This is a genomic window from Acinetobacter sp. YH12239, from assembly GCF_013417635.1.
In the GTDB taxonomy this organism is placed as follows: Bacteria; Pseudomonadota; Gammaproteobacteria; order Pseudomonadales; family Moraxellaceae; genus Acinetobacter.
Map to the genome: position 1 here is coordinate 1 of NZ_VPDP01000008.1, position 57,671 is coordinate 57,671.

General features: G+C 38.8%; 52 protein-coding genes, 1 tRNA gene and 1 riboswitch (1 of these 54 running past the window's edge). Of the genes, 30 read left to right on the forward strand and 23 right to left on the reverse strand.

Going from position 1 to position 57,671, the window contains the following annotated elements; genetic code table 11:
• Positions 1-175 precede the first annotated feature (175 nt).
• The 15 genes from FTV17_RS08520 to FTV17_RS08590 all read left to right on the forward strand — a co-directional run bounded on the left by FTV17_RS08520 (position 176) and on the right by FTV17_RS08590 (position 14,509).
• Entirely contained in the window at positions 176-622 is a 447-nt protein-coding gene (locus FTV17_RS08520) for a hypothetical protein (RefSeq protein WP_179998929.1), read from the forward strand.
• Between the two features lie 109 nt (positions 623-731).
• Positions 732-2,009, forward strand: a complete 1,278-nt coding sequence (locus FTV17_RS08525; protein ID WP_257219912.1) for a glycosyltransferase family 1 protein — start codon at positions 732-734, stop codon at positions 2,007-2,009.
• A gap of 155 nt (positions 2,010-2,164) precedes the next feature.
• Entirely contained in the window at positions 2,165-3,436 is a 1,272-nt protein-coding gene (locus FTV17_RS08530; protein ID WP_257219913.1) for a glycosyltransferase family 1 protein, read from the forward strand.
• 19 nt (positions 3,437-3,455) lie between these two features.
• Positions 3,456-4,007: a phosphatase PAP2 family protein gene (locus tag FTV17_RS08535; RefSeq protein ID WP_179998931.1), complete on the forward strand. Its 552-nt coding sequence runs from the start codon at positions 3,456-3,458 to the stop codon at positions 4,005-4,007.
• 110 nt (positions 4,008-4,117) lie between these two features.
• On the forward strand, positions 4,118-4,318 hold the full coding sequence (gene iscX, locus FTV17_RS08540) for a Fe-S cluster assembly protein IscX (protein WP_035265625.1): 201 nt from the start codon (positions 4,118-4,120) through the stop codon (positions 4,316-4,318).
• Positions 4,319-4,427: 109 nt separating this feature from the next.
• Complete coding sequence (ndk, locus tag FTV17_RS08545; RefSeq protein ID WP_035265623.1) at positions 4,428-4,859, forward strand: nucleoside-diphosphate kinase; 432 nt, start codon at positions 4,428-4,430, stop codon at positions 4,857-4,859.
• Positions 4,860-4,981: 122 nt separating this feature from the next.
• Positions 4,982-6,217 carry a 23S rRNA (adenine(2503)-C(2))-methyltransferase RlmN gene (rlmN, locus tag FTV17_RS08550; protein ID WP_179998932.1) on the forward strand — a complete coding sequence of 412 codons (1,236 nt, stop codon included), beginning with the start codon at positions 4,982-4,984 and terminating at the stop codon, positions 6,215-6,217.
• 56 nt (positions 6,218-6,273) lie between these two features.
• Positions 6,274-7,074 carry a type IV pilus biogenesis/stability protein PilW gene (gene pilW, locus FTV17_RS08555; protein WP_179998933.1) on the forward strand — a complete coding sequence of 267 codons (801 nt, stop codon included), beginning with the start codon at positions 6,274-6,276 and terminating at the stop codon, positions 7,072-7,074.
• On the forward strand, positions 7,065-7,865 hold the full coding sequence (locus FTV17_RS08560) for a helix-turn-helix domain-containing protein (protein WP_035265612.1): 801 nt from the start codon (positions 7,065-7,067) through the stop codon (positions 7,863-7,865). Before pilW ends, FTV17_RS08560 begins: the two co-directional genes overlap by 10 nt.
• 18 nt (positions 7,866-7,883) lie before the next feature.
• Complete coding sequence (gene ispG / locus FTV17_RS08565) at positions 7,884-9,005, forward strand: flavodoxin-dependent (E)-4-hydroxy-3-methylbut-2-enyl-diphosphate synthase (protein ID WP_092767631.1); 1,122 nt, start codon at positions 7,884-7,886, stop codon at positions 9,003-9,005.
• A 3-nt stretch (positions 9,006-9,008) separates the two neighbouring features.
• The gene (gene hisS / locus FTV17_RS08570; protein ID WP_035265610.1) at positions 9,009-10,304 is read left to right on the forward strand and encodes a histidine--tRNA ligase; all 1,296 of its coding nucleotides are present in this window, start codon (positions 9,009-9,011) and stop codon (positions 10,302-10,304) included.
• A 29-nt stretch (positions 10,305-10,333) separates the two neighbouring features.
• Positions 10,334-11,035, forward strand: coding sequence for a tetratricopeptide repeat protein (locus FTV17_RS08575; protein ID WP_035265609.1), 702 nt, complete (start codon positions 10,334-10,336; stop codon positions 11,033-11,035).
• A complete protein-coding gene (gene bamB / locus FTV17_RS08580; protein ID WP_092767625.1) occupies positions 11,035-12,183 on the forward strand; it encodes an outer membrane protein assembly factor BamB in 1,149 nt (382 codons plus the stop codon). The genes FTV17_RS08575 and bamB overlap by 1 nt, the downstream gene beginning before the upstream one ends.
• Before the next feature lie 170 nt (positions 12,184-12,353).
• Positions 12,354-13,766, forward strand: a complete 1,413-nt coding sequence (gene der / locus FTV17_RS08585) for a ribosome biogenesis GTPase Der (protein WP_035265604.1) — start codon at positions 12,354-12,356, stop codon at positions 13,764-13,766.
• Between the two features lie 98 nt (positions 13,767-13,864).
• Positions 13,865-14,509 (forward strand): 4'-phosphopantetheinyl transferase superfamily protein, encoded by a 645-nt coding sequence (locus tag FTV17_RS08590; protein ID WP_179998934.1) that lies wholly within the window; start codon positions 13,865-13,867, stop codon positions 14,507-14,509.
• Between the two features lie 38 nt (positions 14,510-14,547).
• Here the strand turns inward: FTV17_RS08590 and secF are convergent, their stop codons facing one another.
• From secF to queA, 7 genes are all read right to left on the reverse strand, one after another.
• A complete protein-coding gene (gene secF / locus FTV17_RS08595) occupies positions 14,548-15,525 on the reverse strand; it encodes a protein translocase subunit SecF (RefSeq protein ID WP_179999020.1) in 978 nt (325 codons plus the stop codon).
• A gap of 7 nt (positions 15,526-15,532) precedes the next feature.
• On the reverse strand, positions 15,533-17,434 hold the full coding sequence (secD, locus tag FTV17_RS08600) for a protein translocase subunit SecD (protein WP_179998935.1): 1,902 nt from the start codon (positions 17,432-17,434) through the stop codon (positions 15,533-15,535).
• 53 nt (positions 17,435-17,487) lie between these two features.
• Positions 17,488-17,817 (reverse strand): preprotein translocase subunit YajC, encoded by a 330-nt coding sequence (gene yajC, locus FTV17_RS08605; protein ID WP_035265599.1) that lies wholly within the window; start codon positions 17,815-17,817, stop codon positions 17,488-17,490.
• 97 nt (positions 17,818-17,914) lie between these two features.
• Positions 17,915-19,045 (reverse strand): tRNA guanosine(34) transglycosylase Tgt, encoded by a 1,131-nt coding sequence (tgt, locus tag FTV17_RS08610; RefSeq protein WP_035265598.1) that lies wholly within the window; start codon positions 19,043-19,045, stop codon positions 17,915-17,917.
• A 292-nt stretch (positions 19,046-19,337) separates the two neighbouring features.
• Positions 19,338-19,907 carry a LemA family protein gene (locus tag FTV17_RS08615; protein WP_373687198.1) on the reverse strand — a complete coding sequence of 190 codons (570 nt, stop codon included), beginning with the start codon at positions 19,905-19,907 and terminating at the stop codon, positions 19,338-19,340.
• A gap of 24 nt (positions 19,908-19,931) precedes the next feature.
• Positions 19,932-20,966, reverse strand: a complete 1,035-nt coding sequence (locus tag FTV17_RS08620) for a hypothetical protein (RefSeq protein ID WP_179998937.1) — start codon at positions 20,964-20,966, stop codon at positions 19,932-19,934.
• Between the two features lie 10 nt (positions 20,967-20,976).
• The gene (gene queA / locus FTV17_RS08625; RefSeq protein WP_179998938.1) at positions 20,977-22,014 is read right to left on the reverse strand and encodes a tRNA preQ1(34) S-adenosylmethionine ribosyltransferase-isomerase QueA; all 1,038 of its coding nucleotides are present in this window, start codon (positions 22,012-22,014) and stop codon (positions 20,977-20,979) included.
• 182 nt (positions 22,015-22,196) lie between these two features.
• Here queA and FTV17_RS08630 point away from each other — a divergent pair.
• The 4 genes from FTV17_RS08630 to FTV17_RS08645 all read left to right on the forward strand — a co-directional run bounded on the left by FTV17_RS08630 (position 22,197) and on the right by FTV17_RS08645 (position 27,706).
• Positions 22,197-22,283, forward strand: a tRNA-Leu gene (locus FTV17_RS08630).
• Between the two features lie 374 nt (positions 22,284-22,657).
• On the forward strand, positions 22,658-23,938 hold the full coding sequence (locus FTV17_RS08635) for a sensor histidine kinase KdpD (protein WP_179998939.1): 1,281 nt from the start codon (positions 22,658-22,660) through the stop codon (positions 23,936-23,938).
• 65 nt (positions 23,939-24,003) lie between these two features.
• The gene (gene glnE, locus FTV17_RS08640) at positions 24,004-26,745 is read left to right on the forward strand and encodes a bifunctional [glutamate--ammonia ligase]-adenylyl-L-tyrosine phosphorylase/[glutamate--ammonia-ligase] adenylyltransferase (protein WP_179998940.1); all 2,742 of its coding nucleotides are present in this window, start codon (positions 24,004-24,006) and stop codon (positions 26,743-26,745) included.
• Positions 26,746-26,779: 34 nt separating this feature from the next.
• Positions 26,780-27,706: a branched-chain amino acid transaminase gene (locus tag FTV17_RS08645; protein WP_179998941.1), complete on the forward strand. Its 927-nt coding sequence runs from the start codon at positions 26,780-26,782 to the stop codon at positions 27,704-27,706.
• A 37-nt stretch (positions 27,707-27,743) separates the two neighbouring features.
• Here FTV17_RS08645 and FTV17_RS08650 read toward each other — a convergent pair whose 3' ends face one another.
• Complete coding sequence (locus tag FTV17_RS08650) at positions 27,744-28,913, reverse strand: nucleotide sugar dehydrogenase (RefSeq protein ID WP_179998942.1); 1,170 nt, start codon at positions 28,911-28,913, stop codon at positions 27,744-27,746.
• A gap of 168 nt (positions 28,914-29,081) precedes the next feature.
• Here FTV17_RS08650 and FTV17_RS08655 point away from each other — a divergent pair, with 168 nt between their 5' ends.
• The 5 genes from FTV17_RS08655 to FTV17_RS08675 are packed head-to-tail and all read left to right on the forward strand — an operon-like array spanning position 29,082 to position 33,477.
• On the forward strand, positions 29,082-29,852 hold the full coding sequence (locus FTV17_RS08655; protein ID WP_179998943.1) for a glycosyltransferase: 771 nt from the start codon (positions 29,082-29,084) through the stop codon (positions 29,850-29,852).
• 23 nt (positions 29,853-29,875) lie between these two features.
• A complete protein-coding gene (locus FTV17_RS08660; protein WP_179998944.1) occupies positions 29,876-30,619 on the forward strand; it encodes a hypothetical protein in 744 nt (247 codons plus the stop codon).
• 3 nt (positions 30,620-30,622) lie between these two features.
• Positions 30,623-31,426, forward strand: a complete 804-nt coding sequence (locus FTV17_RS08665) for a glycosyltransferase family 25 protein (protein ID WP_179998945.1) — start codon at positions 30,623-30,625, stop codon at positions 31,424-31,426.
• Between the two features lie 19 nt (positions 31,427-31,445).
• Positions 31,446-32,519 (forward strand): glycosyltransferase, encoded by a 1,074-nt coding sequence (locus FTV17_RS08670; protein WP_179998946.1) that lies wholly within the window; start codon positions 31,446-31,448, stop codon positions 32,517-32,519.
• The gene (locus tag FTV17_RS08675; RefSeq protein WP_179998947.1) at positions 32,506-33,477 is read left to right on the forward strand and encodes a glycosyltransferase; all 972 of its coding nucleotides are present in this window, start codon (positions 32,506-32,508) and stop codon (positions 33,475-33,477) included. Before FTV17_RS08670 ends, FTV17_RS08675 begins: the two co-directional genes overlap by 14 nt.
• A gap of 27 nt (positions 33,478-33,504) precedes the next feature.
• Here FTV17_RS08675 and FTV17_RS08680 read toward each other — a convergent pair whose 3' ends face one another.
• The 3 genes from FTV17_RS08680 to FTV17_RS08690 all read right to left on the reverse strand — a co-directional run bounded on the left by FTV17_RS08680 (position 33,505) and on the right by FTV17_RS08690 (position 36,533).
• On the reverse strand, positions 33,505-33,723 hold the full coding sequence (locus FTV17_RS08680; protein WP_179998948.1) for a hypothetical protein: 219 nt from the start codon (positions 33,721-33,723) through the stop codon (positions 33,505-33,507).
• Between the two features lie 107 nt (positions 33,724-33,830).
• On the reverse strand, positions 33,831-35,615 hold the full coding sequence (gene aspS, locus FTV17_RS08685; RefSeq protein ID WP_035265578.1) for an aspartate--tRNA ligase: 1,785 nt from the start codon (positions 35,613-35,615) through the stop codon (positions 33,831-33,833).
• 147 nt (positions 35,616-35,762) lie between these two features.
• Complete coding sequence (locus FTV17_RS08690) at positions 35,763-36,533, reverse strand: DUF4184 family protein (RefSeq protein ID WP_179998949.1); 771 nt, start codon at positions 36,531-36,533, stop codon at positions 35,763-35,765.
• A 180-nt stretch (positions 36,534-36,713) separates the two neighbouring features.
• Between FTV17_RS08690 and znuD the strand changes: the two genes are divergently transcribed.
• Together znuD and FTV17_RS08700 are read left to right on the forward strand one after the other, a co-directional pair.
• Positions 36,714-38,864, forward strand: a complete 2,151-nt coding sequence (gene znuD, locus FTV17_RS08695; protein WP_179998950.1) for a zinc piracy TonB-dependent receptor ZnuD — start codon at positions 36,714-36,716, stop codon at positions 38,862-38,864.
• Positions 38,865-38,951: 87 nt separating this feature from the next.
• Positions 38,952-40,415: a phospholipase D family protein gene (locus tag FTV17_RS08700; protein WP_179998951.1), complete on the forward strand. Its 1,464-nt coding sequence runs from the start codon at positions 38,952-38,954 to the stop codon at positions 40,413-40,415.
• 34 nt (positions 40,416-40,449) lie between these two features.
• Here FTV17_RS08700 and FTV17_RS08705 read toward each other — a convergent pair whose 3' ends face one another.
• Entirely contained in the window at positions 40,450-40,896 is a 447-nt protein-coding gene (locus FTV17_RS08705; RefSeq protein WP_092767573.1) for a hypothetical protein, read from the reverse strand.
• Positions 40,897-41,095: 199 nt separating this feature from the next.
• Here FTV17_RS08705 and FTV17_RS08710 point away from each other — a divergent pair, with 199 nt between their 5' ends.
• Positions 41,096-41,563 carry an RcnB family protein gene (locus FTV17_RS08710; protein WP_179998952.1) on the forward strand — a complete coding sequence of 156 codons (468 nt, stop codon included), beginning with the start codon at positions 41,096-41,098 and terminating at the stop codon, positions 41,561-41,563.
• Between the two features lie 33 nt (positions 41,564-41,596).
• Here the strand turns inward: FTV17_RS08710 and FTV17_RS08715 are convergent, their stop codons facing one another.
• The 4 genes from FTV17_RS08715 to FTV17_RS08730 form a co-directional block, all read right to left on the reverse strand.
• Entirely contained in the window at positions 41,597-42,094 is a 498-nt protein-coding gene (locus FTV17_RS08715; RefSeq protein ID WP_035265636.1) for a phosphate-starvation-inducible protein PsiE, read from the reverse strand.
• Between the two features lie 159 nt (positions 42,095-42,253).
• Entirely contained in the window at positions 42,254-44,035 is a 1,782-nt protein-coding gene (locus FTV17_RS08720; RefSeq protein ID WP_179998953.1) for an acyl-CoA dehydrogenase C-terminal domain-containing protein, read from the reverse strand.
• A 169-nt stretch (positions 44,036-44,204) separates the two neighbouring features.
• Complete coding sequence (locus FTV17_RS08725; RefSeq protein ID WP_179998954.1) at positions 44,205-46,007, reverse strand: acyl-CoA dehydrogenase C-terminal domain-containing protein; 1,803 nt, start codon at positions 46,005-46,007, stop codon at positions 44,205-44,207.
• Positions 46,008-46,317: 310 nt separating this feature from the next.
• Positions 46,318-46,944, reverse strand: a complete 627-nt coding sequence (locus FTV17_RS08730) for a hypothetical protein (RefSeq protein WP_179998955.1) — start codon at positions 46,942-46,944, stop codon at positions 46,318-46,320.
• A gap of 133 nt (positions 46,945-47,077) precedes the next feature.
• Between FTV17_RS08730 and baeS the strand changes: the two genes are divergently transcribed.
• Positions 47,078-48,739, forward strand: a complete 1,662-nt coding sequence (gene baeS / locus FTV17_RS08735) for a sensor histidine kinase efflux regulator BaeS (RefSeq protein WP_179998956.1) — start codon at positions 47,078-47,080, stop codon at positions 48,737-48,739.
• A gap of 18 nt (positions 48,740-48,757) precedes the next feature.
• Positions 48,758-49,444 (forward strand): response regulator, encoded by a 687-nt coding sequence (locus tag FTV17_RS08740; protein ID WP_179998957.1) that lies wholly within the window; start codon positions 48,758-48,760, stop codon positions 49,442-49,444.
• A gap of 148 nt (positions 49,445-49,592) precedes the next feature.
• Here the strand turns inward: FTV17_RS08740 and FTV17_RS15515 are convergent, their stop codons facing one another.
• The 7 genes from FTV17_RS15515 to FTV17_RS08775 form a co-directional block, all read right to left on the reverse strand.
• Positions 49,593-50,267 (reverse strand): hypothetical protein, encoded by a 675-nt coding sequence (locus FTV17_RS15515; RefSeq protein ID WP_257219915.1) that lies wholly within the window; start codon positions 50,265-50,267, stop codon positions 49,593-49,595.
• Between the two features lie 122 nt (positions 50,268-50,389).
• The gene (locus tag FTV17_RS08750) at positions 50,390-50,758 is read right to left on the reverse strand and encodes an MmcQ/YjbR family DNA-binding protein (protein ID WP_179998958.1); all 369 of its coding nucleotides are present in this window, start codon (positions 50,756-50,758) and stop codon (positions 50,390-50,392) included.
• A 69-nt stretch (positions 50,759-50,827) separates the two neighbouring features.
• Positions 50,828-52,273, reverse strand: a complete 1,446-nt coding sequence (locus FTV17_RS08755) for a YdiU family protein (protein WP_179998959.1) — start codon at positions 52,271-52,273, stop codon at positions 50,828-50,830.
• Between the two features lie 149 nt (positions 52,274-52,422).
• On the reverse strand, positions 52,423-53,589 hold the full coding sequence (locus FTV17_RS08760; RefSeq protein ID WP_035265557.1) for an acyl-CoA desaturase: 1,167 nt from the start codon (positions 53,587-53,589) through the stop codon (positions 52,423-52,425).
• A gap of 230 nt (positions 53,590-53,819) precedes the next feature.
• Positions 53,820-54,533 (reverse strand): glycerophosphodiester phosphodiesterase, encoded by a 714-nt coding sequence (locus tag FTV17_RS08765; RefSeq protein WP_179998960.1) that lies wholly within the window; start codon positions 54,531-54,533, stop codon positions 53,820-53,822.
• Between the two features lie 138 nt (positions 54,534-54,671).
• A complete protein-coding gene (locus FTV17_RS08770) occupies positions 54,672-55,256 on the reverse strand; it encodes a cob(I)yrinic acid a,c-diamide adenosyltransferase (protein ID WP_179998961.1) in 585 nt (194 codons plus the stop codon).
• 96 nt (positions 55,257-55,352) lie between these two features.
• Positions 55,353-57,200, reverse strand: coding sequence for a TonB-dependent siderophore receptor (locus FTV17_RS08775; RefSeq protein WP_179998962.1), 1,848 nt, complete (start codon positions 57,198-57,200; stop codon positions 55,353-55,355).
• Between the two features lie 36 nt (positions 57,201-57,236).
• A riboswitch (cobalamin riboswitch) is annotated at positions 57,237-57,453 on the reverse strand.
• A 142-nt stretch (positions 57,454-57,595) separates the two neighbouring features.
• On the opposite strand from FTV17_RS08775, the gene FTV17_RS08780 reads away from it, so the two are divergent.
• Positions 57,596-57,671 carry the 5' portion of a phosphoribosylanthranilate isomerase gene (locus FTV17_RS08780; protein ID WP_179998963.1) on the forward strand. The gene runs 569 nt beyond the window's last position, so 76 of the gene's 645 nt are visible here — the first part of the coding sequence; it begins with the start codon at positions 57,596-57,598; the stop codon falls past the right edge of the window.

Below are 57,671 nucleotides of genomic sequence, written 5' to 3' on the forward strand. Positions count from 1 at the left end.
CGCGATTAATGAGTGCTCGGTTATATGCGGGCCAATTGGTTGTGCGGTAGATTTTGTGTGTAGGCTTCTTCATTTGAAAATTATATGGCTGAAGAAGCCCTTAAGAATAGCTTTCTGCAACAAAGCCATTAGTATCTGACAAGAACACTTAATAACTCAAGGATTGAGGTTGGGAATGAAATTATCATTTGTATGTTACGTATTGGCGATCTTGCCAATCTGTGGATGGGCGCAACAAACCATCTCTGATCTGTCAGAGGATAAAACGCTTCACGATCGTCGTTTTATTTACTGGATTTATGATTCTGTTCAACAAAAATTTAACCGTGCAGAGCAGTACGAGCAAATCGTTGGATTTCCACTGTTACATGGTGATAAACAGCACATCGATTTTTCTAATGGACAGGTTTATACAATTGTTGAAGGTAGTTTGAAACCAGTTGCAGTTAATGCTGAACAAGAAACTAAACAATTAGAAGATCGGACATCATCAGAATCCTCTGTAGCACTTCAAGGAGAAAACTTGGAAAAACGGATTGAAGAACCACCAGTTAACTCTGGTCAAGAGCAAGAGAATGAGCTAGGCAGTGATGTAGATCGTATTCAAGAGCAAGAGCCTTAAAAATGTGAAAATCTGAATGAGCCTTATGACAAGGCTGTCATGAAACCATCATCATATTGAAATTATGTTCTTTTAAATTTTAGGGATAACATTAATAAAAGGTGTGATGATGGCACTCCTAAACATGCAAGTAATAAAACAAAAAAAACTCTTTGAATTATTGGATATCAAAAAAAATACGTCATTTGAGGATTTTATTCTTCTTCCTGATGCTGATCAGCCTAAACGACATCCTCAATTAAAAATTGCCATTGTGACTGAGACATGGTCACCAGAGATTAATGGTGTTGCAAACTCACTGATGAATTTATGTCTGGGTTTGCAGAAGCGAGGTCATCAAATTTTGTTGATACGTCCTCAACCCAAAGTGAAATGTAAACGGTTTAAACCTGATATGGAGTGTTGGGTGCATGCTCAGGCGATTCCGAAATATCCCACCTTACAGTTCGGTTGGCCACAGTTTTCTAAAATCTCAAAAGCGGTTGAGGTATTTCAGCCAGATGTTGTGCATATTGTGACAGAGGGACCATTGGGATTTGCGAGTCTAATGGTAGCTAAGTCTCAGAATATTCCTGTTTCAAGTGGTTTTCACTCTGCCTTTCAAGAGTTTAGTCGATACTTTGAGTTTCCTTTTCTCGTTAAGCCAATCTCAAAGTATTTAACATGGTTTCACAATAAGACAGGCGTGACTTGTGTGCCAAGTTTAGATACACAGCATGCTTTAAAACAAATGGGAGTAAGCGGTGAGTTAAGGGTGGTGGGGAGAGGTGTTGATACCCAATTATTTAATCCGAATAAAAGATCGGAGTTATTGAGAGAGCAATGGACTGCAAATGAGCATACACGAGTGCTGATTTCCGTTGGTCGGTTGTCACCTGAAAAGGAAGTAGACCTGATTATTCAGACTTTTTTGAAAATGAAAGGTGAGGTTGAACATTATACTAAATTGGTCATTGTCGGAGATGGACCAGATCGAGTAAGGCTTGAAGCCCTTGCGAATCATCACCCTGATATTATTTTTATGGGAAGTTTGACTGGCGAAGACTTGGCTTGTGCATATGCCAGTGCAGATGTGTTTATCTTTCCAAGTCAAGTTGAAACCTTTGGAAATGTCGCGCTTGAAGCATTGGCAAGTGGCTTGCCTGTGGTGGCTTATGATTATGCATGTGCCAAACTGCATGTTGTGCACAATGAAACGGGATGGTTGATCCCTCTCGGTGATGTAGATATGTTCGAACGAGCAATGACAGCAACATTGAATCAACCCGATTTAAAAATAATGGGTGAGAAAGCGCATCTTGCAGTTGCTGCAACAGGATGGTTGAAACCTGTTATTGATTTTGAGCAAGCGTTATTTTTTGCTGTGCATCTTATTTTATTTCACTAAATTATTTTGAATTCGTAGTTTCTTGTCGCGTGTTTGAGGGTGGTCGGTGAATCAGTCATCTATTCTAATTATGACAAGTATTTAATGAAATCATCATCATAATGAAATGATCCATCTCTAAAGTAAAAGTATGAAAAAAATACAAAAGAGGTGTGATGATGGGAATCATGGACACTGTATTGCCTAGATCGACAACGCAATATGATCACCAGAGGCTAAAATTTAAAAATCAAAACTCCGATCGGGATGTATCGGTGCTTGAGCAATTGGGGCGATCTAGATTAAAAATAGCTGTCGTTACGGAGACATGGCCGCCAGAACTGAATGGTGTTTCATTGTCTTTACTACAGATTTGCAAAGGTCTACAGAAGCTTGGTCACAAAATTCTATTGGTACGACCTTCACAAAAACAAATATGTTCGGAATTTTCACCGAACCGTGAGTGTTTGGTGAATGGTCAAACCATTCCGAAGTATGCCCATATGCAATTTGGCTGGCCACAGTATGGCAAAGTGGCTAAAGCATTTGATGAATTTCAACCAGATTTGGTGCATATCGTGACAGAAGGACCATTAGGTTTAGCGGTACTTCAGCTCTCAAAAAACAAAAAGATTCCTGTGAGTAGTGGTTTTCATTCTGCTTTTCATGACTTTAGTCGTTTTTATGATCTTGCTTTTATGGTCAAGCCGATTCAGCACTATCTCAAATGGTTTCATAATAATACGCAATTGACCTGTGTACCAAGTCAGGACTCGGCTGATGCGATACGTAACTTTGGTGTTACATGTCAAGTTGAAGTGATTAAGACTGGGGTGGATGTTGAAAAGTTTTCACCTACTTTTCGAAGTGTGCAACTCAGACGACAATGGGATGCTTGTGAGAATACAACTGTCCTGCTTTATGTTGGTCGTGTTTCACCTGAAAAAGAGATTCAAGTGTTAATTGATGCCTATTTAAAACTTAAAACACAAACAACACGCAGATTTAAGTTGGTCATCGTGGGGGATGGGCCTGATTATTCGCGTTTGGTTCGTCAAAGCAAGCATACCGATATCATCTTTACTGGAAGCTTAAGTGGCACAAATCTTGCTGAATCATTTGCAAGCGCAGATGTATTTGTTTTTGCCAGTCAAGTAGAGACTTTTGGCAATGTCGTCCTTGAAGCAATGGCGAGTGCGTTGCCTGTAGTTGCTTATGATTATGCTTGTGCTAAGCAATATTTAGATGCAGAAACAGCATGGTTAGCGCCATTGGGTGAGCCTGCAACCTTGGTTCAATATATTGTTAATCTGCCCCAAAACAAACGCTTGCATGCAATGGGGATGCAGGCAATGAAAAAAGTACAACAAGTCGGATGGCAACATCCAGTTCAACAACTCGAACATGCATTTTATCGTGTCGTGCAGCAGAAAACGCTCACGGCCTGAACGATAGGAGTAGAGTGAAATGAATTTTAAAAATACCAAAATAAAAATACTCGATCTTGATCTAAGAGGATGTCTCTATTTCAATAATCTATCGCATACACAAAGTATTGCACTCATATTTAAAATTATTAGTCGGCTCGGAGATGGTGTTTTTTGGTACATGATGGTGGCGTTGGTGTGGCTACTGCAAGGACCGCAATACACTATTCAAATTTTATATATTGTTGTTGCTGCTTCGTTAGGTACGCTGATTTATAAAATTTTAAAAACAAAAACAGTACGTCCACGACCATACCAAGTTCACCAAGTTATTCATATTGGCGAAAGACCACTAGATCATTTTAGTTTTCCTTCTGGTCATACATTGCATGCAGTAATGGCAACAATCGTATTGGGTTATGTAGAGCCTGTCTTGCTGGTGATGATGATGCCATTTACCATTTTGGTTGCGTTGTCGCGCATGGTATTGGGATTGCATTACCCAACAGATGTTTTAGTGGGTGCCTTAATTGGGGCGACGGTTGCTAGTGGTATTATCTTGGCTGCTCCAGCATTAAATATCGTATTGTGAGGGAGGTTGATTGCATGATAAGGCGTACAAAAGCAATATAATTGTACGTCTTGATTTGCTTTTTGCTAAAATTAAGCCATGAATTCACCAAAGATGATTTAGGAATAAGTATGGGTTTACGTTGGACAGACACCCTTGATATCGCAATTGAACTGTATGAAGCTCATCCAGATGTGGATCCACAATGGATCCGTTTTACTGATCTTCATGCATGGGTTTGTGCGCTTCCAGAGTTCGAAGATGATCCAAACAAATCAACAGAAGGATTGTTAGAAGCAATTCAAATGGCTTGGATTGACGAAGCTCGATAATTCATCGATCGAAAAAAACCATTTTTTTACACGCGAAAAGCAGATAATCGCGCATTATTCGGTATAATGCGCCAAAATTTTCATGTCAATTTGACTAAAGGAGCCAATCATGGCTATTGAACGTACTTTATCTATCGTTAAACCAGATGCAGTTGCTAAAAACCACATCGGTGACATTTTTGCTCGTTTCGAAAAAGCTGGTCTTAAAATCGTTGCGACTAAAATGAAACATTTAACTCAAGCTGAAGCTGAAGGCTTCTATGCTGAGCACAAAGAACGTGGTTTCTTTGCTGACCTCGTTGCGTTCATGACTTCTGGTCCAGTTGTTGTATCAGTTCTTGAAGGTGAAAACGCAGTTCTTGCTCACCGTGACATCCTTGGCGCTACTAACCCTAAAGAAGCTGCTCCAGGTACAATCCGCGCTGACTTCGCTGTAAGCATCGACGAAAATGCTGCTCACGGTTCTGACTCTGTAGCATCTGCTGATCGTGAAGTTAACTACTTCTTCGCTCAAACTGAGATCGCTCCACGTACTCGTTAATTCGCAGTATTCAAACCAGATAAGTGCTATACTGCTTATCTGGTTTTTTTATTTCTGAAAGATTTTATTGCTTGAAAATTGAGCATGTTCTTTTATCCCACATTATGGTTTAGGTAATACTCATGAATTCTGAAGTTGTCGCTTCATCCGTCAATTTAGATGAACAACAGCCCACTACTGTTCAAGTACAGCAGGCTGATACTGTACAGAAAGTGAATTTACTTGGCCTGTCACGTCCGCAAATGGAAAAATTCTTTGAGGAAATGGGGGAGAAAAAGTTCCGTGCGGGTCAGGTGATGAAATGGATTCATCAGTTCTTCGTTACTGATTTTGCTGAAATGACCAATATTTCAGGGAAATTACGTGAAAAACTTGAAAGGATTTGTGAAATTAAAGCACCAGAAGTCGTGCATAAAAACTATTCTAAAGATGGAACGCGTAAGTGGGTATTCCGTGTAGGTGATGGTGCGGGTTCTTTGGTTGAAACAGTACTGATTCCTGCTGAGGATAAAACGGGTTCGCGTAAAACCTTATGTATTTCATCACAAGTCGGTTGTGCTTTGGACTGTTCGTTCTGTTCAACAGGAAAACAAGGTTTCCAACGCGATTTAACACAGGCTGAAATCATTGGTCAGTTGTGGATGGCGAACTATTCCTATATGGAAGATGTGCCTGTTGCTGAGCGTGAGCGTTCTGTGACCAACGTGGTAATGATGGGTATGGGCGAGCCATTACTTAACTATGATGCTGTGCTTAACTCAATGCGTATCATGCTTGATGATTTCGCCTATGGAATGTCTAAACGCCGTGTCACACTGTCAACTTCAGGGGTTGTGCCGAAGATAGATCAATTGGCTCAAGACATTGATGTTGCGCTTGCAATTTCATTGCATGCAACCAATGATGAGTTACGTAACGAATTAGTACCAATTAATAAAAAATATCCGTTAGACCAACTCATTGCAGCGTGTCAGCGTTACATCACTAAAGATGGTAATGAAAGTGCACGTAAGCATGTCACAATTGAGTATGTCATGTTAGACGGGGTCAACGATCATCCTGAACATGCACAGCAGATGATTAAGTTGTTGAAAAATTTACCAAGTAAAATTAACTTGATTCCATTTAATCCATTCCCACATGCACCATACGGGCGTTCGAGCCGAAATCGCATCATTTCTTTCCAAAAAACTTTGTCTGATGCTGGTTTTGTGTGTACGATTCGTCAGACACGTGGGGATGATATTGACGCAGCTTGTGGTCAATTGGTTGGTCAAGTGGCTGACCGTACTCGTCGTGCAGAACAATGGAAGAAAAAAGTGCTAGAACGTAATGAAATTATGCGTTCACAAGGCTAGTTGTATCATTTAGATGTGAATGATTAAAAAGAGGGAGGCATCATTTGAGCAAGCCGATGTATAAAAAAATAGTCATGACGATGACAGTCGCTTTATCTGGATTGCTTTTCTTTGGATGCCAAACTACCAGTGGCGATACGAGCAAAAAGGATCCTGAGAAATCAGTGAAAGTTCGTACCCAAATGGCGGCTGAATATATTCGGAATGGGAATTTAGATGCTGCCAAACGTGTGCTTGATCAGGCATTAGAGGTTAATTCGCGCGATTCAACTGCAAATATGATGATGGGGGTGTTGCTTCAGCAAGAAGGAAGTGACATCAACATGCAACGTGCAGATCATTATTTTTCTCGTGCTATTTCAATTGATCCTAAAAATGCGCAAGCACGTAACAACTATGGTACGTATTTGTATCAAGTGAAACGATATAATGATGCTGTTAAACAGCTTTCAATTGCAGGCGCAACGCTTGGATATGACCAACGTCATCGTGCATTAGAAAACCTTGGACGGATTTATCTCATTCTAGGGGATATACCGAATGCTGAAAAAACGTTCAAACAAGCACTGCAAGTCAATCGTGACTCGACTGTTTCAATGATAGAGTTAGCAGAGATATTTTATCTGCAAAAGAATAATATTGCCGCGCGTCAGCTATATGAGCAATTTGTACTCAAAGTTGGCCAGCAAAATCAAGGTGCGCGAGCACTCTGGATTGGTTTACGTATCGCACGTGCCAATGGTGATAGAACGGGAATGTATGTGCTGGTGAATCAGTTGCGTACTTTATTTCCAAATAGTCAAGAATTTCAACGTTATTTGCAATTACAGTTCAATACTGAGGCCGTATGGAAGTAAATCCTAATTCACAGCAACCTACTGGTTCAAACGTAGCACCTAATGCTTTAGGAAATATTCAACGCCCTGGCGAGTATTTGCGTCAAATCCGTATTTCTCAACAACGTGATCTGGTCAAAGTTGCTGGTGATTTGAAAATGCCAGTAAAAACGCTTGAAGCGTTAGAGCAAGACGAATACAAATCTTTGCCAGAAGCGACTTTCATTAAGGGATACTATCGTTCGTATGCGAAGTATCTCAAAGTTGATGCCTCTGCTTTGATTCAACGTTTTGATGAAATCTATCAAAATGATACAGGTTTACTGCCAAATCATGCTTTGAACAATTCTCCAATTAAAATTATGGGGAAACTTCCTGGCTCGAAAAGCGTACGTAATCGCAAGTGGATTAAACGCATCGTGATTGCGTTAATTATTTTGGGCGTGGCTTGGCTATTAATCTCCGCAATCCAAAAATGGGCGGCTAAAGGCGATTCGTCAAACACTGATACGAATCAATCCAACAATGTCCAAATTCTGACCTTAAATAATGGTACAGGCACGACTGAAGCAGTATCAGGCGATACGATGAATCTCAGTTTTAGCCGCCCTACATCAGTACACATTGTGGACAGTACGGGTAAAGTATTAGCAACTGGACGCCAATCAACTGCGATTAGTTTGAATGGACAGTCTCCATTCCAAATTCGATTAGATGATGCTCAAGCCGTTTCATTAAGTTTAAATAATGAAAATATTTCATTGTCACCATATACCGTAAACGGAAAAGCTGAATTCCGTTTATCACGTTAATGGGTTAAAGGTAAAACGATGATCGAGAATCCGATTCGACGCAAACCAACACGTAAAATTCGCGTAGGTTCTGTGTATGTGGGTGGCGATGCGCCAATCAGTATTCAAAGCATGACCAATACTGAAACTTGTGATGTAGCTGCAACAGTTGCACAAATTCAACGTTGTGTGGATGCTGGCGCAGATATTATGCGTGTGTCTGTACCGAGTATGGAAGCCGCTGCTGCTTTTGGAGAAATCCGTAAACAAGTGCAAGTTCCACTCGTTGCCGATATCCATTTTGACTATAAAATTGCTTTGGCTGTTGCAGATTTGGGTGCAGATTGTCTGCGTATCAACCCAGGGAATATCGGTTCAGAAGCAAAAATTCGCGAAGTGGTTGCTGCGGCTCGTCACAACGATATTTCAATGCGAATTGGTGTCAATGCAGGCTCTCTCGAAAAAGATATTCAAAAGAAATATGGTGAGCCAACAGGTCAAGCTTTGCTTGAGTCAGCAATGCGTCATATTGATATTTTAGATCGTTTGGATTTCCAAGAGTTTAAAGTGTCAGTGAAAGCATCGAATGTCTTTTTGACGATGGATGCTTATCGCTTGTTGTCACAACAAATTGACAACCCGTTACATTTAGGAGTGACTGAAGCTGGAATTTACCGTACTGGTTCGGTGAAGTCGGCAATTGCACTGGGCGGATTGTTAATGGAAGGCATTGGCGACACCATGCGAATTTCATTGGCAGCGGAACCTGAGGAAGAAATCAAAATTGGTTTTGATATTCTTAAATCTTTGGGTTTACGTTCAAATGGTATTAACTTTATTGCTTGCCCAAGTTGTTCACGTCAAGAATTTAATGTCATCAAAGTGATGCAAATGCTTGAAGAGCGTTTGGAAGATGTACGTACTCCAATGGATGTTTCTGTCATCGGGTGTAAAGTCAACGGTCCTGGTGAAGCTAAAGAAGCTGATATTGGTGTAGTGGGTGCAAGTCCACGTTCACTGGTGTATCGTAATGGTGAAAAGAGTCATTTAATTGACACAAATCAATTAGTTGACGAAATCGAAAATATGGTTCGTCAACGTGTTAACGAGCTTGAAAAAGCTAAATCAAAAGAGATTATTCGCACAGGTTTTTCTGAGTAGATCATGAGTTCAATCGTCGCAATCAAAGGTTTTAATGACATTCTCCCAACGCAAACCCCAGCTTGGAGACGTCTTGAACAGCATCTGTCTGGTTTGATGGATGCCTATGGCTATCAACAAATTCGTTTGCCGATGGTTGAACAGACAAACTTGTTCAAGCGTTCTATTGGTGATGCAACGGATATCGTTGAAAAAGAGATGTATACGTTCTTAGATAAAGGTAATCCTCCTGAGTCTTTGACCTTACGTCCTGAAGGTACTGCGGGTTGTGTACGTGCTATGCTCGAACATAATTTGCTTCGTGGTGCGACACCGCGTGTTTGGTATATTGGACCGATGTTCCGTTATGAAAAACCGCAAAAAGGTCGTTACCGTCAATTTCATCAATTTGGTGTGGAAACGTTTGGTGTTGCAACTCCTGATCAAGATGCTGAACTGATTTTGATGACTGCGCGTCTGTGGAAACGGATGGGTGTTGCGGACAAAGTTCAATTAGAGCTCAATACTTTAGGTGAGTCAGATGAGCGAGCAGCTTATCGCGCAGCCTTGGTTGAGTTTTTAGAATCACATAAGTCAGATTTAGATGAAGATTCGCAGCGTCGTTTAACGACGAATCCACTGCGTATTTTGGACTCTAAAGATGCAAAAACTCAAAGCATTTTAGAAAATGCGCCTAAACTTCATGACTTTATGGGTGAAGAGACGCTGGCACATTTCCAACAATTACAGCAATATCTAACCGATGCAGGTATTTCATTTGTCATTAACCAAAAGTTGGTTCGTGGCTTGGATTACTATAATAAAACTGTATTTGAATGGACGACGACACATCTGGGTTCACAGGGTACGGTTTGCGCTGGTGGTCGTTATGATGGTTTAGTGGGTCAGTTAAAAGGTAAACCAGATCAATCGGTTCCTGCGGTTGGTTTTGCAATGGGTATTGAGCGTTTATTGCTTCTTTTAGAACAAGTAGAAGACAATATACCAGTACGTGATTGTGAAGTATTTTTACTTGCAGATCCTGCGACGCAAGGTAAAGCTTTAGTTTTGGCTGAGCAAATTCGAGATCAACTTGAAGCTGCAAGTAGTTCAGTGCGTCTGAAAGTTGGCTCTCAAGGCTCGATGAAAAGTCAAATGAAAAAAGCGGATCAGTCTGGTGCAATTTATGCCTTAATCTTTGGTGAGCGTGAAGCTGAGGTGCAACAACTTTCAGTCAAAGAGTTGGCTACAGCAGAGCAGACACAAGTAGCGGTCAATGACATTGTGCCGTTCATCATTGATAAACTATCTTCAAAATAAATTTAAGAACATAAGGAAAGGGCGATCATATGAGCGCAATGACTGACGAAGAACAACTGCATACAGCAAAGTCGTTTTTTAAGAAATATGGATCGGCGTTGATTACGCTGATTCTTCTTGCCCTGATCGCCTTTTTCGGATGGGAATATTGGAAGAAGAAAAACGTAGCAGAAGATCAAATACAGACTGCTAAAGTACAGCTCTTAGTTGATGAAGCGAAAGCTGCAACAACTGATCCTAAAGTAGCGACTGCTTTGGATGGAACTGCAGAAAAAATTGTAAAAGAAAATCCTGATTCGATTCATGCGGTTCAAACGCAATTTGTAATGGCAAAATTGGCTTATGATCAAGAGAATTATGCCAAAGCTGAACGTGAATTGAAAAAAATTGAAAATGCTCAAATCAAAGATGAAGGTTTACAACACATCATTAAGCTTCGTTTAGCAGATGCTCAACTGGCACAAAAAAAATATGATGAGGCTTTAAAAACATTGTCTGGTTTGACTTTGCCCGCTTTCAAAACAACTGTAGATGAAGCACGTGGCGATATTTATATTGCTAAGAATGATATTGAAAATGCGAAAAAAGCTTATCAGAGCGCGTGGGATAACTTAATTGCAACTAAACAAGAACGCCAAATCTTACAAATTAAACTCGAAAGTGTTGGCATATTAGTAGAAGATCCTGAAATTGAGCGCCCAATTTTAGATATACAAACGGATGAGTCTTAATGGATAGAAAGTATAAAATTTCTTTTGTTCTAGCGACATTGTCGTGTGCACTAATGGCGTGTACAAGCAATACGGTGAAAGAAGAAAAGGTGAAACCTAATCCGTTGCCTAAAATTCAGCAATCGGTGAGCTTAGCACCTATTTTTTCACATAACGTTTCAGCGACGGATGCTGCTGATCCATTGCGTTTGAGAATGGCGAATGATCAAGGTGTTTTATACTTTTTAGATCCTAAGGGACAGGTTTCTGCATATCAAGGTAAGCAGCGTGTCTGGGAAAAACAAGTTACAAAGCTTGGTTTAAGTTCAGGTGTTGAAGCGGCCAATGGGTTAGTGATCGTCGGCAACAAGAAAGGTCAACTGTTTGCTCTCGATCAAAAAACGGGTGATATCCGTTGGACGGCGCAATTAAGTGGTGCAATTTTGAGTGCGGCGCTTATTCAGACTGGTCGAGTGATCGTTGTTGCAAATGATGGTACGGTGTTTGGTCTGGATGAAAAAACAGGTCAACAAGTGTGGACCTATCGTATGCCAAACGAACAATTGAGCTTACGCGGTCAAGCTTCACCTGTGCGCTTAGACCCACGAACAGTGTTAGTGGCCTCGTCAAATGCATACGTGTACGCAATTGATAGTCTCACTGGAACTTTGCGTATGCAAAGACGTGTGGCAGTCAGCGATGGTCGTTCTGATATACAGCGTTTAGTTGATGTGGATGCAGATCCAATCGTTGCAGGACAATTGGTTGTAACCACCAGCTATCAAGGCCAAGTCACTGTACTAGATCTAGTTTCGCAACGTGTGATTTGGAGTGAAGATGCAAGCAGTATTAATCGTGCTGAAGTTGCAGGTCGCCAAGTCTTCGTCACGCAAACAGATGGTAAAATTGTATCGTTTGATCTGGTGACGGGTCAGCCGTTATGGACTAATGATCAATTGCTTAACCGTCAATTAAGCAACCCCGTAATGTTAGGTCAGTATTTAGTGGTAGGTGATTATGAGGGGGTGCTCCACCTTGTAGATCCTAAAAATGGTCAACTTGTTGGTCGTGAAAAAACGCGTGGTGAAGTACGTTCGTTACGTGTAGTAAACAATCAGCTTTACTCAGTGACACGTACAGGCGCACTTACAATTTGGCAGAATCGTTAATTTTTTCTCTGCTTATGGTAAACTAGTCGCTGAATACATATTTTAAGTTCGGGGTGTTGAATTGTCAGACCCCGACATTTTTATTTTTAAGTAGATGATTCGTCTAACTTCTTCCACAGTTTCTGATGTTCAGGCCAATTGAGTTGGCTGATCTTGTTAAAGGTTAATCTATGAAACCCGTTATTGCGCTCATTGGTCGTCCGAACGTCGGAAAATCAACGCTGTTTAACCAGATTACCAAAAGTCGTGACGCGCTTGTTGCAGACTTTGCCGGTCTTACTCGTGACCGTAAATATGGTGATGCAGTATACCAAAATAAATCATTTATCGTTGTAGATACTGGCGGTATCGGTGAAAACGAAGGTGGGATCGACTCTTACATGGCAGAGCAGTCTAAAACTGCGATTCATGAAGCAGATATGATTATCTTTGTTGTCGATGCGCGTGCAGGTCTTCTAGCATCTGATGAACAGATTGCGCGTGAGTTACGTACACTCGGTAAAAAAGTATTTTTAGTTGCCAACAAAGTTGATGGTGTTCATGCAGAGGCAGCATTGGTTGAGTTCTTTAAGTTGGGTATGGGTGAACCGATGCAAGTGGCTGCAAGCCATGGGCGTGGTGTTCAACAAATGCTCGAAGAAGTACTTGAAGATGTACCAGAAGATGACCTAAGTGAACAGCGTGATGAAGATACTGGGCTCCGTCTAGCGATTATCGGTCGTCCGAACGTAGGTAAGTCAACATTAGTTAATCGCCTGTTAGGTGAAGAACGTGTCGTTGCTTTTGACCAGCCTGGTACTACACGTGACTCAATTTACATCCCATTTGAGCGTGATGGTCGAAAATATACGCTCATTGACACTGCTGGTGTTCGTCGTAAAGGCAAAGTGGATGAAATGATTGAGAAATTCTCAATCGTAAAGACTTTACAAGCAATGAAAGATGCCAACGTTGTTGTTGTTGTTGTTGATGCGCGTGAAGGTATTGTTGAGCAAGACTTGCATTTGATTGGATATGCGATTGAAGCTGGTCGTGCGATGGTGATTGCGATCAATAAATGGGACAATATGTCAGAATATGATCGCAAACAATGTAAATTGGATGTTGAGCGTCGTTTTGACTTTATTCCATGGGCAAAAATCCATTTAATTTCTGCTTTGCATGGTACAGGTGTGGGTGAGCTTTATCCTTCAATCCACCGTGCATATGAATCTTCACGTTTGAAAGTATCTCCAGCGAAAATCACTGAGATCTTAAAAGATGCAACAGACGCGCATCATCCACCTAAAGTTCAAGGCCGTGCAATTAAAATGCGTTATGCGCATATCGGTGGTCAAAACCCGCCTACGATTGTGATTCACGGTAATAAAGTTGATAAAACCCCAGCTGACTATCGTCGTTACTTAGAAAACGTGTTCCGTAAAGTGTATAAACTAGAGGGTACACCTGTAAAAATTGAATTTAAAACTTCAGAGAACCCATTTGAAGGTCGTAAATCTCAAATTGACGAGCGTACTGCGGCACGTAAACGTCGTTATGTACAGAAGTTTAAGAAAGCCGAGAAGAAGTTCAAACGCGGTTAATCAATTGTAAATTTAGTCCAGAAAGCCCAAATGTGAAGTTTGGGCTTTTTTTATCATGCGAATAAATTAAGATAAATGGAATCACTGAGAACGTTATTATGACCCGTCATATTCAAATTGATATTTCTAAAATTTCTTCTTTTTTTCAAGTTCCTGAAAATCTAACACGTACTGAAGAAATCAGTCTTAGAAAAAAAATGATTCACCAATATCGTAACTGCTTACTAGGAAGTAAATTAAATAAAACAATAAAAAATGAGGATATTGACCAAACGAAAGATGGAAAACCTTTTTTGAAAAAAATCTCAAACTTTGAGTTTAACCATAGTCATAGTCAACATTATTATGCTTTAGTTACATCACATCATATTCGAGATTTGGGTGTGGATATTGAGGAGCTGAATCGATCAATTCGATTCGAAGCTTTAGCCAAACATGCATTTCATCCACTGGAATATGCGATATGGACAGAATTGGATTTTGATTCTCGCTATTGGTTTAAAGTCTGGACCATTAAGGAAGCAATTTTGAAGGCACATGGGATGGGAATCCGTATGAGCTTAAATGAGTTGAATACCAATGCCCATACCACACACATGGGTGGGGTTTGTGAGCATCCAGTCTTAGGGGTATTTGCGTATCAGAATTTTGAAATCATGGATTGTATGCTGACAGTCGCATGGCGAAGTGAATACTCTTGCCGTGGTTTTGCAATTCCTCAAATTCAAATCACTCAACATTAAAAAAGCCCATCATTTGATGGGCTTTTTGTATTGAATGTTTATTGAGGAATTTCTTCTTCCTCTTCAAATTCAGGTTTTACTTGAACAATAAAGTCTTGGCGGTTCAGACCACGCCACAATGCAAATGCAGTACCGATATAAATCGAAGAATATGTTCCGACAAAAACACCGACAAACATTGCAATCGAGAACCATTTCAAACCATCGCCGCCCATGATCATCATAGCAACGACCACAAGCAATAGCGTCATCGAAGTGTGGATGGTACGACGTAAGGTTTCAGTCAATGCAATATTGATGATCTCAAGAGGTTCTGCCCCACGAATTTTACGGAAGTTCTCACGAATACGATCCGAGACAACAATATTATCGTTTAATGAGAAACCAATAATCGCTAGAAGAGCAGCTAGAACGGTTAGGTCAAATGGCCACTGCATCAATGCAAAAATACCAAGAGTCACGATAATATCGTGAAATAGCGATAGAACAGCACCCATTGCCAACTTGAATTCGAAGCGAATCGTCACATAAATCAGCATGATAATCAGAGCCAAAGCCACAGCACCTGCTGATTTAATGTAAAGTTCGTTTCCGACTTGACCACCAACAACATCTACCTTAGGTACAGTCACGGTATTATTGTCTAATTGAACTGCGGTGGTAATTGCTTTGGTTAGATCTTCCGCTTCAATATCTTCTTGTACGGGCATACGAACCATTAAATCTCGTTCAGAACCTAAGGTTTGAACAACAGCATCATTAAAACCCGCATCACTTAATGCTTGCGTCACTTCAGAGGGTTTTACAGGATTGGCATAATTCAATTCAGCTGCAACACCGCCAGTAAAGTCTAATCCTAAATTCAGACCTTTAGTCGCGATAAAGAAGATACTTGCAATAGTCAGGATGATTGAAAGCCAAGCTGCTGGCTTTGCAATCTTCATGAAAGGAATTACGCGTTCGTTGTCTGGACGGCCGTATTGTTTTGATTCGAGTTGAGTATTTTCAGTCATGATAGATCTCCTAAATGCTCAACTTTTTCAAGTTACGTTTTTTACCGTAAATGATCTGTACAATTGCACGGGTTACTGTAATCGCAGTAAACATCGAGCAAACAATACCAATCATGAGTGTCACGGCAAATCCTTTGATCGGACCAGTACCAATGGCAAAGAGGATAAATGCAACAAGGAATGTGGTTAAGTTCGAGTCAAAGATGGTGTTATAAGCTCGATCATAACCTGCAACAATCGCCTGTTTAGGCGATGCTCCCCATTTGATTTCCTCGCGTATTCGCTCGCAAATTAGAACGTTTGCATCCACCGCCATACCGATGGTAATAACGATACCTGCAATACCTGGCAGCGTTAATGAAGCACCGATCCAAGACATAACCGTCAAGATCATGGCTAAGTTGAATACTAGAGCGAAGTTCGCAATGACACCGAATAAGCGGAAGAATACCACCATCCAAATTGCGACTAGGATAAATCCAATTTGAGTGGATAGTACGCCCTTATCGATGTTTTCTTGACCTAGGCTTGGACCGATAACACGCTCTTCAACAAAGTACATTGGTGCAGCGAGCGCACCTGCACGAAGCATTAAAGCTAGCTCAGCTGCTTCTTGAGGTGAATCTAAACCAGTAATACGGAACTGTGAACCCAGTACTGCTTGAATATTCGCTGCATTAATGACGACAGATTCAGTATATGGTGTGCGTACTTCAGTTTGTGCACCTGTTTCAGGATCTTCAACGTAACTGATACGTTGTTTATTCTCAATGAACAGTACCGCCATACGCTTACCAACAGCGCTACGAGTCGCATCTGACATTAACTTACCACCTGCATTATCAAGGGTAATGTTAACTTCTGCTGTACCACTATCTTGTCCAAAGCCTGAAGAAGCATTTTGTACACGCTCACCCGTCAGAATACGATTACGGTTAAGTAAAAGTTCACGACCACTGTCTAAAGACTCATAGGCGAATACTTCTGTCCCTGGAGGTAAGGGTTGACCATTATATTTCCCTGAATAAGGATCAATATATTGATCATTTAGATCAGATACCAAACGGAATTCTAAGTTTGCTGTACGACCTAAGATACGTTTTGCTTCAGCTGTGTCTTGGACACCTGGTAATTCAACCACAATACGGTTGCTACCTTGGGTTTGAACCAATGCTTCTGCAACACCAAGTTCATTAATACGATTGCGAAGTGTTGTTAAGTTTTGATCTAACGCATATGACTGAATTTCTTGCTTCGTGGTGTCTGTATAGGTTAAACGAAGACTGGCACCATTTTCAGTTGCAAGTGCTTGTTGAGTATATTTATTGCCGTTACGACGAAGTTGATCCATCGCTGCTGCACGATCTTCATTGTTAGCAAATTGAACAGTGATCGCATTGTTATTCAATGAAAGACTATTGAATTTGATCTTGTTCTCACGGAATTCGCGTCGCAAATCAGCAGCCGAAGTTTCCATACGCTGCGCAATAGCTTTGTCCATATCCACCTCAAGGAGGAAGTGGACACCACCGCGCAAATCAAGACCAAGTTTCATTGGTCGTGCACCGATTTTCTGTAACCATTCAGGTGTTGTTGGTGCGAGGTTTAATGCAACAACATAGTTTTCACCCAGACCTTCACGTAGGATATCTTTTGCTTTTAATTGGGCTTCAGAACTGTCTAAACGTAGAAGGGCAGCATTTTGAGTAAAGCTGTTATTGTGGGACTGGATATTGTTGCTTTTTAATAGTTGCTCTGCTTTTTGAATCACTGTGTCATCAATGACAGAACCAGCTTTTGCACCAGAAATTTGGATAGCTGGTTCATCAGGATACAAACTTGGCAGGGCATATAATGTACTCACGACTAGTACAACTAGAATGAGTAAATATTTCCATGCTGGGTAACGCATTCGCTTTCTTCTTAAAATGAAAAAAGTCGTGCAGCTGCACGACTATTTTATAATTAAAGGTTATTTAGAGTGCCTTCAGGTAATACTGAAATCACACTTGCACGCTGAATTTTAACTTCGTTGCCACGGTTTAATTCAACCACAGCGAAATCACCTTCGAGTTTAGTAATACGGCCCATTAAACCGCCTGCAAAAACGATTTCGCTGCCAACGCCTAAGCTCTCAACCAAAGTGCGATGTTCTTTCGCACGTTTTGCTTGAGGACGCCAAATTAAGAAGTAGAAAATTGCAATGAATACTGCAATCATCAATAAGTTAGCAACTAAGCTTGGTTGTTGTGCAGCTTCACCAGCTGCGTGTGCAGTCGAAATAAAAAGGCTCATTTCATTTTCCTAAACTAAAAATATCAAAAAAGATGATAAAAAATCGGCTTGTTCAGCAATTTACATTGTCTTTTTGCTCAGCGCAAATACTGATGTATTAATCTTGCGGACAAGGGGGTACTTCAAGCCCACGGCGTGCATAAAAATCGTGAACAAAATCATCAAATGTTCCGTTATCTAATGCATCACGCATCATTTCTGCTAAACGCAAGTAATAACGGAGGTTATGGATTGTGCCAAGCATTGATGCAAGCATCTCACCACATTTTTCTAAATGGTATAGATACGAACGGGTAAAGTTGGTACAAGTGTAACAATCACAATGCGGATCAAGTGGGCTTTGATCATGGCGGTATTTCGCATTTCGTATACGCACTAAACCGTCCGTAACAAAATAATGTCCATTACGTGCGTTACGAGTTGGCATTACACAGTCAAACATGTCTACACCACGACGAACAGCTTCAACGATGTCTTCTGGTTTGCCTACACCCATTAAATAACGTGGTTTATCCGCAGGCATTTGCTCTGGAAGATAATCAAGGACTTTGATCATCTCTTCTTTTGGCTCGCCTACAGAAAGACCGCCAATCGCGTAACCATCAAAACCGATTTCTTTTAATCCATTTAGTGATTCTTGGCGGAGGTCTTCATACATGCCGCCTTGAATAATACCAAACAGGGCATTGCGGTTTTTTAACACATCATGATGTTGAGTCTTACAACGCTTTGCCCAACGCAATGAAAGTTGTAGAGATTTCTGAGCTTCTTCGTGAGTCGCTGGATAGGGTGTACATTCATCAAAAATCATCACGATATCTGAATTCAATGTATGTTGAATATCCATCGAAATTTCAGGAGAAAGGAAGACTTTAGAGCCATCAATTGGAGAGCGGAATGTTACGCCGTCTTCTTTGATACTACGCATTGCGCCTAAGCTAAATACTTGGAAGCCACCAGAGTCAGTCAAAATTGGTTTATTCCATTTCATAAAACCATGTAGACCACCGTGCTCACGAATGACATCTAGACCAGGGCGTAGATATAAATGAAAGGTATTCCCTAAAATGACCTGTGACTTAATTTCTTCAATATCACGTGGGAGCATGCCTTTAACAGTACCGTAAGTTCCGACAGGCATAAACATCGGTGTTTCAACGACACCATGTTCCAAGGTTAAGCGTCCGCGTCGAGCGCGACCAGACTGACCTAATTTTTCAAACTTCATAAATTGTCCAAATCGAGGCGAAAAAACAGTTCGCTGATTGATAGCGATAAAGCGCTCTATTTTCCTAGATTCGCGCAGTTTATGCTAGAAAAATTACATTATTCTTAACGACTTGGATTTTTGTATATGAAAAATTACAAGAGATTCATGATCTTGCTAAACAATGAAGAAATCTGCTTATTCTTTGCTCAGATGTGCAGTTTTTGCGGTACCCTAAACCCTAATATGAATAAATCGTAATGGATAAACAATGTGATTCTCTAAGATATTGCCACTTTTTAAGGTGGAATCCTTATTTGAAATTAGGGCGATAATCAAAATTTTGTTGCGCTTTATGATCTGTAAATGGGCGAATAGGTTTCTTTGCGAGGCTGATACTGTTGATTAAGTTATTTGGAAAAACTTGAATCAAGTTATTAAACTCTTCGACATTTCGATTGAATATTGAAATTGCAGCGCTGACATTTTCATTTTGCTCTTGAATGTCATGCATCATTTGCTTGTAAAGCTGATCAGCTTTGAGATCTGGATAATTTTCAACAACCACATTTAAACTCTTCATTAACGACTGACTTAGCGCTTCAATATGCTGAAGCTGAGCTACATCAGTTGATTGTGTATTGAGATTTAGGATTTGTTGGCGTAAGGCTGTGATATTTTCTAAAGTTGATTTTTCAAACTCAGTGTATTGAGATAAATTTTGCTCAAGATGATCTAATGTTTTAATTTTCTGACGTTCAAAATTTGTGACATCTGACCAAGCACGCTGAGAAGCATTCAAATATCGAACGATATTATTTCGAACCCATATTCCCCAAACAATAATCAAAACAAAGATGGAAAGAAAAATGAATAAGCCCACGCGCATTACCTAATATGATCGTTATTATGCGACTAAGTTTAGCATGCTCTGTTTGAGTTGTTGATAATTTGGCATGGTTAATGTTCTTAAGTAACCGCGCAAAGCGGATATATTTTTGATCTCTTTGATTTCAAGTTTGTGTGTGACGTCAAATAAATCGCGATCTCCCAAATAACACATGATTTGGTCATGAGGGTGGAAAATTAAGTCGCCCTGGTGAATTCGATAAAATTTAATCAGTTTGAGTGTGGTTGATGGCGTCATGATCTTTGCGAGTTGTAAACGATCTGTACCGTAAATCTGAACTTTTTTACGTAGCTCTAAATCACTGCTCTCCCAGCGCTCTGTATATGGTGTGGTGAACCCTTTCTTTCTACTGGTCGTGGCTAATCCTAGTGGTGATATATCAAATACAAATACGCCCCAACGATGACGTTCAATTTTTTTTAATTTTTGTGGTGTTTTATTTTGCTCAGGCAGATTGACTTCATCAATAAATCGGTAATGAAAAAGCATAACAGGGAAATCTTGGTTTTGAGCGTTTTTCCACGTGGTGGAGGCAAACTTCAAAATGTCATTGGCATGGTTACCTTGATTAAACAAAGGAAATTTTTGCCTTAGCTGACTTATGATCAAGGTGTTATGTCTATTTGTTCCAAGGTGTGATGGCGTTGAATAAGCTTCTATACCGAATTTAAAACCAATCGTTCGCTCTTCAAGAAATGAAATCACTTCATGAATAGGTTTATTCGGTTCATAAATTATATATGCAATCAGGATAAGTATCGCCGATGCGCTATATGCCATCCATTTTAATGTGTCAAAAATAGGAAAGAGCGAAAAAACAATGAATATGATGGCAAGCGTAACTAAAAATTTAGGTATGCCATTGTGAAAAAAGAGTTGGGTATTCGAACCCCATGGATGTAATCCTTGCAGGATGTCATCAGAATGTTGAGCAGAACGTCCAAGAGCCCAAAGCCGATCAACACTGGCCATAATTTGCTTGTTCTTTCGGGTGCGAAGGTGAAGCAGTTGCTGAACAGAATCAATCGGCATAGATCAGATCCTAATCTTTTGCTTGGTCAATCAACATTGCGTCACCATAACTAAAGAAACGATAGCGTTCTTTTACAGCATGTTGATACGCATTCAAAATATAATCACGATTGGATAGGGCTGAAACAAGCATTAATAATGTTGATTCTGGAAGGTGGAAGTTAGTAATTAAGCGATCTACTACTTTAAATTCATAACCAGGATAAATAAAAATCTGAGTATCACCAGTCCAGCCCTTCAGTTGGCCATCATTGGCTTGAGCCGCACTTTCAGTTGCGCGTGTTGCAGTCGTTCCGACGGCAATCACTTTATTGCCTCGATCTTTAGTCGTCTTAATCAATGCCATAGCTTCATCGCTGACTTGGCACCATTCACTGTGCATGATGTGATTTTCGATATCAGTGGTGCGTACTGGTAAAAATGTACCTGCACCTACATGTAAAGTGACAAATGTCTTGTTTACACCTTTATCTTCAAGTTTTTTTAATAGTTGTTCATCGAAATGCAGAGATGCCGTTGGAGCTGCAACGCTGGCAATTTTTGTAGGATCATTAAATACGGTTTGATAACGTACAGTATCAATATCTTCTGCTTCTCGGTTGAAGTAAGGTGGAATAGGCAATGCACCATACTGATCCAATACATCTAAGATTGGTTTGGAAAATTCCACCACATAGAGATTTTCATGGCGCCCTTGAACCGTAACTTTAAGCTCATCTGATCCGACAAAAAGCTCAGCACCTGGTTTTGGTGAGTTACTTGCTTTGATATGGCAATGAGCAATAAATTGATCAAGCATTCTTTCAACCAGAACCTCAATCGCACCACCCGAAGCACGCTTACCTTTCAAGCGAGCTTTCATTACCTTAGTATCATTTAGAACTAATAAATCACCTTCATTAAACAGGTCTAAAATATCGGTAAATTGGTGATCGTCATATTGACCATCGGCTTTAAGATGAAGTAAGCGAGAAGCGCTTCGCTCTTCAAGAGGGTAACGGGCAATAAGTTCGTCTGGCAGTTCAAAGCTAAAATCAGAAAGTTGCATAAGAATATAAAAATGGAATCAGCAAAAATTTTGGCATTAGTATATGCTTTTTTTGCCCAGTTCGAGTTGAGTTTGGTGGTTAAAAAAGCATAATGCATGCTATTGATTTAAAAATAGGCGCTTGAGTCAGTTTTTGCATTGACAAAGAAAAGAAAAACGATATTATACCGAACACAACCTTTCCCGAGGTGGTGAAATTGGTAGACGCGGCGGACTCAAAATCCGCTGTCAGAGATGACGTGTCGGTTCGAGTCCGACCCTCGGGACCAAATACTTAAAGGCCTTCAAGCGTATTCAGACTTGAGGGCCTTTTTATTTGTTTTAAATAAATTAAGGAATTTTAAAATTTCAAATGAAGATTTGATGAATAATATAATGTAAGGAGTGAGTAAATTTTACTTTAATAATAAATAGTTATAGTGTAGCCAAGTTATGGTCAGTATGCGCCTACGTTTTGTAGAGTGTTATTCATCTTTTGACCTGATATCCACTGCTAAAAATGCACTTTCTTAATGTTGGAGAATGTATTAGTCTTGATGAAATAAGGTTTCATTTCTTTATCATGAAATGAAATAATAAATTGTAATTTAATCAAAATTACAATTGATCATTGTTCCTTATCACTCCATGGCAGGAAGTAGGCATGAAACTAGAACTTATTGAAGTCGATCAAGCTGATCAGCTCAGTGCCTGCAAAATGTCTTTATTACTCGGTGTATCAACGCCAAAGAATCAACTTGAAAGTTTTTTGAGATTTGCGCGTGGCATTTTAAATGCGGAGTCAGCGATCTTAGCTTTTCATGATGAACCGTATGTGTGGCATTCATCTCCAAATGGATTTAAAGCTTTTAATGCCAATAAAAAAGCAAAATTATTACCATATTTTGCAGGTCAAACAGCGATTAGTCATGATCATCCTAATTACTCATCTTTTTCAGCACATATTCATCAACTCGGAGTTGATCACGAGCGAATTTTAGCCATTGATTTAAAAGTGAATGATGATTTTTCAATTGGTCAAGTGGTTTTATTTGATAATCAGCAGCAACCTTTTGATGATCAAAATTTAGAACTGGTTTATGATTTTTCAATGAGTTTAATTCGTATATTAGAGCTTCATTCGGATTATGCAGAACTCAAAGAATTATACGAACAACAATCGGCGCTTAATTTCAGTAAGACAAAGTTCTTCCAAATCATTGCACACGATTTACGCGCACCATTTCATGGCCTATTAGGTTTTTCTGATGTATTGGCCAATGAGCGTGAAAGTTTGGACGAAGACAGTGTACAGAATATCGCTGAATATTTACATGATACTGCTCAATCGACTTATAACTTATTGGAAAGCCTACTAAATTGGGCAATGGCTGAAGGCGGGAGATTTGTCTATCACCCTATTCAGTTTGAGCTTAAACAGGTGACGAAAATCGTCTTTGATGTTTTAAACACATTGGCTGTGAAAAAAAATATTCAATTGATTGAAAGTGTGCCGCAAGAGTTAAAAGTCTTTGCCGACATTAATATGATCACATCAGTGATTCAAAACTTGGTATCTAATGCCTTGAAGTTTACTCATGTGGATGGAACTGGAAAAGTTTTTATCGAAGCATCAAAATGTGACCAAGGTGTTGAAATTGCCATTCGGGATACAGGTTTGGGCATGACACCACAGCAAATTGAAAAGCTCTTTCAACCAGATTTGCAAGTTTCTATTCGCGGGACATCCGGTGAAAAAGGTGCTGGTTTAGGCTTGGTGTTATGTAAAAGATTTGTTGATTTGAATCACGGTGAAATTTGTGTCAGCTCTCAACAAGGTCAAGGTACGACTTTTAAAGTCATATTACCTGAAGCAGACGCTCATACAGCGCTATCTGCCACGCCAAATACGAGTAATCAAACATCTTTGGAAAAAGTGAACTAAATAGTCCACAAATTGCGTAAGGACTGATATAAAAGAGTTTTAGATTTATTCAGGCTTTTTTTCAAATGAATGCTGATCAGTTGCAAAAAACTCTTAGAGCCAGTCAATATGCAGAACAAGTTTATAATTTACATCAAACATTATTAGAACAAGATTATTCAACAGATCAATTTAATAAATTCTTAAGTACTGAACAAATCTATCACATTGTGCAAAGCGAGCTTGCCAACCTTCAAGATGAAAATGAATGGATGCGAAAAATTCGAATTTTGCGAGCGCGTTTTATGTTTCGGTGGATTTGGCAGGATGCGAACCGCCTTATCTCAGTCATTACATTGACTCGTGAACTTTCAGACTTTGCTGATGCGAGTATTGATGCAGCCAAAAGCTTTGCTTATTGTCCATTGCAAGCCAAACATGGAGAGCCGATCGGCTATAACGGTAAGCTTCAAGACCTTATCGTGATTGCAATGGGTAAATTGGGGGCTCAGGAACTTAATTTATCCAGTGATATTGATCTTATATTTGCCTTCGATGAGCAAGGTGAAACCAATGGTCGTAAATGTATTGATGTTCAGCAATTTTGCATCCTTTGGGGGCAAAAAATTATTTATTTGTTGGAACATATCACCGCAGATGGATTTGTATTCCGAGTGGATATGCGATTACGACCATGGGGTGATGGTTCAGCACTTGCAATCAGTCATGTGGCACTCGAAAAGTATCTCAGTCAACATGGACGTGAGTGGGAGCGTTATGCATGGATAAAGGCGCGTATTGTTACAGGAGGAAAGGAAGGGGATGAGCTTCTGGAAATGACTCGACCTTTTGTATTCCGCCGTTATGTGGATTACACCGCTTTTGCAGCGATGCGTGAAATGAAAGCGATGATTGAGCGTGAAGTTCAACGTAGAAATATTGAAGATGATATTAAACTTGGTGCAGGAGGTATTCGTGAAGTCGAGTTTATCGTTCAAGTTTTCCAGTTGATTTATGGTGGTTCAAAACTTGAGCTACAAGACCGTCAATGTTTAGTGAGTCTGCATCATTTGGGGTTTGTTGGATTACTTGAACCTGAAGTGGTAGATGAGCTTGAAAATGCTTATTTATTCTTGCGTCGTGTGGAACATGCTATTCAAGCCTTAAACGACCAACAAACTCAATCACTGCCTACAGAACCTGACCAAAGAAATCGCATCGTAGAGACACTTGGATTTGAGAGTTGGGATGCTTTCTTAAATGTTCTCAATGAGAAGCGCGCTAAAGTGACCTATCAGTTTGAGCATTTAATTAAAGAAAAAGAAGTAGATCCATTGGTTGAAAGCTTTAGCCAAATAGAGCAGCAATTGAATGAAGTTTTAGATGAGTCTGCTAAAAATTTGGTTCGTGAGTTTTGGTATGGACATGCCATCAAAAAATTACCCGCTAAAGCAGTTAATCGTTTAAAAGAGTTTTGGCCACATCTGATTCAAGCTGTTCTCGAATCGGATAATCCACAAGTCGCTTTGGTAAGACTCATGCCACTGGTTGAATCTGTGATGCGGCGAACAGTCTATCTGGTGATGTTAATTGAAAGTAAAGGAGCATTACAGCGACTCGTTAAAATGGCGACTGTAAGCCCTTGGATTTGTGAAGAGTTAACTCATTACCCAGTTTTACTCGATGAGTTTTTATCGATGGATTTTGAGTTACCTAAACGCCAAGATTTGGAGGATTCACTCAGACAGCAGCTGCTGCGTATTGAAATTGATCAAGTCGAAGATCAAATGCGCGTATTGCGCTTATTCAAAAAATCGAATGTTTTGACTGTAGCAGCAAGTGATGTATTGGCTGAAAGTCCATTGATGCGTGTGTCTGATGCGCTCACCGATATTGCTGAGGTTTCAGTTCAAGCAACTTTGAATTTAGCATATCAAATTACAGCCAAAAAACATGGTTACCCAGTAGATGCAGATGGTCAACGTTGTTCAAAAAATCATATGGCATTCAGTGTCATTGGGTATGGGAAATTAGGCGGTATTGAACTTGGGTATGGTTCAGACCTTGATTTAGTCTTTATCCACTATATGGATGAGCAGGCAGATACAGATGGCTTGAAACCAATTAGTGGTTTTGAATTTGCGATGCGTGTTGGGCAAAAGCTCATGTCGCTGATGACAACCCAAACTTTAGATGGTCGTGTGTATGAGATTGATACACGATTGCGTCCTTCAGGAGAAGCTGGGCTTCTCGTCACAAGCCTTAAGGCTTTTGAGCAATACCAACTTAAAAATGCATGGCTTTGGGAGCATCAAGCGATTGTTCGTGCGCGTAGTATAGCGGGTGAGCAAAGCTTAAGAGAAAAGTTTGAGGAATTACGCTGTCGTATTTTAACTTTGCCTCGAAATGAAGAAACGGTAAGAGCAGAAGTGCTAAAAATGCGTCAAAAAATGAAAGACCATTTAGGCTCATCAAATGAGCAAAAAAAAGATGGAATTTTTCATTTAAAACAGGATGCAGGTGGTATCGTTGATATCGAATTTATGGCACAGTATGCAGTATTAGCATGGAGTGGGACGAATCCTGATCTCGCCCATTACTCCGACAATGTACGAATCCTTGAGGATGCCGCAAAAACTGGCTGCTTATCCAGCGCCGATGCGACAGCATTGATTCAAGCTTATCTCCGTGAACGTGCCGAGAGTCATCGTTTAGCCCTTGCAAATCAATCCATGCAAGTGAGTGCTGCGAATTGGCTCGATACCCGTAAGGTCGTTTGCAAGCTATGGCAAAGATTAATAGATCCAACTGCATCAGTAGTTGGATAGAAATGACTGTGTATAAAAATTTGGAGTTTAGGTCATGAATTTGGCTGATCGTGATGGTTTTATTTGGCAAGATGGACAATTAGTTGATTGGCGTGAAGCAAAAACTCACGTCTTAACACACACTTTACACTACAGTATGGGTGTGTTTGAGGGTGTCCGTGCCTACGAAACTCCGAATGGAACGGCAATTTTCCGTTTAAAAGAACACACTAAACGTCTTTTAAACTCTGCCAAAATTTATCAAATGAAAGTTCCGTTTGATCAGGCGACGTTAGAACAAGCTCAAATTGATGTCGTACGTGAAAATAAATTGGCTTCTTGCTATTTACGTCCAATTATCTTTATTGGTTCGGAAAAGCTAGGTATTGCAGCGACGGATAATACAATTCATGCAGTGGTTGCTGCGTGGAGCTGGGGTGCTTACCTTGGTGAAGAGGCAATGGCGAAGGGTATTCGTGTAAAAACTTCTTCTTTTACACACCATCATCCTAACGTGACGATGTGTAAGGCGAAAGCATCAGGAAACTATACGCTGTCTATCTTGGCACACCAAGAAGTTGCGCACTCAGGTTATGACGAAGCAATGTTACTTGATCCACAAGGTTATGTGTGTCAAGGTTCAGGTGAAAACGTATTCTTAGTGCGTGATGGCGTGATTCATACCCCTGATATCGCTGGTGGTGCTCTTGATGGTATTACACGTCAAACGATTATTACGATTGCGAAAGACCTTGGTTATGAAGTCGTTGAACGTCGTATTACGCGTGATGAATTCTATATCGCTGATGAGGCATTCTTTACGGGTACTGCTGCTGAAGTAACGCCAATCCGTGAATATGATGACCGTCAAATTGGTGAGGGTGTTCGTGGTCCAATCACAACACAAATCCAAAAAGCATACTTCGATGCCGTACAAGGTAAAGACCCTAAATATGCTCACTGGTTAACATATGTGAAATAATTAATGCTTTGAAAAAAGGACTCAATTGAGTCCTTTTTTAATCATCTTTAGCAAAAATATCTCTGGTATACACTTTATCTGCAACATCATTCAGTTCATCGCAATGACGATTACTAATAATTAAATCTGCTCTTTTTTTAAATTCTTCTAGTGTTTTGATGATTTTTGAGTTTTGAAATTTTTTCTCTGAAAGCGTTGGTTCGTAAATAATGATCTTGATTCCTTGCGCTTTGAGACGACGCATAACACCTTGTATTGCTGACGATCGAAAATTGTCTGAACCACTTTTCATGACCAAACGATATATCCCAACAATACTAGGGCATCTTTCCAAAATAGACTGAGCGATAAAATCTTTGCGAGTACTATTTGCATCTACAATGGCTTGAATTAAATTGCTTGGAACTTGATCGTAGTTGGCGAGTAATTGTTTAGTATCTTTAGGAAGGCAATATCCGCCGTAACCGAAAGATGGATTGTTATAAAATTTACCAATACGAGGGTCTAAACATACGCCCTCGATCATTTGGCGAGTGTCCAATTGGTGTAGTTGAGCGTAAGTATCTAGTTCATTGAAAAACGCAACGCGCATAGCTAAATAGGTGTTTGCAAAAAGTTTGATTGCCTCTGCTTCCGTGGAGTCAGTGAATAAGACTGGACAATCTTTTTTATAAGCACCTTCTATGAGCATGTTTGCAAATTGATGTGCTCGTTCTGAATTTTCACCCATTATAATTCTTGAAGGATATAAGTTATCCAGCAATGCTTTTCCTTCTCTGAGAAACTCAGGTGAAAATATAATATTCTGTGTTTCAAATTTACTTTTTAGTTGTTGGGTGTAACCTACAGGAACTGTCGATTTGATAATGATCGTCGCTAATGGATTGATACTTAAAATCTCAGTGATCACAGATTCAACACTTGAAGTGTCAAAATAATTGGTTGTAGGGTCATAATCAGTTGGCGTCGCAATAAGAATATAGTCTGCCTGAAAATACGCATCCACAGCATTAGTTGTTGCTTTAAAGTTTAATGGTTTATAACTTAGAAAATCAGAGATTTCTGTGTCTTGTATAGGTGAGATTTGCTTGTTCAATAAATTTACTTTGTTTTGATCAATGTCTAAGGCGGTGACTTCATGATGTTGCGCTAAAATCATCGCATTTGAGAGACCGACGTACCCAGTGCCGACAATAGTAATTTTCATTATTTTAGTTCAAGCCAGATTAAATTTAATTTGACAAAATAGGGTTTCTAAGACGTGACAATTTAATGAAGATTTGATTTCAATTTGGACGAGTTTGAATTCTTATCGTTCAAGAATATTTTAACTCTGTGGTATGATGCAGCTATTGATTCGGTGGAATAAAACGGCATGTCAATACATGAAAACAATGTCTTATTAGAAGAAGAGATTGCACAAGAACAGAACATTGTTTTGTGTATGAAGTGGGGAACCAAATATGGTTCTGAGTATGTGAATCGGCTTTACAATATGGTGAAACGACACACGACTGTTGATTTCCAGATGGTTTGTCTCACTGACCGTACAGAAGGAATTGATCCAAATGTTAAATGCTTTCCTATTCCGCCGTTAGCATTGCCTGAAGGTGCACCTGAGCGTGGTTGGAACAAACTTTCAACTTTTGAGCCTGACTTATATGGCTTAAAGGGTAATGCGCTATTTTTAGACTTGGATGTTGTTATCGTTGATAACATGGATGAGTTTTTCACTTATCCTGGTGATTTCTTAATTATTCATGACTGGAAACGACCATGGCGAATCACAGGTAATAGCTCAGTATACCGTTTTAAATTGGGCGCTTTCCCTGGATTATTACCATATTTTCGTGAAAACTTTGATGAAATTCGAAAAAAATTCCGTAATGAGCAAGCCTATTTGTCATGGTATGTAGATAAACATGCGAAGCAAACTTATTGGCCAGATAGCTGGTGTAAAAGTTATAAATATCACTGTTTACAAAAAATCCCAATGGCTTTTTTTAAGCCACCAGTAAAACCTGAAGGTGCTAAAATTATTATTTTCCATGGTGAGATTAATCCACCTGATGCTGTGAATGGTGGCGGTGGTAAATGGTACCGCTATGTGTTGCCAAGTCAATGGATTAAGGATGCCTGGCAATAGTTGCCTTTTAATGGTGGTTTATAATGCCTGTTAGAAAAAAAAGTAAATTCGAACAATGGTTCTCCTTTAGTCGGCATCAACGTCGTTTTGGTGCAGATGAGGTCTATGCGCAATTTGACGGTATAGATATTAATGCGTTGAAAGAAAACTTGATTGAAGGTGATGAAACACGCTATACCCATGGATCAGCAAAAGATTTAAAGCAGCATATAGAGCAGCTCAAAGATGAGTTCGTAGGTCAACCTGCGTTGAATCATTATCATGCTAGTCTAATTGTATTGATGCGCCGAGATGTTGATACGACAGATAACTATCTAAAATTTAAATCTTTATGGCTTAAAGAGCGAGATTTTTTACTGAAATCCTTAAATATACGATGGTTAATTTCAGCATGTGATACTTTCATTGATCATGATGAAGATTCTCTTCTGAAAGCAATTTTGATGAATGCAGTGGTTCTTATTAATACTTTAAAGCTTCAGGAAACGGAACGCTATTTATGTGATCATCAGATGGAAGAAAATCTAGAGTGTCTAAATCATTTACAGTCACAACGTTATGCTCTATTTGATGGTACATCTGCTTTTGCAGTGGGTACAGATGATACATTGAGAAATATGCGTTGGCGTTTAGACCAGATATGTACTGATCATCCATTAGGTCAATTGGTTATTGAAATTTTTGAGCGGATTAATCAAGACGTTAATGATACTGTCTATGTGCGTTTTAAAAAAAGACATACGCGTGAAAAAACACGTTGGTGGTAATCCATGCAGATCTTGATTATAAATCTTGAGCGTTCAAAGGAGCGTTTGGCTTTTCAGACTCAACAGTTTGATGATTTGGGTTTATCTTTTCAGCGTTTAGCTGCTGTATCAGTTGATGATATCGATGACTCACAATATCAATTATTAGGGTTTGGTTGGCAAAGACCTTTGCGTAAGGTGGAGGTAGCATGTTTTTTGAGTCATCAGAAAGCGTGGGAAACTGTTATTAAAACTAATGAACCAGCATTTATATTAGAGGATGATGCAGTCTTATCATGTCATATTCCTCAGTTACTTGAAGAAATACAAAATTATAATTTTAAAGATATAGATTTAATTAATTTTGAAGTACGTAGTCGTAAAAAAATTATTTCTAAAAAGCCAGAATATCAATTAGTCGCTGGACAAACTGCACTATATAATCTATATCAAGACCGAACAGGTGCAGCAGGATATTTACTCTATCCATCCGGCGCAAAGAAGTTATTACAACGTTTAGCAGAAACCTCACCTGCAATTGCTGATGCTTTTATTTTTAGCCATTATGGATTGAAGAGTTTACAAGCTGAGCCAGCCGCAATTATTCAAGAAGATCAAATGGTAGCTTATGGTCTTGTACCTGCTGAGCAGTTTGAGTCAGTGATCGGACGTTCAGAACATCACAAGCCAATTTATTCTTCTGCTATGGAAAAAAGAGTATTTAGAAAGAGACGGATCATCGGTCAGTTGGCTATGGGATATCGCTATATGCAAGTTATATTTAAAGCGCAAAAGCGATTTATTCGTCTCGATAAGGCACAGTTTTAACAATATTGAATATCGAATTATGAAGAAAAAAAAGGTTGTACTTGCTATTTTTACTTTACAAGGTAATGGTGCTGAACGTTTCGCATTAACTTTAGCTAAAGGAATAAATAATGCAGGGCATGAAGCACATATTGTTTATTTCAAAGATATTATAGATTTACCTATTCCTGATGGAGTGAAGACACACTTCTTTAATTATCAAAAATTTCGTGGCATACCTAAATTTATGCGCCAAAGTATCGCCGCCAAAGCCTTTGATCGCTTTGTGCGTCATCAGATTGGTGAGCCAAATTTGGTACTGTCCAACTTATATCCAGTCGATTTTATTTTAAGTCGTAGTCAGTTGCCAAATGTACATTTTGTGATTCATAACACCACTAGTTTGGAGTATGGTCAACGACTGACTAAGGCCTTTAAAAAGCAGTTGGGCAAAGTGTATTTAGCCAAGCCCTGTGTGGCGGTTAGCCAAGGGGTGGAAGCTGATTTTAAAGATATTTTTGGTGCTGATAGCAGGGTTCAGACAATCTATAATCCAATTGATGTCGATGCTGTTCGACACGCAGCATCAGAATTTATTCCTGATCTACCTCAGCCCTATTTGGTCAATGTTGGAAAATTTAAGCAGCAAAAACGTCATGATGTGTTGATTCATGCGTATGCACAAGCACAGCTGGATCTGCCTTTGGTCTTGGTGGGTACAGGCGAGCTGATGGCTGACAATCAGCGTTTATGCCAAGAACTAGGGGTATCGGATAAAGTTCACTTTCTCGGCTTTCAAAATAATCCGTATCCGTTTATTCAACATGCACAAGCGATGGTCGTGTCCTCAGACTTTGAGGGATTTAGTATTGCAATTTTAGAAGCATTAGCTTTAAATACGCCCGTTTTAAGTACGGATTGTCCATCTGGTCCTAGTGAAATTTTAGATAAAAATTTTTTAGTTCCGGTTGGTAATATTGATAAGCTAGCTAGTAAGATGTCTGAAATTTCATCATGCGATAAAATCTATAATCCTGCTTTATCTCGAAAATTTAAAGTTCAAACGGCTGTTGATGAATATTTAAGCCTTGGTGATTGTAGTGCACAAAGTTGAAGAAAAAATCAAGTTATCTGTCATTATTCCTGTTTATGGTGTAGAAGACTATATTGAAGACTGTATATCATCACTTTATAGTCAATTAACTACGGAAGTGGAATGTATTTTTATTAATGATGGTTCAAAAGATAGATCTATTGATATTTTAAAGAATTTTTTAAATAAACAATCCTTTAAAAAAAATATTAGGATTATTGATCAAGATAATCAAGGGCTAAGTATGGCACGTAATAATGGTGTTGATTTAGCTGAAGGTGATTATGTATCTTTTATTGATTCTGATGATTATGTCCTAAATGATTATATAGAAGAAATTATTAATGTGATTGATCATAACAAGAATGTTGATCTTATACATTTTAATGCGATCGAGGAAAACAAATTTTTAACTCAAAAACCACTTGTATTAGCTGATCAAATAGAGTTAATTAATAATGTAAATGAAGAGTACTTAAAGAGAATTTTTAAAAAAAACAAGTGGTATGCATGGTTGAGGGTTTATAAAAAAGACTTATTAAAAAACATTAGATTTCCTAAAGGTTATTATTTTGAAGATATGCTTGCTGTGCCGTTTTTATATAATGAAAATATAAAAATTTATGAATTAAATAAAACATTAATTTTTTATAGGTATAGACCATCTAGTATAAGTAATTGTAGTGTTAATGAAAAACACTTAGAGAGTTTATTTTATGGGGTGGATTTATTTAGAGACAATCGTGATAAGTGTCACTTTAAACAAGTGTATATTCATTTAATATTAGGATTATTTAATAATTATATAAAAATGAATTTTAAAAAGTATTGTTGTTTTATCAACTCAATTAAGTTTAAAGATTTGAATTATATTAAAAATAATTCAAATGAGTTGCATTGGAAAGTAAGGTGGATGTTGAAAACCCCTAAATTTTTTTACCTATACAAAAATTGGCTAGGGCTTAGAAAACATAAATAAATATAACAGGGTATTTACAGTGTTCTATTATTTATTATCTGCATTTCCTTTAAGCACCATATAAATTAATGCTGCGATAGTACCAAAACCTGCAATAAAACTACTGGTACTGAAATAAACAATACGTTGATAAGTTGTTAAGTTAAACAACTGTTCATTCAAAATATAGCGCATAAATGCCCACTGCACGATGCAAAATACAATAATAATGATTGTATGACGACGAACATCAGGACGCATAGCCATATGAATGAACTCTTAAATATTTTCTGAGATTATGCCATTTTTGAGCGTTTATCTCAATGAAATAAAAACCCTGCAGTTGCAGGGTTTTTATTTAGCTCAACAAAACGTTATTCTTGTGATTCAGCTTTTGGTTTTTCACGTAAGCGAATACCAAGATCACGAAGTTGAGTTGATTCAACTGGTGCAGGTGCTTGTGTTAACGGACATTCCGCAGTTTTCGTTTTCGGGAATGCAATCACATCACGGATTGATGAACCACCTGTCATTAGCATCACAAGACGGTCTAAACCGAATGCCAAACCACCGTGTGGAGGTGCACCATAACGTAGAGCGTTCAATAAGAAGCTGAATTTCTCTTCTGCTTCTTCTTCACCAATACCTAAAGCTTCAAAAATTGCTTTTTGCATTTCTAGGTTGTGAATACGAAGTGAACCACCACCGATTTCAGTACCGTTAAGCACCATATCGTAAGCTACAGATAATGCTGCACCTGGGTTGTTCTTCACTTCTTCTACGCTAGATTTAGGCAGCGTGAATGGGTGGTGAACAGAGGTCCATTTGCCATCATCAGTTTCTTCAAACATTGGGAAATCAACAACCCAAAGTGGTGCCCACTCGCAAGTTGCCATCTTCATGTCATGACCGACTTTGATACGTAAAGCACCCATTGCATCGTTTACAACTTTCGCTTTATCTGCACCGAAGAATACGATATCGCCATTTTCAGCACCTACACGTTTTAATAGATCAAGCACGATTGGCTCGATGAATTTCACGATAGGAGATTGTAAGCCTTCGATACCTTTTTCAAGCTCATTGACTTTAATATAAGCTAAACCTTTTGCACCGTAGATACCTACAAACTTAGTGTACTCGTCGATTTGGCTACGTGGAAGAGAGCCTGCACCCGGTACGCGAAGCGCAACAATACGACCTTTAGGGTCTTTAGCAGGACCTGCGAATACTTTGAACTCTACATCTTGCATTAAATCTGCAACGTCAACGAGTTTAAGTGGAATACGTAAGTCTGGCTTGTCAGATGCATAGTCGCGCATTGCATCTGCATAGGTCATACGTGGGAACTTATCAAATTGAACATTAAGAAGTTCTTTAAACATCTTAACTGTTAAACGTTCCATTAAATCCATGATGTCATCGTCACTCATGAACGATGTTTCAACGTCGATTTGTGTGAATTCAGGCTGACGGTCAGCACGTAAGTCTTCGTCACGGAAACATTTAGCAATTTGGTAATAACGATCAATACCACCCACCATTAACAACTGTTTGAACAACTGTGGTGATTGCGGAAGAGCGTAGAAACTACCATTTGATACACGGCTTGGAACTAAATAGTCACGCGCACCCTCAGGAGTCGCACGTGTCAAAATAGGTGTTTCAACGTCTAAGAATCCATTTTCTTCGAAATAGTTACGAATAAGGTTTGTTAATTTAGAACGGAAACGTAAACGCTCTAACATTTCTGGACGACGAATGTCCAAGAAACGATATTTCAAACGAATTTCTTCTGAAATATTAGTATTATCATCATTTAATGGAAATGGTGGAGTTTCAGACGCTGCTAGAACTTCAATTTCTTTACCTAATACTTCGATTTGACCACTCACCATGTTGGCATTTTCAGTACCAGCATAACGACGGCGAACGCGACCAGTAATTTTTAATACAAATTCAGAACGAGCTTTATCAGCTGTTTCGAAAGCTTCTGGTGTATCAGGATCAATAACCACTTGAACTAGACCATCACGGTCACGCATATCAAGGAAAATTACACCACCGTGGTCACGGCGACGGTGTACCCATCCGCAAAGTGTAACGGTTTGATCAATTTGAGCTTCGGTTAATGAACCGCAGTAATGAGTTCGCATCATAGCGTTAAAAATCCAACTATATGGGTTAATGAAAGCGTATACGTAAACAGCGTAACGCCTTTATACAAAGGGTGAATTATGCCTCTTTGAGACTACAGTCACAAGGAGAAGATTATGAAAGCCCTATTATTTAATGCAAATTTAAAATTAAGACGATCCTTCGAATAATTCCAATTGATCTAAGAGTTGAAAAACAAGCGTACAAATCGCAAACGTCAATAGAAAGCCTCTAAAGAAATAATTAATTGAGAAGCCAATGTAACCATATAGGTCATTTAAAATGGCTGTATTGTAATTAGAGTTGAAATGAATAAATCCAAATAATCCACCTAATATTGAAATTAGCACGGATACCACAGCAAAAATAGTGATAGAACGAGTTACTCTGAATGGTTGACGGTAAGTACAAAAATACTGTTTTGCAAACCATAAAATAAAGGGCAAAACGATAATAGAGGTACCGACCTGTAAAATTCGATGGAGGGGGTAGTGTTGTCCGAAAAGATTGATTTGCTTAGCTAATAGGTCATGAAAAGCAAAGGTTCTGTAATCAACATGAGTTAAACCATCCCAAAGGATATGACTGCTGATACCCAAGATTAATGAAATATTGATCAGCACCAAGAATTGAAAGACAGATCTAAAGTTCGAGAGTTTTAAGGGATTGTAAATACCAATCCATCTAAAAAAAGTAGGTCGTAATAGTGCATACCACAATAGACAGAATGCCATTCCCACCAATAAATTGGGATATAGCAATGCGCTCCATTGATGTGAGATTTGGATATGTTCGTCTGTAAAAAGACGAAATAAGTCAGGGACCATGCAACCAATTGCTAGAGCAGAAATAGGAAGTGTTCCTTTCGATGCTTTATGCAAAATTGGTGCGAGTACAGCATGTGAAATTGTAAAGGGCATTGCTGAAATATATCAAAAAAATGCTATCCGAATTTTATAGATTAACATTGATATGTAACCCATTGGTTTAATTATATGAAGCTAATTAATTTGGAGTAAATGAATGAAATATGATTGAAGTTTGGTTGAAATGTTATATTATAACAATAATTGTAAATTCTTGAATTTTGAGCTTGTCGTATGAACTTTCATAAAAATATCATCACTGCCTCCGTCTTAGCAGTGATAGCATCCGCAGCACATGCTGATCAAAAACAAAAAAATGTTCAATTAGATACAATTTCTTCTACCGCACATCCATTGGTTCAAACAGCTGCTGACTTCGCTGTAGCGGATCATGTGATTGATCAAAAAAAATTATCCGAAAGACCAACAACCATAGGTGATGCGTTAGCCGATGAGTTGGGTGTTTATTCTAATCAATATGGAACAGGTGCAAGTCGTCCTGTGATTCGTGGCCAAGATGGACCGCGTGTAAAAGTTTTACAGCATGCTTCTGAAACTGCTGATGTATCAACACTTTCTCCTGACCATGCCGTAACGGTTGATCCTATTTTGGCGAAGCAAGTGGAAGTTATCCGAGGACCTTCAACATTACTGTACGCAGCTGGAACTGTGGGTGGTTTAGTCAACGTGACTGATCAAAAAATACCGACACAAATGCCAGCTAATGGTCTAGAGGGGCAAGTGGGCGTCCGCTACAACTCTGGGAGTGATGAAAAACTTGCGAGTGCAGGTGTAACAGCAGCTATAGGTGAAAATTTTGCACTTCGTGTTGAAGGCACGAAGCATAAAGCCAATGATTATATCCCTTTCAAAGGTTACTTCACTGAACATCATCATGAGGGTGAGACAGAGCCTCATCGTGAAAGTGCTAAACGTGTAGACAATACCTTCTCAGAAGGTCAAACAGTTAATGTCGGCGGCTCATGGATCCATGATCGAGGTTTTGTAGGACTGTCATATAGTAATCGACAAGATCAATATGGTTTACCAGGTCATAGTCATGAATATCATGGATGTGAGTTGCATGGAGATCATTTCCATTGTCCACCACCTAATTTAGCGCACGATCATGAACACGAAAATGTTGCAGGTCCATGGGTTGACTTAAAATCTGAACGCTATGATTTGCGAACTGAATTAAATGATCCATTAAAAGGATTTGAAAAGCTGCGAGCTCATTTAAGTTTTACAGATTACGAACATGATGAACTAGAAGAAAATGAAGTTATTAGTAACTTTAAAAGTAAGGGGTATGATGGTCGTTTAGAGTTGGTTCATATACCGTTGTTAGGTTGGGAGGGTGTTGTAGGTGTACAAGCATCTCAGCAAAAAATAAAACTAAATGCGCCTGAGGGACATGACCATGATGAAGTTGATCATGGTGACCATGATCATAGTGATCACGATCATGAACATCATGGCCATAGTCATGATGTGTTGATGGCGGATACAAAAACCAATAAGTACAGTTTATTTGCATTAGAACATAAACAGGTTGGTCCTGTGCATGTCGAATTGGGCGCTCGTGTAGACCATCAAAAAATTGATGTCGATTCCAATCAAAAGAACTACTCAGGGACTGCTGTTTCAGGATCAGCTGCAGCTAATTGGGAGTTCGCTCCAAATTATAAGTTGTCTCTAGTGGGGTCTCATCAACAACGTTTACCGCTAGCTCAAGAGTTATATGCAGATGGTCTTCATTTTGCAACAAACACATATGAGCTAGGTAATCCAGATATTGATAAGGAAACATCAAATAATCTAGAGGTAGGTCTCCATTATGAAGGTGATCAGCTCGATTATCATGTTCATGTTTATCACAATTGGTTTGATGACTATATTTATGGTGCAACTGTAGCTCAACAAGGCAATTTACGTGGACTTAAATATACGCAGGATAAGGCACGTTTTTATGGAACTGAGGCTCAGCTAGGCTATCAAATTAATGATACTTACAAGGTGAGTGTGTTTGGTGATTATGTAAGAGGCAAGATAGAGGGGGAAAATGCTCCACGTATTCCTGCTGGACGACTTGGTACAAAGGTGGAAACCAATTTTGCGGATGGATGGTCTGGTCTGGCAGAATACTATCATGTGTTTAGACAAGATAAGATTGCACCAATACATGAGACCGAATCCCAAGGCTATAACATGGTCAATGTTGGTGTGTCTTATGCTGGGCAGTTAAACAATCGCAACGATTATCGCGTTTATTTAAAAGCAAATAACTTGTTGGATGATCAGGTTTATTCGCACAATTCATTTTTATCTAATATTCCACAAATTGGACGTAATTTCACCGTTGGCGTTGAATACGGATTTTAATTTAATCCAAAGTTTTAAAAACAGTTTAATGCTTGAAAAAACGTAAATTAAAACCTAGTCTGAAAGTATCGGACTAGGTTTTTTGTTATGCGTCTATTTAAACGAATTCACCATAAATTAAATTGGTCAAACCGACGTTATGTTGGTCTGATTCTTGGTATGCTGACCATCGGCTATTTAGCCTCAGCGCTTTATCATATTTATAAACCATTACCAGAAGGGCTTAATTATTCCGGTAAATTACGGCATGCAAATGTGAAATTCCTAGCAGACCAAACTTATATAGATACGGCGGGTCAGCGACAGCAGCATCAGATTTTTGATGAAATTCTCAATCTTATTGAGCAAGCGCAAACCACAATTGTGTTAGATATGTTTCTGTTCAATCCTGAAACTGGTCAGTCTCAAAATCAACATCGCGCCTTAACACAAGAACTGACCCAAGCACTCATTCAAAAAAAGCGTCTAACACCGAATATTGAAATTAAATTAATCACTGATCCTATAAATTCAGTTTATGGTGGAATAATCCCAGAGCACTATCGACAACTCAGACAAGCAGGAATTGATGTCATAGAAACAGATTTATCACCATTACGCGCATCGAATCCACTGTGGTCGGGCATTTGGTATTTTTGTTGTCAGAGTTTAGGAAATAATGCTGAGAAAGGTTGGTTAAGTAATCCTTTCGGGGAAGAAAAAATTACCATTCGAAGCTATTTAAATCTTTTTAATTTTAAAGCGAACCATCGTAAAACCATCATAGTGGATACATCCGAGGGATGGAAAACACTAGTGACTTCAATGAACCCGCATGATGGAAGCTCAAGCCATTCTAATGTAGCACTTGTGGTCGAAGGGCATACAGCTGTTGATATTTTAAAAACTGAACAATCAGTGGCTTTATTTTCTAAAGCAAATATTCCAATGGTTATTGTGGGAGATGTATCAGAAGATAAACAGTTGCCACAAGTGCAAGTACTGACAGAAAAAGCAATATATGATGAAGTGCTGAAACTGATTGAATCTGCTCAAGATGCTGATGCAAAAATAGATTTGGCAATGTTCTATTTATCAGAGCGAGAAATTATTGAAGCCTTAATTAAAGCTCACCAACGCGGTGTTGAAGTTCGTGTTTTACTAGACCCGAACAAAGATGCATTTGGACGTACTAAAAATGGTATTCCAAATCGTCCTGTCGCGACAGAGCTCTATAAAGCTGGAATAGACGTACGCTGGTGTAATACACAAGGTGAGCAGTGCCATTCAAAAATGATTATTAAGCGTAGTTCAAATCAGGTTGAACTGATTTTGGGGTCGGCTAATTTTACTGCTCGTAATTTGAAAAATTATAATTTAGAAACTGATTTACGTGTTATTGGCTCTTCAAATCAGCAAGTTTTTAAAGATGCAGTACAGTATTTTGATACTGCTTGGATGAATTTAGAGGGTAAGCAAATGAGTGTTGATTACTCAGAATATGCAGAAGATTCAAAAATGAAATATGCCATTTATCGATTCATGGAATGGAGTGGTCTCTCAACCTTCTAAAAAAAATCCCTCGAAAGAGGGATTTTTTCATTTATTATGGATTCGGCGGAACTAATTTATCGAGTTCCTTATCATCAATCTGATCGAGCTCTTTAATATCGGTTTTAATTTTCCACTTAGACTCATCCTCAACAGGTTGAGGTAAACGTGCTTCTAACCAATCACAAACCACATCTGGCGTAAAATCAGGATGATTACACTGAATCACCCAAGATAAGAATTGTTTCGCCTCACCATTCATATAGGGTGGAGGAGACACAGGTAAAAACTGAGTGGGTAGGCGTTCATTTTTAGAAATGTAATTTAGTACATGACCAAGTTCTTGAACCGTTTGCCAAGCTAAGGCATGGTCGATATTGATTTGAAATTTAAACCACCATGCATGTTCACCATCAGTGCCATAAGAATCGATATAGTTTTCTTGGACACTCGGAACTTTACAAAAAAATTGGTGCAGGCGATCAAAACTCATTTCAGGCACGGTGGATAATCTCGCAAAGTTAAAAATGGTTAGTCTAGCAGATTTACAAACAGACTCATGCAGATAAATAAAAGGTCTAAAGTATTAAATTTAAAATTTTAAATAATGTTCAAGATTTCTACATGATTGATCTATATTTAAGCTTTAGAATGAGTGTTGAAAACAAAAGTAATCTTAAATTTGGAATGAGGTAATAGAGATGAACAATACATTATTGGTTAAGACTCTATTGGGTTCAGTGATTCTTTTAATAACGAGTCATACTTTTGCAGATAGTTGGGCTAATTACCAAGGTTCTAAGGTTCGACCTGTAAAACCAACACAGACTCCAATATATACTGGTAATGCAGATCGTCTAAGTAAGCCAGTCCCATTGCAACAACCACGTTTTGCTCAGAATAAACCTCAATTAAAGCGACCATATCCTCCTTATCCAGCGTATCCGCAGCAGAATGGGATTACAGTGATCTATCAACAGTCTTTACCGACCACGACGACATATTCTAGCAAGCAGTCAAGCTTCGTAAATGGGCAGGGTGGTACTATTGAAATGAGTCAGTATATGCTGATTTCAGATTGGCGTCGTTATGGTCTTCCTGCACCACAAGTTGGAATGCATTGGATATACCAAAATGGTCGATATATCCAGATGCCAAATGATCGTTAGATGCTTGATCCAATTTGTCTAAGCCATCTTTATCTAAGCCAACTCATCATCTTCAGGGCGTGGTGTTTTTCCAAGTGGTAAAGGTTTATCTTGGTGTTTATCTCGGATCACTGATGGAAAATTCCAAGAAGCAAAACGCACGACCAATATAGCGAATGCTAGGATTAAAATTGATCCTGTAATAATGACTAAATCAATATCAGCTTTATGGTCATGTTGAATATCTGAAATTAACAGACGTGTCAGGGCAGTGATGGCGATATAGATCAGAAATCTGACGGGCATATGATTGGTCTTAAAATAAATACCTACCATCGCACCTAGCTCTAAATAGATAAATAACAACAGAATGTCATCAATCGTTGCATATTGTTTTACCGTAAGAATATCAATCACGGTATGTCCTGCAGACCAAATTACCATGCAGCCAATAATAAAGAGCGCAATATAGTGGAAGCTCTCAACTGCTAGATTTCCAAAACGATCTAATAAGGATTCGATTTTTTCTACGCTAATATCTTTTTTACTCATGACATCTCCTCCTCTGAAAAAACCTGATGGTTTCATTGGAGTGATGCAAAATTCATGCTCATCTTACGCCTAAGCAGGGAAGAGTATTATGAGTTGCTTTGAAAATAAGTAAATTTCAGATAAAAAAGCCTGAAGAATCAGGCTTTTTTAAGATAAAACTTATGATTGATTTGTGAAGTAATCTTCGCTAAATCCCATCACGATTTCAGAGCTAGCTTTGATGCGAGCTAAACGTGTATTTAATTCAGGTAAAACGCGTTGGATGTAGTAGTTCACCAAAGATAATTTGTTCTCATAGAACTCACCTGATTTTTCACTCGCAGCTTTAGCAATTTTAGCAAACATATAGGTAAAGCTGAGTAAGCCTACCGCATGTAAATAATCAACCGCAGCAGCATTCGCATAATCAGGATTTTCCGCAGCACGTTCAAGAACAACTTGAGTAATCAATTCAAGTTCAGTTGCAGCATCAAGAGTGGCATCTTTGATGTAATTTAAGTCCGCATCTAATGCATTTGCAAAGTCACGAATTTCTTCGATATATTCTGCGATGAATTGACCATTACATTTAATCGTTTTACGACCAATCAAATCTTGTGATTGAACGCCGTTCGTGCCTTCGTAAATTTGTGAGATACGAAGATCACGGATACATTGTTCCATACCCCATTCGCGAATATAGCCGTGACCACCAAAGACCATTTGGGCATCTAGAGTCGCATTGAAAGCAGTGTCTGTTAAATATGCTTTTGCGATTGGTGTGAGCAAAGCAACACGATTATTTGCTTTTGCAACTGCTTCTGGATCCGTCGAGAACTTTGTAATGTCAAGTTGTTGACCTACATATACTGCAAATGCACGTGAAGCTTCATTGTTCGCACGAGCATTTAAGAGCATACGACGTACATCACCGTGTACAAGAATACTATCAGCAGGTTTATTCGGAGATTTCACGCCTGTTGCACTACGACCTTGTAAACGATCAGTTGCGTATTGAGCAGCATTTTGATAAGCAAATTCAGAAGCGCCTAAACCTTGGATACCCATGGACAAACGTTCATAGTTCATCATCACGAACATTGCAGCAAGACCTTCGTTTTCTTTACCGACTAAATAGCCTTTTGCACCGTCAAAGTTCATCACACATGTTGCAGAGGCTTTGATCCCCATTTTGTGTTCAATAGAACCAGGGCCTACAGGGTTACGATCACCCAAGGTACCATCTACATTCACTAAGAATTTAGGTACAATGAACAGAGAAATACCGCGTGAACCAGCAGGAGCATCAGGCGTTTTTGCTAATACAAGGTGAATAATATTTTCAGCTAAATCATGGTCACCACCGGTAATAAAGATTTTCGTACCCGTGATGTTGTAAGTACCATCTTCATTACGTTCAGCCTTAGTTTTAATAATGCCTAAATCAGTACCTGCGTGAGGCTCTGTGAGACACATCGTACCTGACCATTCACCTGAATAGATTTTAGGAAGATAAGTTTCTTTTTGTTCTTGAGAAGCATAGCTATTTAATGCCATACCCGCACCCACAGAAAGAAGTGGGTAAAGCATAAATGATGGGTTGGTTGCAAAAAGCATTTCATCTGCAAGCACAGTCAGCATTTTTGGCATGCCTTGACCGCCCCATTCTTCGTCAGCACCTAAGCCAATCCAACCACCTTCTGCATATTGTTGGAACGCTTCTTTAAAGCCCGCTGGTGTGGTAACAGATCCATTATTATAAGTTGCGCCTTCTTCATCACCTGTGCGATTTAGGGGAAGGGTTACGTTTTGAGCGAATTTAGCCATCTCTTCTAAAATAGCTTCAGCTGTCGCAGCATCAACATGAGCTAAATTCTCATTTGATTGCCAAAATTGTTCAGCTTGAAATACATCATTCAAAATGAACTTCATATCTGTAAGAGGCGCATTATAGATTGGCATTTTCGTTCACCTTTTTTTGTTTAAATATCTTTAGTTCTTAGCAGTCTATCGAAGCATATTAGGACTTGTTAGACGACTAAAGGTTAATATCTCGAATTATTTATAAAGAAAAAGGACGGCCAAATCTATGACTGTCCTTTTTCTTTTTACACATATTTAATATGGATCATTAGAATGCAAAATGTTCAGCATCTAAAGTCATTAATGGTTCTAATCCACCTGCAATTACGTCAACATGTGAGCGAACGCGTGGAAGGATCTTCTTGAAGTAGAAGCGAGCTGTCGTGATTTTCGCATTGTAGAAGTCAACTTCAGTTGAACCTGCTGCAAGTTGTTGTTGAGCAACTTGAGCCATGCGAGCCCATAAGAATGCTAGTGTTACATAACCAGAGAAGTATAGATAATCTACGGCAGCAGCACCGACTTCATCCGGGTTTTGCATCGCGCGCATACCGATCTGCATAGTTAAATCGCCCCATTCTTTGTTGAGTGCAGCCAAAGGTTCAACAAACTCTTTCAAGTCTGCATTATCTTTGTTTGCTTCAGCGAATTTGTGAATGATTTTGGTGAAATCTTTCAACATCGCACCTTGAGTTTGCAGTACTTTACGACCTAACAAATCAAGTGCCTGAATTTCAGTGGTACCTTCATATAAGCAAGCAATTCGTGTATCACGAACAATTTGCTCCATACCATGCTCTGAAATGAAGCCGTGACCACCAAATACTTGTACGCCTTTGTTTGCAGCTTCATAACCAACTTCAGTTAAGAATGCTTTAGCAATTGGCGTTAATAATGACAGAATATTATCTGCAAATTTACGTTCTTCTTCAGTCACGCCTTTCTCAACGATATCAGCATAGTGAGCAAGGTAGTACACTAGAGCTCGACCACCTTCAGCAAATGCTTTTTGCGTTAAGATTAAGTTGCGAACTGCTGGATGCACAATAATAGGATCTGCTTCTTTTTCAGGTGCTTTAGGACCAGAAAGTGAACGCATTGCTAAACGATCTTTCGCATATGCCAAAGCACCTTGGAAAGATGATTCAGCAGCAGACAAACCTTGTACAGCTGTACCAATACGTGCAGTGTTCATGAAGGTGAACATTGCATTCAGACCACGGTTTTCAGGGCCAATCAAGTAACCTGTTGCACGATCAAAATTGATCACACATGTTGCGTTACCATGGATACCCATTTTATGTTCAATCGAACCACAACGAACAGCGTTGCGCTCGCCAACTTCACCATCAGCAGTTAAGTTAAACTTAGGTACGATGAATAATGAGATCCCTTTAGTTCCCTTCGGAGCACCTGGTAAACGCGCAAGAACGATGTGAACAATGTTGTCCGCCATGTCATGCTCACCAGCGGAAATAAAGATTTTCTCACCTGAAATTGCAAAGCTACCATCTGCATTAGGTTCAGCTTTTGTGCGGATAATACCAAGGTCAGAACCTGCATGAGATTCTGTTAAACACATGGTACCTGTCCACTCACCTGAAATCAGTTTTGGTAAGTAAGTATTTTTTTGCTCTTCCGTACCATGGTGTTCAATTGTACGAACTGCACCATGAGATAGACCTGGGTACATACCCCATGCCCAGTTCGAAGAACCGATCATTTCAGAAATGATAATGCCTAAAGAGTTTGGTAAGCCTTGACCACCATATTGTTCTTCAGCAGCTAAAGATGGGAATCCTAATTCTATGTATTTTTTATATGCTTCTTTGAAGCCTGTTGGAGTAGTAACTACACCATCATTCCAAGTACAACCTTCACGGTCACCTACTTGGTTGAGTGGAGATAATTCGTTTTCACAGAAATCTGCAGCAGCTTCTAAATATTGATCAACCAACTCACGGCTTACGTTTTCTTGGAATGCAGGGAGTTTTGAAAAGTGTTCTTCAGCATTTAATAATTCATGCAAAACGAATTGCATATCACGTAAGGGCGCTTTGTATTGTGGCATATCGGGTTCCTCAATACTGGTTAAACCAGATTTATAATCCTAATAAAAAATGTCGTGTCATCCACGACACCTATTTTGTTCTATTACATCGTGCAATAAGTTATTGCTTGGTACAAGTTTTATAGCCATATTCTGTGTGACTGTAAAGTCAAAGAAAAAATATTAATTTTGGCTAAGTGTTTAGAGTGTAAAGTTTTTTCGTGAATTATATGTGAACAGAATAGTCAAAAACGTAATAAGTTATGACATAAAAAAAGGCGCAACATGCGCCTTTTTAATATTCAATCACTTAGTCGTGAGTTGAATTGAATTATGCGGATTTTTTTAAGTCTGGTTTAACGAGTGGTTGATTTGGTTTGAAATAAACTTTACATACACCGTTGATAGTCTGTTCACCCACTTTGATTTGAACTTTTTTACCGTCAGTTTGTCCATTGCATGCTTGAAGTTTTGCATTTTGACGAACTTGCTGTTGCATCAAACGTTGATCAAATTTTTGAACAAGCTCAGCACGTTTGGCATCTGTGAGCGGTTCACCTTTTTGTGAACGGTTAGCTTGGACCGAAGTTGGCTTTTCAGCTTTAAATTGGGCACGTGCTTGCTCATGCATTTTTTTCATATCAGCACGATCCGCTACGAAACGGATATGACAAGTACCATCAATATTTTGTTTATCAGTTTTGATTTGAACAGTTTGACCGACAGTTTTGCCGTCGCATGCTTGACGAATTTGCTGCATCATCGCTTTACGGTCAGCACGCGCTTGTTTGAATTGCTCGCGTTGTTCAGGTGTTAAACGTTCTTTATGATGATGTTTTTTATCATAGTGACCCCTTTTAATGTCTTGAGGTGCTTGAGTCGTTGTTTGACATGCTGTGAGTGCGCCCATACTGATTAAGCCAGTGGTCACCAATACAATTTTGTTCATCGCTTTCATTATGTTTATCCCCAAAGTTGTTTGGATTCGGTATAGGTAAAGATTAAATAATAAAGATGAAGAAACAATGGAGAGTTTTTTGAATCAGTGTTAGATACAATACTGAAAAACGAAGAAATAATGTGAGTTGAATTTGAATATACGTCGCGTACCAATCGCACTACGCTTATTTTTTACAGTACTGTTAACGACATTGCTCATTACGACAGTTAGCTTAAGTGTGCTGCATTGGACGATGCAAAAAAACTTCACCAAGTATGTAGCTGATGTAGAAATGCAAAAGCTTGATCATCTGATCGATAATTTAGCGGGCGTATTCTCTGTTTATCAGGATTGGGGTAATGCCGTTCAAGCTCAGATTTTACAAATTGAAGGTGAAGCTGCACCCGATGATTATGATCGACTATCACGTTGGTGGTTACGTCGCCAATATGATATTGCATTGCAACAGCGTTATTTCAAAGAGCATACATTAATTAGCGAAATTGAGTCACAAAGAACACAAACTATTAGTCCTGAAGAGCTGAAAGTCTTAGAAGAAAATTTACCTTCTGCATTTCAGCCATTTGAAGGATTGCGTTTTCCCTTGAGTTCAAATCAGAATCAGACAAGAACCACGAACAGTTCTGATAAATCACATGAAAATAAGCTTTCTAGTTTGAGAACTTCTGAATACCAGCAGGGCAAGAAACTATTTATATCTATGTCTGATCACTTGGGTTTAAGTTCTAGACTTTCCTTATACGATGCAAAACAACAGTTTATCTTGGGTGAGCCGTCAGAGAATATGGTGTCGTATCGACCGATCACAGTTGATGGAAAGATTGTGGGGTATCTCGGGCTAAGACCTGTTTTAGATCAAGATGATGCTTTAAGTATTAATTTCTTTAGCAATCAAAAGCGTTATTTATTTTTAATATATATTCTGACATTTATTTCGAGTTTGGTTGCTGCCTTATTATTAGCGACTTATTTTAAAAAGCCAATTCAACGCTTATTGAATGCAACACGAGAATTAACCAAAGGGAATTTTCAGCATCAGGTGAAAGTAAATCGTAACGATGAACTTGGCGATCTTTCGACTGAAATTAATCAGTTAGCTGTGATTCTAGATCAGCATGAAAATTCTAGAAAGCAGTGGGTTGCAGACACTTCGCATGAGTTAAAAACGCCGCTGGCTGTTTTGCAAGCACAAATTGAAGCAATGCAAGATGGAATACGTAAACCAACGCCTGAACATTTTGCTTCAATGTTGGCACAAGTTTCGAGTCTGAAAAAATTAACACAAGATTTGGCTGCGTTAGCACAAGCTGAAGCACAACAACTCAATTTTGATTTCAATGAAATTGACCCTTGGAGTGTCGTGTTAAATGAGATTGAAAATTTCAAACCTAAATTTGAACAAGCCGATCTCACGATTAGCGCAGAGGGGCATGGAACGAAATTACAATTAGATGTAGATCGTTTTAAACAAATTATGGTCAACTTACTCGGTAATACTATTCGCTATACGGAAGCTGGTGGAAGAATTCATGTGCATACGATCGAAAACGATAAGACTTGGTCGGTGATTGTTGACGATAGCCCATTAGGTCTTACTGATGAGCAATTGGCTCATTTAGGTGAGCGTTTCTATCGAGCGGATGATTCTAGAACACGTAGCACTGGCGGAACTGGATTAGGTCTAGCATTATCGTGCAAAATTGCACAAGGCATGAAGGGCTCCTTGAAGTTTGACCACTCACCATTGGGTGGATTGCGCTGCATCCTCACATTTCCAAAGAAATCGTTTTAAATTGAAGAAGGGTGACATATGAAACATGTGATGCTGGTTGAAGATGAAGTAGAACTTGCTCAATTGGTGCGAGATTATCTTGAAGCAGCTGGCTTTGAAGTCAGTATGTTTCACGATGGTCAAGAGGCTTATGATAGCTTTTTACAACGTAAACCAAGTCTAATGGTTTTAGATTTGATGGTACCTCGTATGGATGGTCTCACGATCACCCGTAAAGTCCGTGAGCTGTCTGATTTGCCTATTATCATGGTGACAGCACGTACGGAAGAGATTGATCGTGTACTTGGTTTGAATATGGGGGCGGATGATTATGTGTGTAAACCATTTAGCCCTAAAGAGTTAGTTGCTCGTGTTCAAGCAGTTTTGCGACGTTTAGATCGTAAAGCAGAACCTGAAGAAAATAATTTATTCCGTATGGATAAAGGTCAACAACGAATTTGGTATCAAAATAAATCTTTAAATTTGACACCTACAGAATTTCGACTTCTTGAATTATTTTTAGAACACGTAGGTCAGGTGTACTCTCGTGCGCAATTATTGGATCATATCAACCCAGACAGTTTTGAAGTGGCAGATCGTGTGATTGATAGCCATATTAAAAACTTGCGCCGTAAAATCTCGGATGCCGCGGAAACAGGTAATCGCCATGAATGGGTTCAAGCTGTTTATGGGGTGGGATATCGTTTCGAATATCCTGAAGATTGATTCTTTGTGATAAAAAAAAGCGAATCTAGAAGTTCGCTTTTTTTGGGTGCGTTGGTTTTGGTTAGGGTCTCTACAATTGGCCATTTCATATGCAACTTTCATGTAACTTTGTTAGGATATGAGCTTATTAGAGGTGGCTATCGTATTTTTATTTAAAGTAAGCTTCGACTCTAGCTTTTACTATAGGATCAACATCATCAACCATATAAAAACAATATCTATATTTTTCGATCAAAACACTAATATATTTTTGTTTATCAGGAACTGTGTGCTTTAACATTATCTGTGCAGCTACGATTATTAAGTTATTTGATTGGCGCATCAAGGTGATCAGCATCTCATCTTCATATCCCATAACATCTCTAGTAAATGACTGTTTTCCAGTATGTACTATGGAGTTAAGTTGCTTCAAATGATATTTTTTGAAATCACAAAGGGTCTGAATTATTGACTGAGCAGGTAAGTTTGCAGCACTAAGCTTATCAAGCATTTCAGAAATCATTGGACATGTGTCGGATTCAAATTGCTCTTCAAATGTGTAACTAAATTGCAATTTTGATATTTGATGATTACTTGCAAGAAATAATAACCAATATGCTCTGACTACAGCTTCAAATTGTGATCTAAGTAAAATCATAGCTTGTGTTGGTAGATTTGAAGATAATAAACCACTTACTCCAAGCCCATGCTCAAATGAGATGTAAATACATTGTTCAACTAAGTCCAAACGCGGCCCACAATCGATAATGTCACTATTAATAATTTCTTGTTTTAGCTCTAAGATCATCTGAGTTGATAATCCAAAAAGTTGTTCTATATCCATAATGAATATCGTACTCATAGAGTTGTAATGATATAACCCAAATATAGAATGAGTTTTTCGTATTACTACTATTTATTAATTTAGCGTAATTATTGTTATAGAAAAGCAATTTTTAACTTTATTCAAATGATTCTGAGTAAAGCGATATGCTTTTGTTCGGCTTTTTTAAGCTTCGATACCACAAGATTATAGGAATTGGAGATCAAATCTTTGATAAGCTCTTCATCCAATTCAGATTCATCATAGATTGAAACCCAGTGTCGTTTATTCATGTGCCATCCAGATCGAATATAAGGATAAATATCTTTCAACATATGTCCATGATCTGGTTCGACTTTTAAATTAATCGCAGCTTTGGCTTGTAAATGAAATGCGAGTAAGAAGACTTTATCCATAATTTTATAAACATCACATCCCTTACCAAAGGGTTGACTGACAGTGACTTCAGGAAGTTTTAAAGCTTGTGATGCTGCCAATTGATGTAAATGCATAGTCAAAACGAATGGGTATTGTGGATAATGATTAAATTATCCACAGAATGAGAGAGGTTTGTGAATAACTTATGATGAACAACTGACTTGAATTTCAGGGACGTCGCTAGCTAAAGGGCCTAAGTCTTCTGGTTGTTCAAGATGTTCTTGTTTGGTGTATGGTGTTTGAAGAAGTTTGAACAAGCGATCAACTTCAGAGAAATCATCACGTTCCGCAAGTTCAATTGCTTTCTGTGCCATATGGTTTCGTAGAACGTAGTGTGGATTGGCTGTTAACATCGCTTGATCGAGATCGTCAGTGTCTTGATTTTCCCGTATTGAGAGATATTGGTGAAGAAACCGCTCAAATGCGATACGATCAAGGCAATCATCTTTGATTTGTTCATACGCTTTATTCTGTAAACGAATAAAACTTTGGGTGTAATCAAGTTGTTCTGTTTGTAAAATATGTAGAAAAGCCATACCACAATCAAAGCTATCTTTATGAAAACTTGGTAATCCCATTTTTTGACTTAAACCAAGTTTATAGTGTTCCAGGAACGTTGGTTCATAGTGTTCTAAACAGTAAGACAAGTCTTGTTTCCATTGCTCTCGATCATAATTTTCTGGACAAAGATGAATGAGACTATTTAACCAAGTCCATAAATTCCAGTGCCCGATACTCGGTTGGTTCTGATACGTATAGCGTCCTTGGTAATCAGAATGATTGTTGATCCAATTAGGACGGAAACGCTCCATAAAACCATAAGGTCCGAAATCTAAAGTTGAGCCGGTAATATTCAGGTTGTCAGTATTCATGACCCCGTGCGCAAAACCAATCAGTTGCCACTTGGCGATCATGATCGCAGTACGTTGAATGACTTGAGTTGCAAAAGAAAGAACAGGTTGTTCTGTCTCCAAACATTCAGGGTAGTGCCATTCAATGCACTTTTGCGTAAATTCTTGCAGTAGATCTGGCTGAAATTGATTAATCCATTCAAAGTGACCCAAGCGAATATGTGTCTCGCACGTACGCAACATCATCGCGCCACGTTCAAGTTTTTCTCGTTGTACACCTTGATCTGATGATACAAAACCAATCGCATTACTGGATTGAACACCTAGGGCATTGAGGGCGTGTCCAGCCAAATATTCACGAATAACGGAACGTAACACTGCACGACCATCGCCTCTCCGAGAATAGGGGGTAGAGCCAGCACCTTTAAGATGTAAATCGACCGTGTTGTTATTTTGATCTAGGATTTGAGCAATGAGTAAACCGCGACCGTCACCAAGCTGTCCAGCCCATTGTCCAAATTGGTGACCCGCGTATACCATCGCCAAAGGTTCAAACTCAGCAAAAGTTTTTTGCCCGCTACAGATTTCTACCCAGTTCATTTTATCTTCTTGAGTCCACAGTAACTCATCTGCAAGTGCTTCATTAAAATGACCAGGTTTAGCCCCTTTTAGAGGAAGAGCTTGTTGATGATGATACAGTCGAGCGGGTAGTGTGTTATAGCGAGAATTGAACTGCATATAATTTTTCAAAATGTGATGAACAACTTTGACTATAGCAAAATTCAATACATAAAACTGTGACTGATACAATGGAAATAGTATCGAAAAAAATAAAAAAAGCCCCGATCAACGGAGCTTTGGAGTAACTGAAGAGTCTCTTGAATGAGTTATTCAGATACTGGTGATTTCTTTAAATTACGAACCAATAAGTTCAATGTCTCTCTATGATGAGATAAACGTTGTTCAACCAATTGGAATTCAACTTTCAGTTTGCTATCCATTAAGTGAATTTTTTCAGCAACAGCTGCTTTTTTTGCATTAATTTCTTGCTCTTTAAGCTTCGCCCAATCATTTAGAGTTTGCGTAAATGCTTCATATTCTTGAGCAATTTTTGTTTTAACTGTCACGATATCATCATTCACGTTATGGCCGTAAACAGCGAGATCTTGTTGCGCATATTTAAACTTCATTGCAAGCTCAGCTTTTTTAATATTAAAGCTTGGAATACGTCGTAAGTTTTTTGCTAGCCCTAGTTTTGAACACGTCCAGATCAACCATTTAGTTGGGTCGTATTGCCACCATTTTACGCCATTGCGATAGTCGTATTGGAAGATATGATGGTAGTTATGATAACCCTCACCCCAAGTCGCAATAGCAAGAACAAAGTTGTCACGTGCAGTATTTTCATCTGTGTACGGACGTTTGCCCCACATATGGCATAGTGAGTTGATAAAGAAAGTCACATGATGGCTTAAAATTAAGCGCATTAAACCACCCAACAATAACACTCCCCAGACATCACCAACTGCCCATCCAATAGGAAGAAGAATAGCGGCATGAACGACAATCACGAGAGGGATGTAATATTTATCTTGGAACATGACAATTTTGTCAGCCAATAAATCAGGGGCGTTTTTGTAATTTGCTTCAGCTGCTGGATAGTTGCGTAGCATCCAACCGATGTGCGCGTACCAGAAGCCATTGTTAATTGAGTAGGGATCTTTTTCTACATCATCAACATGACGATGATGGGTACGGTGACCTGAGGCCCAATACAAAATGCTGTTTTGTACAGCAAAGGTTCCCATAATCATTAAAATGATTTTGAGTGGTACAGTCGCTTCATAAGCACGATGTGCCCATAAGCGGTGATAACCTGCGGTAATGCCAAGACTGCTCAGACCCAACAGCGCAAACATGCTGATCCACGCAGCAAGCGAGAAATCATGATGATAAGCATAAAGTGGAATCGCAATAACGGCGACAATAGGTAAAAACACCAATGCAAATACTGCAATCCAGTTGATTGGGGCTTTGGGTAGGGGAGCATTCATCTCCAACAGCACTCCTAGAACCTTTAATAGGTTAAAACTAAATCCACTCACAAATTTGTGAGGTTAGACTCGTTAATACTAACATGGGCGAACATGTGTTCACTAGCATTATTGTACAGTTGTATTGTTTAAACCGTAACAGAATACATAATTGTATAAATTCGACTTTGGACGAGTTTCAAAAAATAAATTAGAAAAAATAATCAAATAAGGTTATGAATTTAAAAAAATTATAGGTGAGACATCATTAACTTGGGATAATCAGTAATTAAGCCTTGAACTCCTAAATCCTTAAGCTGTTTAGCACGATCTATATGATTGACTGTCCAAATACTAATATTTAAATTTGCGGAAAGTGTGGATGCAATGATCTCATTTGTAGCAAGTTCGTTCATCCAACCAATTTGACAACATTCAAATTTCAAAGCTTGATCAATGGCTGCATGCTTTATATCGGTTTCAACCAGTAATCCACGCTTAAACCTTGATTTTTGCTTTTGAAGGGCTTGGTGAATTTTAGGATCGAAACTGGTGATAATGGCTGAATCTTCAAAGCCAATTAATTGTTGATCTAAGGCTTCGACAATTTTTTCTGCGGCCTTCATCGATCCAACAGCTTTGACCTCAACTTCAATATGATTAAAATTATGAATAATTTTGAGGGTTTGATCGAGTAGCGGTGTAGCTTCGACTTTATTCCATTCAGACCACGTTACGGCATGATTATACTGCGCTAAATCTTGCTCATCACATTCGTATAAATGTTTAGCTTGGCCCGTAGTACGAACAAAGTCATCATCATGCATCACGATCAGCGCATTATCTTTGAGTTGACGGACGTCAAATTCTACAGCGCGTATACCAATATCTTGAATATATTGAAATCCACCGAGGGTGTTTTCAGGTGCTTCCCCACGCGCACCACGATGACCAATTATTTTCATAAAACACCCTGAAATTTCAGGGTGATTTTAGTGCTAAATTATGAATGAAACATGACGATTTTAAATCAAAATTTTGATCAAAAAAGCATTTTAAGTGGATGGGGCAATCAACATGAAGACCTTTTTACACTTTTAAGGTCAGGGCTCAATCGTCTCATTGATATTCTTTTGCCAAAGCACTTCTGAGCCACCTTCAGCACGTTGTAAGGTACGAGATGCGACGAATAACCAATCAGATAACCTGTTCAAAAGTTGCAATGATGTGGCTTGGATATTTTGATCACGTTGATGGACAGACATCACGCTGCGTTCAGCTCTACGGCAGAGAGCACGTGCTTGATGTGCAAAGCTACAGACTAAAGTTCCTGCAGGAAGGATAAAATCCTTGAGCATAGGTAATGCTTCATTCATGCGATCAATATCTTTTTCTAAGAACTCAATTGATACTGGTTGAACCAAGTTAAAGCCCGGGATACATACTTCACCGCCTAAATCGAATAACCAATGTTGAATCAGACTGAGTGATTTATCCCATTGAGCTTTGTTTTCAATGCTGCTTAAAGCAACATGCGAACGTAATACACCAATGGTCGCATTGAGTTCATCGACATCACCTAAAGCATGGATACGTAAATCATCTTTAGCAACACGAGAGCCATCACCCAATCCAGTAGTGCCTGAGTCGCCTGTGCGGGTATAGATTTTACTTAAACGGTGTCCCATGTTATTTCCTTAATATTCAGATATCTCAATTTAAAAAGGATAATGCCACAGCTGTGACATTATCCTCAAAAAGTATTTAGCTATAGGTTAATGAAATTAGTATTTGATCGTAACACCAACAGAAGCTTGGCGACCACCATTGATGTAATAAATACCATTCCCACTAGAGTATTCAGTTTCATATTGAACATCACCAATATTTTCAATATTAGTGAATAGTTTAATATTGGGGTTTATATTCCAGTATGCATTTACATCGATTGTTGCATAACCAGGATTATTGTATTGAGTGCTGTAACTTTTAGACTTAGAGCTACCAACTATAGAAGTGCTAATTCCGTAAACCTCATTTTGTAAGCCTGCTGATAGTGTTGCTTTTTGACGAGGGCGCTTTTGCAAATCTTCATCTGTTTCTGCATTTTTTGCTTGTACATAAGCATATGAAGCATTTAAGAATAAATCGTCTGTATTCCATTTATAAGAAACTTCACCACCTGTAAATTTAGACTTATTTACATTTATGAGGGTGCTATTTTTTGAAGTAATCAGATTGTCTACTTCATTGCGATATACAGATAAAGAAATTAAAGAATTTTCTGTAACTTTCTGATCTAAACCAACTTCATATGAAAAGCCTTCTTCAGGTTTTAGGTTTGGGTTGCCACCCCAATTTTTTGCATATAAGTCATTCATACTTGGTGCTCTAAATGAGCTACCAATATTGGTGTAAAGACTTGTAGATGGGCTAAAGTGATATCTTACAGCCCCTTGACCAACGGTATGTGAGCCGAAACGTTCATCATCTTCTAAGCGAATGCCAAATTGCGTATTGATATTATTTGCTTGGTATTGATGTTGAGCAAAATAGCCTGTGCTGTTGTTTTTACGACTGTATTCAACATCGTACATAGGATCCCAATCGCTTTTAGATAAAATATCTGCTTCAATATTTTTATGAGTTACTCCCATTAGAATATTTTGAGAAGGTGTGAATTGCCATTTTCCATAAACTTCAGTTTCTTTAGAGGTATTGTGAACAAAGTCAGGCTTGTCCATTTGGTCTAAATCATCTTTAAACTGTGATAAACGGGCATTTAATTCAAGATCTGATGTGATTTTAACCTTACCCTTTAAGTTCACAATTTCATTTTGAAAATCTTGTGAAACTAAATTGCCGTTTAAGTTGTAAGCACCATTTCCTTCATTTTGGCTGTAATCTAAAGATGCAGAAAAAGCTTCTTTGTCGACACCAAATTTTGCGCTGTATCCTTTTTGATCATATGCATATTTTTGATGACTGTTGCTTAATACTTCAGTGCCATCAGATTCTAAACGTTGACCGCGAATTTGTGTATATAAACCATTTTCAGCAAAGTCGGCACCTACAATTGATTTATAAGTTTTGTTTTCACCAATTTCGCCTGTAACAAATGCACCTGTTTTTACCGGTGTTTTAGATACAAGTTGTATGACACCACCAATAGCATCAGTACCATAAAGTACAGATGCCGGTCCTTTAAGAACTTCAATTTGCTTCAGGTCTGTTGTGTCAATAAATTGAATTGATGCTGAACCCTGAGAGGGTGTATTTAAACGAACACCATCACGCATGACTAAAGTATGGTCAGACTCAGTTCCACGTAAAAAAATAGAAGCTTGCTGTCCATATCCGCCAGTCTGAACCATATTGATTGATGCATCATTAATTAATAAGTGAGGTAAAGATACAATAGGGGATTGATCTAAAACTTTAGGCTCAATAATTGAAATCCGCGCAGGCACATTTTCAATATTTTGTTCACTACGTGAAGCTGTAACCACAATCGTGCTTAAAGAAGATTTTGCAGAAGTTTGAGCTTCAGTCGTTGCTGTTACAGACGTTGAAAAACCCATCGCAATAGCGATTGCACCAACCAAAGCTGTTGGTTGAAATTGAATAGACATAACATGCTCCATACATTCACTTCCCCGTGAATGATTGAGTGGAAGAACACAACAAGCAGGTATCCGGACTCAAATGTAGTAACTGGATTACTTACATTTCCACCTTCCCACATATGACATGCAGTGGTGTAAATCTCTAAAAATCAGAAATCTATTGAGAAATGCTTTTCATTTTTTACCGTTGCGGGGGCAGTGTTGGATTCGCACCAACTTCCCTAAAGCGATTGCTTTGACTTGTTGCAATTTGAGCGCAGTATAAAGAGGGCTTCTCATTTAAACAATCTTCACACCGAATATTCTGAGTGAACTTTACGCAAGATGAAAAAATTGCTTTACAATGAAGCGCCCAAAAATGATAGATCGGCTATGATGAGGGTGGATTAGAGCTAGAATAGATGCGAACTCGTGCAAAAATATGCGGGATTACCCGATTAGAAGATGTCCAAGCTGTTGTGCAAGCTGGTGCGGATG

Excerpts from the sequence above, each read along its gene's own strand:
- FTV17_RS08765 (WP_179998960.1), bottom strand. The coding sequence starts at position 54,533 with ATGAAAATAATTGGTCATCGTGGTGCGCGTGGGGAAGCACCTGAAAAC.
- bamB (WP_092767625.1), top strand. The coding sequence starts at position 11,035 with ATGGATAGAAAGTATAAAATTTCTTTTGTTCTAGCGACATTGTCGTGT.
- FTV17_RS08770 (WP_179998961.1), bottom strand. The coding sequence starts at position 55,256 with ATGGGACACCGTTTAAGTAAAATCTATACCCGCACAGGCGACTCAGGC.
- ndk (WP_035265623.1), top strand. The coding sequence starts at position 4,428 with ATGGCTATTGAACGTACTTTATCTATCGTTAAACCAGATGCAGTTGCT.
- rlmN (WP_179998932.1), top strand. The coding sequence starts at position 4,982 with ATGAATTCTGAAGTTGTCGCTTCATCCGTCAATTTAGATGAACAACAG.
- FTV17_RS08750 (WP_179998958.1), bottom strand. The coding sequence starts at position 50,758 with ATGCATTTACATCAATTGGCAGCATCACAAGCTTTAAAACTTCCTGAA.
- FTV17_RS08660 (WP_179998944.1), top strand. The coding sequence starts at position 29,876 with ATGCCTGTTAGAAAAAAAAGTAAATTCGAACAATGGTTCTCCTTTAGT.
- FTV17_RS08670 (WP_179998946.1), top strand. The coding sequence starts at position 31,446 with ATGAAGAAAAAAAAGGTTGTACTTGCTATTTTTACTTTACAAGGTAAT.
- FTV17_RS08620 (WP_179998937.1), bottom strand. The coding sequence starts at position 20,966 with ATGCCGATTGATTCTGTTCAGCAACTGCTTCACCTTCGCACCCGAAAG.
- ispG (WP_092767631.1), top strand. The coding sequence starts at position 7,884 with ATGATCGAGAATCCGATTCGACGCAAACCAACACGTAAAATTCGCGTA.
- FTV17_RS08710 (WP_179998952.1), top strand. The coding sequence starts at position 41,096 with ATGAACAATACATTATTGGTTAAGACTCTATTGGGTTCAGTGATTCTT.
- pilW (WP_179998933.1), top strand. The coding sequence starts at position 6,274 with ATGTATAAAAAAATAGTCATGACGATGACAGTCGCTTTATCTGGATTG.
- FTV17_RS08525 (WP_257219912.1), top strand. The coding sequence starts at position 732 with ATGGCACTCCTAAACATGCAAGTAATAAAACAAAAAAAACTCTTTGAA.
- queA (WP_179998938.1), bottom strand. The coding sequence starts at position 22,014 with ATGCAACTTTCTGATTTTAGCTTTGAACTGCCAGACGAACTTATTGCC.
- FTV17_RS15515 (WP_257219915.1), bottom strand. The coding sequence starts at position 50,267 with ATGGATATAGAACAACTTTTTGGATTATCAACTCAGATGATCTTAGAG.
- FTV17_RS08665 (WP_179998945.1), top strand. The coding sequence starts at position 30,623 with ATGCAGATCTTGATTATAAATCTTGAGCGTTCAAAGGAGCGTTTGGCT.
- yajC (WP_035265599.1), bottom strand. The coding sequence starts at position 17,817 with ATGAGCCTTTTTATTTCGACTGCACACGCAGCTGGTGAAGCTGCACAA.
- FTV17_RS08730 (WP_179998955.1), bottom strand. The coding sequence starts at position 46,944 with ATGAAAGCGATGAACAAAATTGTATTGGTGACCACTGGCTTAATCAGT.
- tgt (WP_035265598.1), bottom strand. The coding sequence starts at position 19,045 with ATGAAGTTTGAAAAATTAGGTCAGTCTGGTCGCGCTCGACGCGGACGC.
- aspS (WP_035265578.1), bottom strand. The coding sequence starts at position 35,615 with ATGATGCGAACTCATTACTGCGGTTCATTAACCGAAGCTCAAATTGAT.
- FTV17_RS08655 (WP_179998943.1), top strand. The coding sequence starts at position 29,082 with ATGTCAATACATGAAAACAATGTCTTATTAGAAGAAGAGATTGCACAA.
- FTV17_RS08535 (WP_179998931.1), top strand. The coding sequence starts at position 3,456 with ATGAATTTTAAAAATACCAAAATAAAAATACTCGATCTTGATCTAAGA.
- FTV17_RS08725 (WP_179998954.1), bottom strand. The coding sequence starts at position 46,007 with ATGCCACAATACAAAGCGCCCTTACGTGATATGCAATTCGTTTTGCAT.
- FTV17_RS08650 (WP_179998942.1), bottom strand. The coding sequence starts at position 28,913 with ATGAAAATTACTATTGTCGGCACTGGGTACGTCGGTCTCTCAAATGCG.
- iscX (WP_035265625.1), top strand. The coding sequence starts at position 4,118 with ATGGGTTTACGTTGGACAGACACCCTTGATATCGCAATTGAACTGTAT.
- hisS (WP_035265610.1), top strand. The coding sequence starts at position 9,009 with ATGAGTTCAATCGTCGCAATCAAAGGTTTTAATGACATTCTCCCAACG.
- glnE (WP_179998940.1), top strand. The coding sequence starts at position 24,004 with ATGAATGCTGATCAGTTGCAAAAAACTCTTAGAGCCAGTCAATATGCA.
- FTV17_RS08560 (WP_035265612.1), top strand. The coding sequence starts at position 7,065 with ATGGAAGTAAATCCTAATTCACAGCAACCTACTGGTTCAAACGTAGCA.
- FTV17_RS08690 (WP_179998949.1), bottom strand. The coding sequence starts at position 36,533 with ATGCCCTTTACAATTTCACATGCTGTACTCGCACCAATTTTGCATAAA.
- FTV17_RS08700 (WP_179998951.1), top strand. The coding sequence starts at position 38,952 with ATGCGTCTATTTAAACGAATTCACCATAAATTAAATTGGTCAAACCGA.
- FTV17_RS08740 (WP_179998957.1), top strand. The coding sequence starts at position 48,758 with ATGAAACATGTGATGCTGGTTGAAGATGAAGTAGAACTTGCTCAATTG.
- znuD (WP_179998950.1), top strand. The coding sequence starts at position 36,714 with ATGAACTTTCATAAAAATATCATCACTGCCTCCGTCTTAGCAGTGATA.
- FTV17_RS08720 (WP_179998953.1), bottom strand. The coding sequence starts at position 44,035 with ATGCCAATCTATAATGCGCCTCTTACAGATATGAAGTTCATTTTGAAT.
- FTV17_RS08680 (WP_179998948.1), bottom strand. The coding sequence starts at position 33,723 with ATGGCTATGCGTCCTGATGTTCGTCGTCATACAATCATTATTATTGTA.
- FTV17_RS08520 (WP_179998929.1), top strand. The coding sequence starts at position 176 with ATGAAATTATCATTTGTATGTTACGTATTGGCGATCTTGCCAATCTGT.
- secD (WP_179998935.1), bottom strand. The coding sequence starts at position 17,434 with ATGCGTTACCCAGCATGGAAATATTTACTCATTCTAGTTGTACTAGTC.
- der (WP_035265604.1), top strand. The coding sequence starts at position 12,354 with ATGAAACCCGTTATTGCGCTCATTGGTCGTCCGAACGTCGGAAAATCA.
- FTV17_RS08755 (WP_179998959.1), bottom strand. The coding sequence starts at position 52,273 with ATGCAGTTCAATTCTCGCTATAACACACTACCCGCTCGACTGTATCAT.
- FTV17_RS08590 (WP_179998934.1), top strand. The coding sequence starts at position 13,865 with ATGACCCGTCATATTCAAATTGATATTTCTAAAATTTCTTCTTTTTTT.
- FTV17_RS08715 (WP_035265636.1), bottom strand. The coding sequence starts at position 42,094 with ATGAGTAAAAAAGATATTAGCGTAGAAAAAATCGAATCCTTATTAGAT.
- FTV17_RS08760 (WP_035265557.1), bottom strand. The coding sequence starts at position 53,589 with ATGAATGCTCCCCTACCCAAAGCCCCAATCAACTGGATTGCAGTATTT.
- FTV17_RS08530 (WP_257219913.1), top strand. The coding sequence starts at position 2,165 with ATGATGGGAATCATGGACACTGTATTGCCTAGATCGACAACGCAATAT.
- FTV17_RS08775 (WP_179998962.1), bottom strand. The coding sequence starts at position 57,200 with ATGTCTATTCAATTTCAACCAACAGCTTTGGTTGGTGCAATCGCTATT.
- FTV17_RS08645 (WP_179998941.1), top strand. The coding sequence starts at position 26,780 with ATGAATTTGGCTGATCGTGATGGTTTTATTTGGCAAGATGGACAATTA.
- FTV17_RS08575 (WP_035265609.1), top strand. The coding sequence starts at position 10,334 with ATGAGCGCAATGACTGACGAAGAACAACTGCATACAGCAAAGTCGTTT.
- FTV17_RS08635 (WP_179998939.1), top strand. The coding sequence starts at position 22,658 with ATGAAACTAGAACTTATTGAAGTCGATCAAGCTGATCAGCTCAGTGCC.